Annotated in this window: 64 protein-coding genes, 2 tRNA genes and 1 pseudogene (1 of these 67 running past the window's edge); 23 read left to right on the forward strand and 44 right to left on the reverse strand. The window is 33.6% G+C overall.

Annotation, left to right across the window (positions count from 1 at the left end; genetic code table 11):
- The 10 genes and pseudogenes from VIX88_RS06285 to VIX88_RS06325 form a co-directional block, all read left to right on the forward strand.
- A protein-coding gene (locus VIX88_RS06285) for a radical SAM/SPASM domain-containing protein (RefSeq protein WP_064969528.1) crosses the window boundary here: on the forward strand, positions 1-340 show its 3' portion. 962 nt of this gene lie to the left of the window's left edge; 340 of the gene's 1,302 nt are visible here — the last part of the coding sequence; the start codon falls outside the window, past its left edge; its stop codon occupies positions 338-340.
- A gap of 55 nt (positions 341-395) precedes the next feature.
- Positions 396-518: a cysteine peptidase family C39 domain-containing protein gene (locus VIX88_RS12835; protein WP_410896913.1), complete on the forward strand. Its 123-nt coding sequence runs from the start codon at positions 396-398 to the stop codon at positions 516-518.
- Positions 519-573: 55 nt separating this feature from the next.
- Positions 574-1,257, forward strand: a pseudogene (locus VIX88_RS06290) (TraM recognition domain-containing protein); the annotation flags it as partial.
- A gap of 195 nt (positions 1,258-1,452) precedes the next feature.
- Complete coding sequence (locus VIX88_RS06295) at positions 1,453-3,804, forward strand: outer membrane beta-barrel family protein (protein ID WP_274095730.1); 2,352 nt, start codon at positions 1,453-1,455, stop codon at positions 3,802-3,804.
- Between the two features lie 81 nt (positions 3,805-3,885).
- Positions 3,886-4,077 (forward strand): hypothetical protein, encoded by a 192-nt coding sequence (locus VIX88_RS06300; protein WP_064969532.1) that lies wholly within the window; start codon positions 3,886-3,888, stop codon positions 4,075-4,077.
- A 46-nt stretch (positions 4,078-4,123) separates the two neighbouring features.
- Entirely contained in the window at positions 4,124-5,491 is a 1,368-nt protein-coding gene (locus VIX88_RS06305; protein WP_064969533.1) for a radical SAM/SPASM domain-containing protein, read from the forward strand.
- The gene (locus VIX88_RS06310) at positions 5,466-6,443 is read left to right on the forward strand and encodes a hypothetical protein (protein ID WP_064969534.1); all 978 of its coding nucleotides are present in this window, start codon (positions 5,466-5,468) and stop codon (positions 6,441-6,443) included. Before VIX88_RS06305 ends, VIX88_RS06310 begins: the two co-directional genes overlap by 26 nt.
- 26 nt (positions 6,444-6,469) lie before the next feature.
- Positions 6,470-8,650 carry a peptidase domain-containing ABC transporter gene (locus VIX88_RS06315; protein ID WP_081276898.1) on the forward strand — a complete coding sequence of 727 codons (2,181 nt, stop codon included), beginning with the start codon at positions 6,470-6,472 and terminating at the stop codon, positions 8,648-8,650.
- Between the two features lie 53 nt (positions 8,651-8,703).
- Complete coding sequence (locus tag VIX88_RS06320) at positions 8,704-9,960, forward strand: aminotransferase class I/II-fold pyridoxal phosphate-dependent enzyme (RefSeq protein ID WP_064969536.1); 1,257 nt, start codon at positions 8,704-8,706, stop codon at positions 9,958-9,960.
- 13 nt (positions 9,961-9,973) lie between these two features.
- A complete protein-coding gene (locus VIX88_RS06325; protein ID WP_064969537.1) occupies positions 9,974-10,636 on the forward strand; it encodes a TetR/AcrR family transcriptional regulator in 663 nt (220 codons plus the stop codon).
- A gap of 208 nt (positions 10,637-10,844) precedes the next feature.
- Here VIX88_RS06325 and VIX88_RS06330 read toward each other — a convergent pair whose 3' ends face one another.
- From VIX88_RS06330 to VIX88_RS06375, 10 genes are all read right to left on the reverse strand, one after another.
- On the reverse strand, positions 10,845-16,196 hold the full coding sequence (locus VIX88_RS06330; protein ID WP_310503695.1) for an N-6 DNA methylase: 5,352 nt from the start codon (positions 16,194-16,196) through the stop codon (positions 10,845-10,847).
- Complete coding sequence (locus tag VIX88_RS06335) at positions 16,183-16,620, reverse strand: DUF1896 domain-containing protein (RefSeq protein WP_064969538.1); 438 nt, start codon at positions 16,618-16,620, stop codon at positions 16,183-16,185. The genes VIX88_RS06330 and VIX88_RS06335 overlap by 14 nt, the downstream gene beginning before the upstream one ends.
- 12 nt (positions 16,621-16,632) lie before the next feature.
- Positions 16,633-17,559 (reverse strand): nucleotidyl transferase AbiEii/AbiGii toxin family protein, encoded by a 927-nt coding sequence (locus VIX88_RS06340; RefSeq protein ID WP_064969539.1) that lies wholly within the window; start codon positions 17,557-17,559, stop codon positions 16,633-16,635.
- The gene (locus VIX88_RS06345) at positions 17,556-18,335 is read right to left on the reverse strand and encodes a type IV toxin-antitoxin system AbiEi family antitoxin domain-containing protein (RefSeq protein ID WP_064969540.1); all 780 of its coding nucleotides are present in this window, start codon (positions 18,333-18,335) and stop codon (positions 17,556-17,558) included. Before VIX88_RS06345 ends, VIX88_RS06340 begins: the two co-directional genes overlap by 4 nt.
- A 231-nt stretch (positions 18,336-18,566) precedes the next feature.
- Entirely contained in the window at positions 18,567-20,669 is a 2,103-nt protein-coding gene (locus VIX88_RS06350; protein ID WP_214193689.1) for a type IA DNA topoisomerase, read from the reverse strand.
- Between the two features lie 47 nt (positions 20,670-20,716).
- Positions 20,717-22,234: a DUF3945 domain-containing protein gene (locus VIX88_RS06355; RefSeq protein WP_208809425.1), complete on the reverse strand. Its 1,518-nt coding sequence runs from the start codon at positions 22,232-22,234 to the stop codon at positions 20,717-20,719.
- 104 nt (positions 22,235-22,338) lie between these two features.
- Entirely contained in the window at positions 22,339-22,656 is a 318-nt protein-coding gene (locus VIX88_RS06360) for a helix-turn-helix domain-containing protein (RefSeq protein ID WP_064970382.1), read from the reverse strand.
- A 20-nt stretch (positions 22,657-22,676) separates the two neighbouring features.
- On the reverse strand, positions 22,677-24,740 hold the full coding sequence (locus tag VIX88_RS06365) for a toprim domain-containing protein (protein WP_064970383.1): 2,064 nt from the start codon (positions 24,738-24,740) through the stop codon (positions 22,677-22,679).
- The gene (locus tag VIX88_RS06370; protein ID WP_064970384.1) at positions 24,712-25,059 is read right to left on the reverse strand and encodes a helix-turn-helix domain-containing protein; all 348 of its coding nucleotides are present in this window, start codon (positions 25,057-25,059) and stop codon (positions 24,712-24,714) included. The genes VIX88_RS06365 and VIX88_RS06370 overlap by 29 nt, the downstream gene beginning before the upstream one ends.
- A gap of 269 nt (positions 25,060-25,328) precedes the next feature.
- Positions 25,329-26,162: an RteC domain-containing protein gene (locus VIX88_RS06375; protein WP_064970385.1), complete on the reverse strand. Its 834-nt coding sequence runs from the start codon at positions 26,160-26,162 to the stop codon at positions 25,329-25,331.
- A 442-nt stretch (positions 26,163-26,604) separates the two neighbouring features.
- Between VIX88_RS06375 and VIX88_RS06380 the strand changes: the two genes are divergently transcribed.
- From VIX88_RS06380 to VIX88_RS06390, 3 genes are all read left to right on the forward strand, one after another.
- Entirely contained in the window at positions 26,605-27,825 is a 1,221-nt protein-coding gene (locus tag VIX88_RS06380) for an aminotransferase class V-fold PLP-dependent enzyme (protein WP_214193690.1), read from the forward strand.
- 41 nt (positions 27,826-27,866) lie between these two features.
- A complete protein-coding gene (locus VIX88_RS06385; RefSeq protein WP_064970582.1) occupies positions 27,867-28,244 on the forward strand; it encodes a hypothetical protein in 378 nt (125 codons plus the stop codon).
- A gap of 586 nt (positions 28,245-28,830) precedes the next feature.
- Positions 28,831-29,022, forward strand: coding sequence for a hypothetical protein (locus VIX88_RS06390; protein WP_127919888.1), 192 nt, complete (start codon positions 28,831-28,833; stop codon positions 29,020-29,022).
- Between the two features lie 85 nt (positions 29,023-29,107).
- Here VIX88_RS06390 and VIX88_RS06395 read toward each other — a convergent pair whose 3' ends face one another.
- A complete protein-coding gene (locus VIX88_RS06395; protein WP_064970408.1) occupies positions 29,108-29,593 on the reverse strand; it encodes a YkgJ family cysteine cluster protein in 486 nt (161 codons plus the stop codon).
- A gap of 52 nt (positions 29,594-29,645) precedes the next feature.
- On the opposite strand from VIX88_RS06395, the gene VIX88_RS06400 reads away from it, so the two are divergent.
- Positions 29,646-30,095 carry a GNAT family N-acetyltransferase gene (locus VIX88_RS06400; RefSeq protein ID WP_081276916.1) on the forward strand — a complete coding sequence of 150 codons (450 nt, stop codon included), beginning with the start codon at positions 29,646-29,648 and terminating at the stop codon, positions 30,093-30,095.
- A gap of 69 nt (positions 30,096-30,164) precedes the next feature.
- On the opposite strand, the gene VIX88_RS06405 is transcribed toward VIX88_RS06400, so the two are convergent.
- The 4 genes from VIX88_RS06405 to VIX88_RS06420 form a co-directional block, all read right to left on the reverse strand.
- Positions 30,165-30,236: transfer RNA gene (locus tag VIX88_RS06405), tRNA-Glu, on the reverse strand.
- A 12-nt stretch (positions 30,237-30,248) separates the two neighbouring features.
- A complete protein-coding gene (gene rpsT, locus VIX88_RS06410) occupies positions 30,249-30,503 on the reverse strand; it encodes a 30S ribosomal protein S20 (protein ID WP_038693773.1) in 255 nt (84 codons plus the stop codon).
- Between the two features lie 78 nt (positions 30,504-30,581).
- Positions 30,582-30,653 (reverse strand) — tRNA-Glu (locus tag VIX88_RS06415).
- Between the two features lie 58 nt (positions 30,654-30,711).
- Positions 30,712-32,004, reverse strand: a complete 1,293-nt coding sequence (locus tag VIX88_RS06420; RefSeq protein WP_064970409.1) for an N-acetylmuramoyl-L-alanine amidase — start codon at positions 32,002-32,004, stop codon at positions 30,712-30,714.
- A gap of 21 nt (positions 32,005-32,025) precedes the next feature.
- On the opposite strand from VIX88_RS06420, the gene VIX88_RS06425 reads away from it, so the two are divergent.
- The 7 genes from VIX88_RS06425 (at position 32,026) to VIX88_RS06455 (ending at position 40,640) form a co-directional block, all read left to right on the forward strand.
- Positions 32,026-34,635 carry a putative LPS assembly protein LptD gene (locus tag VIX88_RS06425; protein WP_064970410.1) on the forward strand — a complete coding sequence of 870 codons (2,610 nt, stop codon included), beginning with the start codon at positions 32,026-32,028 and terminating at the stop codon, positions 34,633-34,635.
- Positions 34,636-34,723: 88 nt separating this feature from the next.
- Positions 34,724-35,104 (forward strand): RidA family protein, encoded by a 381-nt coding sequence (locus tag VIX88_RS06430; RefSeq protein WP_064970411.1) that lies wholly within the window; start codon positions 34,724-34,726, stop codon positions 35,102-35,104.
- Positions 35,105-35,548, forward strand: coding sequence for a hypothetical protein (locus VIX88_RS06435; protein WP_064970412.1), 444 nt, complete (start codon positions 35,105-35,107; stop codon positions 35,546-35,548). It begins immediately after the preceding gene.
- A 107-nt stretch (positions 35,549-35,655) separates the two neighbouring features.
- A complete protein-coding gene (eno, locus tag VIX88_RS06440) occupies positions 35,656-36,948 on the forward strand; it encodes a phosphopyruvate hydratase (protein WP_214193691.1) in 1,293 nt (430 codons plus the stop codon).
- Between the two features lie 102 nt (positions 36,949-37,050).
- The gene (locus VIX88_RS06445; RefSeq protein WP_064970413.1) at positions 37,051-38,337 is read left to right on the forward strand and encodes a citrate synthase; all 1,287 of its coding nucleotides are present in this window, start codon (positions 37,051-37,053) and stop codon (positions 38,335-38,337) included.
- 213 nt (positions 38,338-38,550) lie between these two features.
- The gene (locus tag VIX88_RS06450) at positions 38,551-39,465 is read left to right on the forward strand and encodes a dimethylarginine dimethylaminohydrolase family protein (RefSeq protein WP_064970414.1); all 915 of its coding nucleotides are present in this window, start codon (positions 38,551-38,553) and stop codon (positions 39,463-39,465) included.
- A 92-nt stretch (positions 39,466-39,557) separates the two neighbouring features.
- On the forward strand, positions 39,558-40,640 hold the full coding sequence (locus VIX88_RS06455) for a hypothetical protein (RefSeq protein WP_064970415.1): 1,083 nt from the start codon (positions 39,558-39,560) through the stop codon (positions 40,638-40,640).
- A 79-nt stretch (positions 40,641-40,719) separates the two neighbouring features.
- Here the strand turns inward: VIX88_RS06455 and rplQ are convergent, their stop codons facing one another.
- The 28 genes from rplQ to rplC all read right to left on the reverse strand — a co-directional run bounded on the left by rplQ (position 40,720) and on the right by rplC (position 54,463).
- Positions 40,720-41,211, reverse strand: a complete 492-nt coding sequence (gene rplQ, locus VIX88_RS06460; RefSeq protein WP_064970416.1) for a 50S ribosomal protein L17 — start codon at positions 41,209-41,211, stop codon at positions 40,720-40,722.
- A gap of 8 nt (positions 41,212-41,219) precedes the next feature.
- A complete protein-coding gene (locus tag VIX88_RS06465) occupies positions 41,220-42,215 on the reverse strand; it encodes a DNA-directed RNA polymerase subunit alpha (RefSeq protein WP_004917361.1) in 996 nt (331 codons plus the stop codon).
- Between the two features lie 28 nt (positions 42,216-42,243).
- Positions 42,244-42,852: a 30S ribosomal protein S4 gene (rpsD, locus tag VIX88_RS06470; protein WP_004917360.1), complete on the reverse strand. Its 609-nt coding sequence runs from the start codon at positions 42,850-42,852 to the stop codon at positions 42,244-42,246.
- Positions 42,853-42,871: 19 nt separating this feature from the next.
- Entirely contained in the window at positions 42,872-43,261 is a 390-nt protein-coding gene (gene rpsK / locus VIX88_RS06475; RefSeq protein WP_004917358.1) for a 30S ribosomal protein S11, read from the reverse strand.
- An 11-nt stretch (positions 43,262-43,272) separates the two neighbouring features.
- Positions 43,273-43,650 carry a 30S ribosomal protein S13 gene (gene rpsM, locus VIX88_RS06480; RefSeq protein WP_004917355.1) on the reverse strand — a complete coding sequence of 126 codons (378 nt, stop codon included), beginning with the start codon at positions 43,648-43,650 and terminating at the stop codon, positions 43,273-43,275.
- 17 nt (positions 43,651-43,667) lie between these two features.
- Positions 43,668-43,784, reverse strand: a complete 117-nt coding sequence (gene ykgO / locus VIX88_RS06485) for a type B 50S ribosomal protein L36 (protein WP_004917354.1) — start codon at positions 43,782-43,784, stop codon at positions 43,668-43,670.
- A 45-nt stretch (positions 43,785-43,829) separates the two neighbouring features.
- Positions 43,830-44,045, reverse strand: a complete 216-nt coding sequence (infA, locus tag VIX88_RS06490) for a translation initiation factor IF-1 (RefSeq protein WP_004917349.1) — start codon at positions 44,043-44,045, stop codon at positions 43,830-43,832.
- A gap of 11 nt (positions 44,046-44,056) precedes the next feature.
- Positions 44,057-45,436: a preprotein translocase subunit SecY gene (gene secY / locus VIX88_RS06495; RefSeq protein WP_064970417.1), complete on the reverse strand. Its 1,380-nt coding sequence runs from the start codon at positions 45,434-45,436 to the stop codon at positions 44,057-44,059.
- An 8-nt stretch (positions 45,437-45,444) separates the two neighbouring features.
- Positions 45,445-45,894: a 50S ribosomal protein L15 gene (gene rplO / locus VIX88_RS06500; protein ID WP_014937952.1), complete on the reverse strand. Its 450-nt coding sequence runs from the start codon at positions 45,892-45,894 to the stop codon at positions 45,445-45,447.
- An 80-nt stretch (positions 45,895-45,974) separates the two neighbouring features.
- Positions 45,975-46,151 (reverse strand): 50S ribosomal protein L30, encoded by a 177-nt coding sequence (gene rpmD, locus VIX88_RS06505; protein ID WP_004917345.1) that lies wholly within the window; start codon positions 46,149-46,151, stop codon positions 45,975-45,977.
- Between the two features lie 10 nt (positions 46,152-46,161).
- Positions 46,162-46,683 (reverse strand): 30S ribosomal protein S5, encoded by a 522-nt coding sequence (gene rpsE / locus VIX88_RS06510; RefSeq protein ID WP_004917344.1) that lies wholly within the window; start codon positions 46,681-46,683, stop codon positions 46,162-46,164.
- A gap of 13 nt (positions 46,684-46,696) precedes the next feature.
- Complete coding sequence (gene rplR, locus VIX88_RS06515) at positions 46,697-47,050, reverse strand: 50S ribosomal protein L18 (RefSeq protein ID WP_004917342.1); 354 nt, start codon at positions 47,048-47,050, stop codon at positions 46,697-46,699.
- An 11-nt stretch (positions 47,051-47,061) separates the two neighbouring features.
- Positions 47,062-47,607, reverse strand: a complete 546-nt coding sequence (rplF, locus tag VIX88_RS06520; RefSeq protein ID WP_064970418.1) for a 50S ribosomal protein L6 — start codon at positions 47,605-47,607, stop codon at positions 47,062-47,064.
- Positions 47,608-47,624: 17 nt separating this feature from the next.
- The gene (gene rpsH, locus VIX88_RS06525) at positions 47,625-48,023 is read right to left on the reverse strand and encodes a 30S ribosomal protein S8 (RefSeq protein ID WP_004917338.1); all 399 of its coding nucleotides are present in this window, start codon (positions 48,021-48,023) and stop codon (positions 47,625-47,627) included.
- Between the two features lie 120 nt (positions 48,024-48,143).
- Complete coding sequence (gene rpsN / locus VIX88_RS06530) at positions 48,144-48,413, reverse strand: 30S ribosomal protein S14 (protein ID WP_004917337.1); 270 nt, start codon at positions 48,411-48,413, stop codon at positions 48,144-48,146.
- Between the two features lie 5 nt (positions 48,414-48,418).
- On the reverse strand, positions 48,419-48,970 hold the full coding sequence (gene rplE / locus VIX88_RS06535) for a 50S ribosomal protein L5 (RefSeq protein ID WP_004917335.1): 552 nt from the start codon (positions 48,968-48,970) through the stop codon (positions 48,419-48,421).
- 9 nt (positions 48,971-48,979) lie between these two features.
- Entirely contained in the window at positions 48,980-49,300 is a 321-nt protein-coding gene (rplX, locus tag VIX88_RS06540) for a 50S ribosomal protein L24 (RefSeq protein ID WP_013446943.1), read from the reverse strand.
- Positions 49,301-49,319: 19 nt separating this feature from the next.
- The gene (gene rplN, locus VIX88_RS06545) at positions 49,320-49,688 is read right to left on the reverse strand and encodes a 50S ribosomal protein L14 (protein ID WP_004917332.1); all 369 of its coding nucleotides are present in this window, start codon (positions 49,686-49,688) and stop codon (positions 49,320-49,322) included.
- Positions 49,688-49,942 carry a 30S ribosomal protein S17 gene (rpsQ, locus tag VIX88_RS06550; protein WP_004917330.1) on the reverse strand — a complete coding sequence of 85 codons (255 nt, stop codon included), beginning with the start codon at positions 49,940-49,942 and terminating at the stop codon, positions 49,688-49,690. The genes rplN and rpsQ overlap by 1 nt, the downstream gene beginning before the upstream one ends.
- 15 nt (positions 49,943-49,957) lie before the next feature.
- On the reverse strand, positions 49,958-50,143 hold the full coding sequence (rpmC, locus tag VIX88_RS06555; protein ID WP_004917328.1) for a 50S ribosomal protein L29: 186 nt from the start codon (positions 50,141-50,143) through the stop codon (positions 49,958-49,960).
- Positions 50,144-50,154: 11 nt separating this feature from the next.
- Positions 50,155-50,580, reverse strand: a complete 426-nt coding sequence (gene rplP / locus VIX88_RS06560; protein ID WP_004917326.1) for a 50S ribosomal protein L16 — start codon at positions 50,578-50,580, stop codon at positions 50,155-50,157.
- Positions 50,581-50,690: 110 nt separating this feature from the next.
- Positions 50,691-51,386 (reverse strand): 30S ribosomal protein S3, encoded by a 696-nt coding sequence (rpsC, locus tag VIX88_RS06565; RefSeq protein ID WP_004917324.1) that lies wholly within the window; start codon positions 51,384-51,386, stop codon positions 50,691-50,693.
- Positions 51,387-51,393: 7 nt separating this feature from the next.
- Positions 51,394-51,798, reverse strand: coding sequence for a 50S ribosomal protein L22 (gene rplV / locus VIX88_RS06570; RefSeq protein WP_014937948.1), 405 nt, complete (start codon positions 51,796-51,798; stop codon positions 51,394-51,396).
- A gap of 5 nt (positions 51,799-51,803) precedes the next feature.
- Positions 51,804-52,082 (reverse strand): 30S ribosomal protein S19, encoded by a 279-nt coding sequence (gene rpsS / locus VIX88_RS06575; protein ID WP_004917321.1) that lies wholly within the window; start codon positions 52,080-52,082, stop codon positions 51,804-51,806.
- 2 nt (positions 52,083-52,084) lie between these two features.
- Positions 52,085-52,906 (reverse strand): 50S ribosomal protein L2, encoded by an 822-nt coding sequence (rplB, locus tag VIX88_RS06580; RefSeq protein WP_214193692.1) that lies wholly within the window; start codon positions 52,904-52,906, stop codon positions 52,085-52,087.
- A 19-nt stretch (positions 52,907-52,925) separates the two neighbouring features.
- Positions 52,926-53,216 carry a 50S ribosomal protein L23 gene (rplW, locus tag VIX88_RS06585; protein ID WP_064970423.1) on the reverse strand — a complete coding sequence of 97 codons (291 nt, stop codon included), beginning with the start codon at positions 53,214-53,216 and terminating at the stop codon, positions 52,926-52,928.
- Positions 53,217-53,219: 3 nt separating this feature from the next.
- Positions 53,220-53,849, reverse strand: coding sequence for a 50S ribosomal protein L4 (rplD, locus tag VIX88_RS06590; RefSeq protein ID WP_064970424.1), 630 nt, complete (start codon positions 53,847-53,849; stop codon positions 53,220-53,222).
- Positions 53,840-54,463, reverse strand: a complete 624-nt coding sequence (gene rplC / locus VIX88_RS06595; RefSeq protein ID WP_004917312.1) for a 50S ribosomal protein L3 — start codon at positions 54,461-54,463, stop codon at positions 53,840-53,842. Before rplC ends, rplD begins: the two co-directional genes overlap by 10 nt.
- 303 nt (positions 54,464-54,766) lie before the next feature.
- Here rplC and VIX88_RS06600 point away from each other — a divergent pair, with 303 nt between their 5' ends.
- The gene (locus VIX88_RS06600; protein WP_064970425.1) at positions 54,767-55,519 is read left to right on the forward strand and encodes a Rossmann-like and DUF2520 domain-containing protein; all 753 of its coding nucleotides are present in this window, start codon (positions 54,767-54,769) and stop codon (positions 55,517-55,519) included.
- A complete protein-coding gene (locus VIX88_RS06605; RefSeq protein ID WP_064970426.1) occupies positions 55,509-56,027 on the forward strand; it encodes a KdsC family phosphatase in 519 nt (172 codons plus the stop codon). The genes VIX88_RS06600 and VIX88_RS06605 overlap by 11 nt, the downstream gene beginning before the upstream one ends.
- 137 nt (positions 56,028-56,164) lie before the next feature.
- Here the strand turns inward: VIX88_RS06605 and VIX88_RS06610 are convergent, their stop codons facing one another.
- The gene (locus tag VIX88_RS06610; RefSeq protein WP_127919822.1) at positions 56,165-57,043 is read right to left on the reverse strand and encodes an IS982-like element ISRa1 family transposase; all 879 of its coding nucleotides are present in this window, start codon (positions 57,041-57,043) and stop codon (positions 56,165-56,167) included.
- Between the last annotated feature and the right edge of the window lie 25 nt (positions 57,044-57,068).

A 57,068-nucleotide genomic window follows, 5' to 3' on the forward strand; every position in this document is an offset into this window, starting at 1 on the left:
TAGAAATTCATGTTATGCAGATAAAAGTAATCAGGCAACAATTAATTATGACGGAAATGTTTTCAAGTGTACTGCCAGGAATTTTGATAAGCAAAATAGAGAAGGTGTTTTAACTGAAGAAGGACAAATTAGATGGAATGATAAATATTACAATAGATTAAATGCTAAATTTAAAAATCCTCCTTGTTTAACGTGTAGGTTATTACCTATTTGTAATGGAGGGTGTAGTCAGCAAGCATTAGAGCATACTGACGATTATTGTATGTATGATTTTGATGAAAATCGAAAAACCGAAGTTGTAAAAAACAAATTTTTATTACTCCTCAATAATTTTGAATAAAAATTCTTTCCTCCCCCAAAAAGACCAGATGGACTGTGGTCCAGCTTGCCTTGCAATGATAGCAAAATATTACGGCAAGAAATACCCAATAGAATACCTCAGAGAAAATACCTTTATCACCCGTGAAGGTGTTTCGCTTTTGGGTATTAGTGAAGCTGCCAAAAAGATAGGATTTTGAAGCGCAATCTATAAAAATTGATGTACAAGACCTTATAGAACAAAGAGAATAGTTTCTTTACGTATACAATTCCAGAATTGTAAAACTCATCAATAAAAAGGGACAGTTAAAGTCGTCTGTAATCATTGATGAGTTACCTACGATTTATTTTCGTGGACTGGATAACTTGATTGCTACAGCAAGGAGTAACAACAAAGTAGCGGTCTGTTTAGGTTTTCAAGATTTTTCACAACTAACAAGGGATTATGGCGATAAAGAAAGTAAGGTAATTCAAAATACAGTGGGCAATATTTTCAGTGGGCAGGTTGTGGGTGAAACAGCGAAAACCTTGTCCGAGCGTTTCGGTAAAGTCTTACAAAAACGCCAAAGTATGACCATTAACCGAAGTGATAAATCGACTTCGATTAGTACACAAATGGATAGTTTGATACCACCGAGTAAAATATCGAACCTTACACAAGGAATGTTTGTGGGTTCAGTATCGGATAACTTCGACCAGCGTATCGACCAAAAGATATTCCACGCTCAAATTGTGGTAGATAATGAAAAGGTCGCCAAAGAAACTAAAGCCTACAAAAAAATACCTAACATTTTATCCTTTAGTGATGAAGAAATGAAACGACAAGTAGAGGCGAATTACAAGCAAATCAAAGCCGATATTGCAACCCTTGTAGAAAGTGAAATGGAGAGAATTGCTAATGACCCGGATTTACAACATTTGGTTGAGAATGAGCAATAAACAAATGAATTTTTGTATGATTTAATATTATCTTACTACTATTTTTATTTAAACCATTTTTAAATTTATGCCTTACCTAAATTTTCTTTAAAAAAATCATAAAAAATATTTTTTCATTCAAATTTATTTTATTTCCTTTGTTGGAGAATAAATGTGAAAAAGAAGATGTACAAATTGGGTTATTTGTTATTTATTATGATTTTAGGAGGTGTTAATGTTTACGCCCAGCAATATCAAATTAAAGGAAAGGTAATTGGAAACTCATCAAATAAACCGATTGAGTTTGTAAATGCAGTATTGATGAAGAAAGATAGTGTTTATAGTGGCGCTGTAACGGATAGTTTAGGGGTATTTATAATAACAGCTCCAAAAGGAGACTACACGCTAAAACTAGAGTATTTTGGGGAAGCTTTTACAAAAAAAGGAATGAATATTTCAAATGATGTAGATTTAGGGACATTAAAAATGGAAGAGATTACTGAATTACAGGAGATTGTGATTGAGTCTAAGAAACCTTTAATTCAACGAAAAGTTGACAGATTAGTTTTTAATGTGGAAAATACGGTATCTGCACATGGTGGTGATGTTATAGATGTACTTAAAATAACTCCAGGATTGAAAGTTCAAAATGATCAAATTTCAATGATTGGAAAAAATGGAGTTTCTGTAATGATTGATGATAGATTGATACAACTTTCAGGTAATGAATTAATTAACTTTCTTAAAGCTCTGAAGTCGGATGACATCAAAGATATAGAGGTTATTACAACCCCACCTGCTAGGTATGAAGCAGAAGGAAATGGAGGGATTATAAATATAAAGTTAAAAAAAAATAAAGTTGATGGCTGGAGTAATACAGTTAGAACAATATATAAACAAGCAACTTATCCTTCATTCTCCATAGGGAATAATTTAATGTACAAAAAAAATAAACTCAATATACTATTTGATATAGGATATAGAAAGGATCAAGATATATATACAAATAATATTCTGTATAACTTTCCCTTAAATTATTTGCAACAATCAGTGTTTGAAAAATCCAATACTAATGGAGTTGCAGGTACAATAAATATTGGCTATAAAGTAAACGAAAAACTACAATTGGGATTACAATACTCTGGCTTCTCTACGGATGCTAATAAAGAAAATAGCAATATTAATAATATTATTAACTATCAAAACCAAAATGTAAATAACACATTACTATCTGATGGAATTACAAATGAAAAATACAATAGTAATTCCCTAAATTTTAACGCAATAAAAAGTATATCAAATTCCGATAATAAAATAATGTTTGATGTAGATTATTTTAACCTTAATACAAACAGATTTAATAATTTAAATTCTCACGATTTTAAATCTGAATTTACAACCGTAGATAACAACAATTTACGAAAAATAGAAAATGTCTCTTCTAAAATTGACTTTGATATACTTAATAAATGGGCGAATTTATCTTTTGGAGCAAAGATAAGTTTTACAGAGACTAATAATGATATTGATATTTCAAGATACAATATAATAAACAAAAAACCTAAATCTGTCTATAATCAATTAGACTACTTTACTTACAATGAAAATATTCAAGCAATTTATTTTTCAGCTAATAGAAAATTTGGAACAAAGTTAGAAGGAAAAATAGGGTTAAGAACCGAATTTACTCAAAGTAAAGGCTATTCTGAAACTGAAAATAAAACCAACACAAATAAATATGTTGAATACTTTCCGTCTGTATATTTATCATATCTTCACGATGGAGAAAATACTTTTACCTTGAGTTATGGAAGAAGAGTAAATAGACCCTCTTATTCTAACCTAAATCCTGCACGCTGGTATTTAACCCTGACATCTTATGAAGAAGGAAACCCTTTTCTGCAACCATCTTTTACCTCAAATTTTGAGTTATCTCACTCTTATAGGAACTTTTTAACTACTACAGTTTCGTTTTCCAAAACCAAAAATGGTTTTGGACAGTTGACAATTCATGATGCAAAATATAATATGCAAGCTTTTGTTAGAAGAAACTATTATAACTATAATTTATTTTTGCTATCAGAATATATTAATTATAATGTGTTTCCTTGGTGGACCGCTAGTGCTGAAGGCTCTGTATACTATACTGAGACTAATACTTATACAAAATATTTAGAACCTAAATACTCTGGTTGGGGTGGATATTTTTCAACTACAAATAATTTTATTTTCAATGAAAATAAAACTATTCTTGGTCAGCTAACTTATGAGTATAATTTCCCTACTCTTTTTAATGAAAATAAAATAGAAGAGTATTCTAGTTTAGGTATAGGATTGAAACTATTATTAAATCGTAAAAAACTACAGATAGCAATCAATGCTAATAATATTTTAGGAACTGATAGAATAAAAACATCAAATACTACACAAGGGGTATATCAAACCTTTAAACAATATTATGACACACAGTATATAAGACTTTCTTTGTCATATAAATTTGGAAATAAAGATATTTCAGGCGATAAAAGAAGAACAAGTAATGAGGAAGAAAAAAGTAGAACAAAATAAAAATACTTGCAAGTGAGTCCTATGAAGGTTTTATGACTATAAAAGATAACCATTTTATTTAATTTTTAAATTTTAAAGAAGATGAAAAATTCTAAATTAAAATCAGCTTTAAAAAATGTTATTTGTAAGAATAACAAATCTTTTGAGGTTTTGGGGATTGAAGAGATCCAAACTGTAAAAGGAGGGTGTAATGGAGGGCCTAAAAACAACAGTATAGGCTCTGGACAGTGCACAAGTGCAAATTGCCAATCGACAAATTGTGGTTGGAATTAAATTTTTGGGGTGCAAATATTTTTGCACCCTATTTAAAAAAAAAATTATGTATAAGCTAACTGAATACTACGAAGTTGAAGATATTTCTGAAGCAGAAAAACTTTTATTTTCAACAAGAACAGGTATATTGTTACACATTTCAAACGATGTGTATAAACAGATACTAGATAGAAAGTACGAACTAATTAATGAAAAAGTATTATATAAACTACTTTCATCTGAAATTTTGATTCCTGAAGATGAAAATGAATATTCAACAATTATTAATTTTTTTAAGGAAAAAACTTCGCAAAAAGATAAAATATTAAATTATACTATTCAGCCTACAGCAAATTGTCAATTAGGGTGTCATTACTGTGGACAAGTTCATGAAAAAGTTAATATGGAAGAAGATATTGTTGAAAAAACATTTAAATACATAAGTAAAACTTTACTTGACGGAAAATATTCTGGATTGTTTATTACTTGGTATGGTGCAGAACCTTTGTTAGGTATAAAAGGAATTAGAAATTTGAGTGAAAAAATTATTAAATTCTGTGATGAAAATAATATTCTATACACAGCAATGATGATAACTAACGGATTGGCCTTAAAAGAAAGGGTTTTTGAAGAATTGGTTAATTTAAATATTATAAAATATCAAATTACTTTAGACGGTGATAAAAATCATCATGACTCAAGTAGATATACGAAGAAGAAAGAAAAAACATTTGAAATTATATTGAAAAATATCGTTAATGCTGTAAATAACCCTTTGTATGACGAAAAACAATGCCTTATCCTTATAAGATGCAATATCCATAAAGATAACTATACCTCTATTGATTCTTTAATGGAACAATTATATAATTTAGGAATCTCTGAAAAAATAACTTTAGACTTTGCGCCTGTACATGATTGGGGGAAAAATTATGCAAAAGATAATTTAGGTCTTACTCCTTCATTTTTTGGTGAATTGGAAATAGATTGGTTTCTAAAAATGAGAGAGTATAATTTTAAATTTGTTAAAGATATTCTCCCTAAGAAGAAAATGGGAACTTGTATGGTTACAAATAAAGAATCTGAACTTATTGATGCTAAAGGGCGCTTATCATATTGCTGGGAAACTCCATATACCCCTGAATTTGATAATGAAAAAAGTGAATTATTTCATGGAGATATATTTAATTCTGAAAAGAAAGATAGAAGTATCCTACCACTCGGTAATTGGTATGATGATATTGATAATGAAGAATATGGCACCACTTGTAAAAAATGTAAATTTTTGCCTGTTTGTGGTGGTGGTTGTCCAATCCATTGGTATAAAGAAATGGCAATGTGTCCATCATTTAAGTATAACTTCAAAGAAAGAATGGTTTTACAATATATAATGTCTAGAGAATACTTCGATGGAAAGACTAATATACAAACTTAATTTAAATTTAATTAGGGCTTTAAATAGCATAAAAAGAAGAGAGTCTTTTAATAGGGATCATATATTTTATGATATTATTAGTCTGATTAAAAACAAAGTTACCAGCCAAGAAAAATTAAGGATAATTTATGTTTTTAGCGAAATTGAAAAAGTACTTTCTGTTCTTAAAATAGATGCTGAAGTGGATGAAAAACAGATCAATAAGATTGATGAAATTTACTCTAATTTAGATGAAAAGTTAAAGTATTTTCTTAGTTTAAGTTATTATCCTATGAAGGCTCTCTATTATTTTCAAAAAAAAGAGTTCAATTACTCCATAGACGCTATCAATATTTTTTTTGATAATTCTAAATCTATATTAGGTACAAACACTAATTTGTTAAATTTAGCTTGTGGAGAACAATATTTAAATTTGTTTAGGATTTATTTAAAGTCCCAAAAAAAAGAAAAAATTATTACTTGTTCGTCAAATTTAATGTTATTATGTCATTATAAATTATTGATGCCAGACATTGATGAAACCATAGATACTAGTATAAAATTTGATAATTCTTTTACTAACTTTGATAAAAATGAATACTTGTTTTGGAAAGTTTATCATACGGATAATATTTTCAAAAAATTCATAATCGATACCAATAATGATTTATTATATAAGATGGTTAGTAGAATTTTATCAAATATAAACTATATAAAAGATGATTTTTTTTATAATTCCTTGAGATGTTTAGATTGTAATTTTAATAGTGACTATGAGGGTGCAATAATTCAATTTATCAATAGCCTTGAACATCTTAGCGAACGATCAGATGTACTCTTATATTTAAACATGTTGAATATTAACAAAATATTTTTAAAACTAAAGATTGATAATGAAGAATTTAAAAATTTATGCAACAAATTCATAAATAGCAATATTAATAAAAATTTGAAAATTGAGATGTTGGAATAATGATTTTCTGCCCTCAAAAAGATCAGATGGACTGTGGTCCAGCTTGCCTTGTTATGATAGCAAGACATTACGGCAAGAGATACCCAATAGAATACCTTAGAGAAAAAGCATTTATAACTCGTGAGGGTGTGTCTCTTTTGGGGATTAGTGAAGCTGCTCATAAAATAGGTCTTGAAACACAATCAGTAAAACTTACAGAAGAACAATTAGAGAAAAATAACGAAATTTTTCCCTGTATATTGCATTGGAATCAAAATCATTTTGTAGTACTTTTTAAAATCACAACCTCATATTTTTCAAATAAAAAATACTTCTATATTGCAGACCCTGCCCATGGAATTATTAAGTTATCCAAAGAAAAATTCAAACAATCATGGCTGTCAGAAGAGAATACAGGTGTAGCTATGTTTCTAAATCCTACGGAAGAGTTTGAAAAGAGAATTCCACCAAAACAAGAAAAGGTATCTATAAAATATCTACTAAGCTACCTAGCACCGTATCGAAAACAATTGAGTCTTATGTTCTTGCTTTTGTTGTTCGGGAGTGGTCTTACTCTTATTTTTCCATTTCTAACAGAAGCTCTTATTGACAAAGGAGTTAATGCCAAAGACTTAAATTTTATTTTTATAATTTTATTAACTCAATTAGGCATTTTCTTAGGTTCCATTACTATTGAAATTATTAGAAACTGGTTAATGCTTTATGTGGGTACGCATCTAAGTATAAAAATTATTTCAGATTTTCTCAAAAAGATGCTTCAGCTTCCTGTCAAATTTTTTGATACCAAAACGATGGGGGATTTTAATCAACGGATTCAAGATAATGAAAGAATAGAAAGTTTTTTAACCTCACAAAGCCTAACAACTTTTTTTTCTATAATTACTTTTTCAGTTTTTTTTGGGGTGTTATGGTATTACGATATTAAAATACTTTTGGTTTATTTAGCACTAACAATATTGTCTGTGGGGTGGTCTTTCTTTTGGCTAAAAAAGAGAAAGATTTTAGATTATTATAGTTTTCAACAGCGTTCAGAAAATCAAGAGTCTATTTATGAAATGCTCAATGGAGTAACCGAAATGAAACTTAACCAATTTGAGGATTTTAAGAGAAAGGAATGGGAAAATATTCAAAAGAAATTATTTAAACTAAATATAAGAATACTTAAATTAAATCAAGTTCAACTATCTGGTTTTGAGTTTCTTAATCAACTGAAGAATATCCTAGTAACCTTTTTAGCAGCTAATTATGTAGTAAAAGGAGATATGACTTTAGGGATGTTACTTTCTATATCCTATATCATAGGTCAAATGAATTCTCCAGTTAATCAATTAGTTAGTTTCTTCCGTTCTTTACAAGATGCAAAGTTAAGTTTGGAAAGACTTAATGAGGTTCAGAATAAGCCAAATGAAGAGCAAATAATTCCAAAAGGTCTAAGCAGGCTAAAGAATATTGATTTTGAAACCTCAAAAAAGTGTATTCAGCTCAAAAAAGTAAGCTTTCAGTATGAAGGACCTAGATCACCATTTGTATTGAGAGATATAAACTTAGTTATCCCTGAAGGAAAAATTACAGCAATTGTTGGGGCAAGTGGAAGCGGTAAAACATCACTCATAAAATTATTGCTCCGATTTTATGAATCTGTATCGGGCAGTATAGAATATAACGGAACAAATATCTTAGAAATTTCTCCTCAAAATATCCGAGAAAATTGTGGTATCGTAATGCAAGACGGATATATTTTTTCTGACACTATAGAGCGAAATATAGCCACGGGAGATGAGAATATTGATTATGATAAGTTACAAAAAGCCATTAAAATAGCTAATATAGGAGATTTCATTGATTCGCTACCTCTAGGTTTAAAAACAAAAATAGGTGCTGCTGGAAATGGTATTTCAGGCGGGCAAAGACAGCGTATTCTAATTGCAAGAGCAGTGTATAAAAATCCACATTATATATTCTTTGATGAAGCAACTTCTGCTCTGGATGCTGAAAATGAGAAAATAATTCATGATAATTTACAATCTTTCTTCAGAGGAAAAACAGTGATTATTATCGCTCATAGATTATCAACAGTAAAAAATGCTGATCAAATTGTAGTATTAGATAAAGGGGAGATTTCGGAACTAGGAACTCATCAAGAGCTTGTAGAAAAAAGAGGAAGTTATTACAATTTGGTTAGAAATCAATTAGAATTAGGAAATTAATATTAATATTATTTCCTTTTGCGAGGATTTTTTTATTACCTTTGTAATAAAAAATGAATTTAAACAAGGTTAGTTTTAAAGATTTTGAGGATATTCCAAACTTTGATGTTTTTGATAGAGCTAGTGCTCATATGGAATATTTAGATTTTTTAGAGAATAATGGATTTAAAAATTATCTCTTAGAAACTGATAGTGGATGCGGTCCAACTGTTAAGTTAGCCGGAAATGATAGAATAAAGAAAGGAGAATATATAAGTCTTGTTTCTAATGATTATTTAGGATTTACTCAACATCCCAAAGTGAAGCAATCGGTTATTGAGGCGATTGAGAAATATGGAACAGGAGCAGGTTCCTCTCCCTTGATAGGAGGGTATTATGATTATCACAAAATAGTGGAGGATAAAATATCCACCTTTTTTAATCGTCCACTAGGCTCAACTGTAATATATACTACAGGATACACCGCTAATAGTGCTTCTCTATTGTGCTTATTAAAGAGTCAAGATATTGCCATTGTAGATATGGCAGTTCACTCTAGCGTTTATGAAGGAATATCAGGTACTACAACAAAAAGATTTCTCCACAATGATACAAAATCATTAGAGCATATTTTATCAAAATCAAAAGATAAGTATAGAACCAAAATGGTGGTTATTGACGGTGTTTATTCACAAGATGGAGATATTGCAAAACTAAAAGAAATTTTAGAAATTACCCATCATTATGGTGGAGTTCTTTTAGTAGATGATGCACACGGAATAGGGGTTGTGGGTAATAATGGTAGGGGTGCTATGGAGCTTTATGATGTTTTATCTCAAGTTGACTTTATTACGGGAACATTTAGTAAAACATTGGCTAATATAGGTGGTTTTTTTGTTTCAAATAATCCTGATATAGTATCTTATTTACGGTATCAATCCAGACAATACGCTTTTTCTGCTTCTGCCCCAGCAAGTGTTATTGGTGTAAAAAAAGCACTTGATTTAATTGATGAGGAACCTCATTGGAGAAATAAAATATGGGAAAATATAAACTATCTAAAAAAAGGGTTTGAAACTTTAGGATTAAACATAGGTACAACAGAGTCTGCGATTATACCTGTTAAAATTGGAAATGTTGAGAAAAACAGTTTGGTAGGTAAAATGCTGTTAGAAAATGGAATTTATACTAATCCAATTATGTATCCTGCTGTTTCCTTAAAGGATTCTAGGATAAGAATGAGTGTACTAGCTACGCATACTTTTGAACACCTAGATAAAGTTTTGAACACATTTGAACATATTGATAAAAAAATTAAAATATCTAAGTGATTTTTAAAAAAAGATGGAGAAAAAAAATCAAGAAAAAAGAAAAAGATATTCTGGATCTATTAGAGATAAAGCAAGAACTCAAAAAAACCTTATTGAAGCCGTTGGTAAAGTATTAGAAAGTCAGGGTTATACAGGTTTAAAGAGTGCTAAGAATATTGCAGATGTTGCTGGAGTTGATAAAAGACTTATATGGACTTATTTTAATGGAGTCGAAAACTTAGTAGAAGAATATATAAAAAAGAATGAATTTTGGAAAGAAGGACTTTCAAATGAATTGCTTAATAGACTTTTGACTAAGGCAGAAGATTTAGATAATGAAAAAATGATTTTTCTTTTGAAAAGCCACTTTGAGAAATTCAGAGATGATACGGCTCTACAAAAAATAATCACTTGGGAAATTAGTGAAGAAAATGAGATGTTAAGAAAGGTAGCCGACCGTAGAGAGCAGCTTGGTGAACAGCTATTTTCTTTAATAGACGAAAAATTTGCTAAATCTAATGTAGATATTAGAGGTGTTGTTGCTTTATTATTAGGAGGAACATATTATCTTAATCTACACGCTAAAGCTAATGGTAGTTTATTTTGTGGTGTTGATTTGAATACAGAGGAAGGAAAAAATTCAATCTTAAATGCTATTGAATTCATTGTAAATTCTTCTTTTGATAAATTAAAATAACATAATGGCGGAGTTTTGTAAAGAATGTGCTAAAAAGGTAGGTATGCCTTTTGATGGTTATCCTGTGTTTTGTGAAGGGTGTGCATTTATATTGAACACTCGCTACTTAAACAATACATTATGAATCAAATAGATATGTTTATAAAACTCATCAAAAAAAAATAATCAATAAACTTTAAAATCCACTTTGAAAATACAAAGTGGATTTTTACATTTTAAACTTTCTACTCGATGGAGTTACTTCATTTTTTAAAGACTGAGTGTTTTCTCCTTCAGTTTCTGATACCTCTTGAGATTTTTCATTCATAGTATTTTCATTTATCGACAAATGAATTCTCCTTTCAATGGAAGCCAGCTCATTTTTAAGCTCCGAGAGTTCCTTTTCTTTACTCCATTTACTATTTACGACTTGTTGGAGTATAGGTAAATCTTTATCTATTTTATCGAGTTCTTCTTCTCTTTTTTGAATGAGGTTGGGGATTTTTTCCAATGCCTTGATAAAGCTCATAGAGGCTAATATAGAATCCTGTGCCAGTTTTCCGTTGTTATGCGTATAACGAATGCCACCTTCTCCTTTCACAAAGAAACGATTTTGACGAATGTCCACTCCTTCTTTTATCGTGAGCTCTGTTTTAACCAAAACTTGAAAACCATATATATTCCCAATCTCTTCATAATCGCCTTTTGTTCGTGCTTTTTTAGCATAGGCAGTTAGTTTTTCGCCTAATTGCTCCAAACTTGCACCTTGTGACACTTCGTTCAAATGCAAAGCATTAACAAAATCGCCATTGGGTAGTTTCTTGGCTCTTGCATTGAAGTTATCCCAATCGGTTTTTAAACGCTTCAATTGGTTTTCGACAGCAGCTTTGTCTTCTGTTAGCATTTCCAACTTAAATCGTGAGGAAGATTTATTTCGTAAAAAGGCTTGGCGTTCACTCTCCAAAGCGGTTATTTTCTTTTCTATTTTTGCTTTTTCTAAGAGGTCTGTATTTCCTGAAAGGATAGCCACATATTCTGAAAAATTCATTCCTGATTGTTCGTCCATACTGCCCTCATCAATGGTTCGCTTACCGAGTTTATTGGATTTTAGCTGGTCTATAAATAATTGTTTGTTAAACAATAAATTAAATTTATAAGAATCCAATGTTCTTTCTACGGCATAGATGAGAACATCTACTTTATTGCCCGCAAAATATTTAGCCACTTCATTCCCTTTTCGGATAGCCCGACCATCTCTTTGTTGTAAGTCGCTCGGTCGCCAAGGCGTATCAAGATGATGAACGGCAACTGCTCTTTTTTGAGCATTGACACCTGTTCCCAGCATATCGGTAGAACCAAATAGCACTCGGATTTTCCCCTCATTGGTATCTGCAATGAGCTTTTTTCGTAATTTATCGTTTTTGGCTTCTTGAATAAAACGAATTTCTTCTGGTGGAACGCCATAATCTTCTACCAATTTTCGCTTGATTTCAGAATAAGGATTCCACTCATTAAGCTTATAAGTCCCTAAATCTGAAAACACAAACTGTGTTCCCTTTTGAGCCTTGTATTTTTCGTAATACTCATAGATTTTCTTGGCACAATGGGAGGTTTTATTATCAGGGTGGTCATCATATTTACTATCTACCAATCGCATATCTAATGACATCTTTCGAGCATAGTCGGTAGCAATCAACATTTTTGCTTTTTCTTCTCTACTGGAAAGTTTTGGTCTTCCAAGTAAAGTAGCATCTCCGTTTTGAGCAAATTTCATCAGTTTCTCGATAAAAACTTCTTGCTCGGGGGTAGGTGGAATATGGTATAAAATCTCATTCTTTTCTGGGCGGTCAATACCAATATCTTTTGCCGTTCGATAGTCTGTGATTTCCGAATAAAATTGTGCTAATTCTGGAACTTTGATAAAATAGCGGAAGCGTTCTTTTTGTACAATATTATTCGCCACTGAAAATTCGTAATCGATGGTTTTACGGGCATAAATAGCCGCCCAGGCATCAAAACAGGTAATTCCTTGCTTTTCCAAAGCCTGTGGACGCAAATATTTAAAAAGTAAATAGAGTTCCGTTAATGAGTTAGAAATGGTTGTACCTGAGAGAAAAGTAGCCCCTAAATCCTTACCAGACCTTTTTTGAATGGTGCGAATGGCAAATAATAAATTCATCGCCTTTTGACTTCCTTGCATATTGCCCAATCCAGCCACTCGGTCGTGCCGTGTGTTAAATATTAGGTTTTTGAACTTATGGCTCTCATCAACTAACAAATGATCAATCCCCATCATTTGAAAATCAACAATAGCATCGGTTCGTTGATTGATAGAAAATTCCAAATCTTTTAACTTTACTTCTAAATTTTCTTTCCGCTTAATCATACCTTTTAGCATTCTATTTGAAACTTCTTTGCCTTGTTGTTCCAATGCCCATAAATTTTCTTCCACATCGTCTAATTCTTGCTGAAGAATTTCTTTTTGTATTTCGTAAGATTGAGGTATCATTTTAAATTGGTCATGCGTTAAAATCACACAATCCCAATCATTATTTTTAATATCCCCAAAAATACGTAGTCGCTTATCTGGTTTAAAATCTTCTTTGCCCGGATATAATATTTTTGCAAAGGGATAGGCTTTTCGGTAAGTTTCAGCAATTTCGTGAACATTGGCTTTAAGTCCGATAATCATTGGTTTATGAGCCAATCCCAAGCGTTTCATTTCTTGGGCAGCACAACACATAATTAAGGTTTTCCCTGCACCAACCTCGTGATCACAAATAGCACCTCCATTGAGCTTTATCATCCAAATAGCATCTTTTTGACTCCTATATAAATCCTCAATGCCTAAACCTTTACGGTCTAAACCAGGGAAATCTTGATGCGAACCATCATAATTCGGACGAACAAAACAGTTAAATATTCGATTGTATTCATTTGCTAAGCGTTCTTTAAAAGCTGGACTTTGTTCTAATAACCAAAGGGAAAAGTTTGTACGAATTTCATCAATTTTGCTATTTGCCATTTGTATAGCTTCCATATCCGGTACCGTAACTTCTTTATCATCAACTTTTATCTTCTTAGTAATATTTGGAGTGGTGTTGATAAGGGCATATTTGAGTAATGCAATTCCATCATAAGTTCTACTTTCCGATTTTACGGCATATTGGTCATAGATACGGGTGTTTTTTCTAAAACATTGAACATCGAAATCATCCATTGTCTTGGAATAAGATACTTGCACCTCTGTATCAAATAAATGAGAGGCAAAATGACTATATACCTCTATAGGAATCCACCGCTCTCCCAGATTAAAATCCAGCTCTTCAAATGCAATAGGCTCTGGAATCACTTTTTTAAGTGCTTCTAAAGCATCTAATACCTCTCGATGTTCTGGAAATCCTTCTAAATATTTTTCAACAGCTTCTTTCTTTTCTATTACATTCCCTGCCAACCAAGTTTCTCCTGTTTCGTACTGCATTTCTATGGGATTGTAGTATAGATATTCCTTTAATTCATTTTTCATACTATCTATACTCTCTCCAGAAAGTCTACTCATATAGGGCAAATTTACCTTACCATATACATTCAACGAGTGTATTAGGGCTTCTTTTGGTGTAACATTTTCTACTGAGGTTACAGAAAAGCTCACTGGTTTTTCAAAAATATCGGCTTTGCGGTAAACTCCATTGACTTTCCGCTCTAAGTAGGGAATTTCATTGCCAGCTCCATCTGTTTGGATAAATCCTATATTATTTTTACTATTCAAAGCCCCATAATTTCCTATAAATTCATTGTATAAGGTATTGAGCTTTGTTCTTTCGTCTGGATAGAGCTTTCTATTTTTGGCTTCTTTGTTGTATAAATCGAAATAACTATCTCGAAGTTCAATATAAGCCATTGCTTTTTTACGCTGAATATGCCCAACTTCAAGCGGAACAAAAGTAGCGGTTCCCTCGTCTTTACTTACATTTCTTAAATACCCTGGTTGTTCATTTTGAATTACTAAAGCATCTTCTCTATAATGACTTAAAATATCCCCTTCAAATGGTGTAGGCTCAAAACTAATAGGAGTTATAGATACACTTTCTGTATCCTTGGTTGAGTTGTTATCACTGGGGTATGAAAAAGAAAAAAGGTCTTTGGGAAAACTTTTTTGTATTGCTTTTTTCGTCTGCCTGTTGGTCTTAGAGCTTTTTGTATTGTTTTGAGGTTTTGGAATGCTTGGCGGCTCTTGAAAAAGTGTATCAAATAAACTTAATTGTACCCCACCATCATTTGTGATTTTAGAAGTTGCTTCTTTATTTTCAGAAATAGGTTCTTTTGATATTGATGTTGGTGGCTCAGGTGTTATAGGAGTTGAATTTGTATTGATTGGAGCTTTCTCATTTTTTTCTGATATTGTAGTTGGTTGGTTTGAAAAAGAATCCGCAAGATATAAGGGCATTCGTTGTTTATAATTACCAAAATCAAGGTTTAATTTTTCTTCGAGGTCACGGGCTATTCCAGATACGCCATTTTCGTGTATATAAATCCTTGATGGTTTTCCGTATAAGTCAGTATCTAATTGTGATGTTGTATGAATAATCTGTTGTGGATTGTTTTCAAATAAAGCGTTGATTGTATAACCTTCAATGTGCTCTATCGTATCACAAAAAAGTAAATCCTCGGTAAAAAGTGCTTGTTTCTGTGAGTCTTTTTGTAGGATAATCAAATCACTTCCTACTTCCGTCCCTGCGTAATCCGTAAACAGATTATTGGGTAATCGAATAGCTGATACCAAATGAGCTTGTTTTATCATAGCTTCTCTAATAGGGCGGTTTTGGGGGCTATTCAGTACCCCCTGAGAGGTGATATAGGCTAATAAGCCACCTTCTTTTAAAACGTCCAAACCTTTTAAAAAAAAGTAATTATGGATATTTTTTACAGCTTGTTGCTTTGCCAAATCCTTACTCCTTGAAAAAGACAAATCAAATACAGATATATCTCCAAACGGTATATTACTGCTTATTACATCAAAGGAATTATTTTGTCGTTCTTCTATATTTTCAAATCCCTTAATTTTTATTTGGGTGGAAGGATGTAAATGTTTTAATATTTTCCCCGTTAGTAAATCTTTTTCAAAAGCGGTTATAGACACATCATTTTGTTGTAACTGTTCAATAAAATTCCCTGTTCCTGCAGAAGGGTCTAATGCTTGTTGGTATTGAAAGTTGTGTTTATTAAGTACCGCTGATAGAGCTTGGATAACTTCTGGCGGGGTATAAAATGAAGTGAGTACCGAACTTTTAAGACTATTGGTCATACTTTTGTAATCTGAAAAATCAGAAGCATTGACACGAATAAGTTCATACAACTTTTGAGTGGCTTCAAAGTAAGGTTCGTCGGACTTTGTCCAAAAACGACGGTCTTCTTCCTCATTGGCAGGATTTAGGATAAATTTTAACCCTCCAAAACCTGAGTATTGTTTTAGGATTTCTTTTTCGGCATCCGTAGCCAGTCGCTTTTCTTTTTCTAACTGAAAAGCGACTTGTAAGGCTTGGATATTTTGTTCTAAGTGTAGCTTCTTATTGAACGCCATTTTCCTCAATCCATATTTGAATTTGTCCTGTTAGCTCTGTATAAAGCTCGTTATACTCCTTCGTTCCTTCAAAATCTTGATGTAAATCGTAATTCTCAAATACTTCTACACAATAGGGAAACACTTTAAGTGCAAAGGCACGGGCTTCATCGGCAGGAATTTCTCGGTCAAACTCATTACAAACCACTTGATATACTGTATCAAATGGGGAATAATACAATCCTTCAAAAAGGGCTTCATTAGCAATAGCACGACATTCTAATATTGTATGCCCTGCATCAAAGGCTTTTTCATAGGCTTCTGCTGCTAAATTGCTTCGTTCTTTGATAAACGATTCATTAGTTGCCAGATTAGGAAAGCTGGTGTTTAATAATTCTCTTAGTCGTAAATCGTAATACGAAATTTCTTTTTCTTGTGTTGCCATAATTATAATTTTTTAAAAATTAATATTTAAGATTTGTTCTAATTTCTGATAAGCTATTTGATGTTTGTCTTTTTTCATTTTTGACAAATTAAAAAGTTTCCATTTTACAGAAGGCAGATTAGAAACTACTTGGCTGTCCAACCCCAATAAATCCCACTGTGGCGTTTTATTTTTAAAACTCAACAAGAACTTTTTTTCTTCTAAAGTTATATTCTTTTGTATCAATTGAACTAGCTGAACACGAGTGTCTTCCAACTCTTGTAAAGTGATAGGACTATCCGTCATACGCTCAAACTCCATAGCATATACTTTTGAAATATCTTTAAAATGAGGCTGTAACAGTTCTGACATAGGACGCTGATGACTGATAAGAAAAACCAAAAATGTTTTTCTTAGGTTGGTTGTAAGTCCTTCATTTTCCAAAAGTAATTTAACATCAAATAAATCTCTTGGGTGCTGTCGGTCTAATGCAGCACATAATTTACCTGCATATAAATCGGGCAAAGAAGCTACTTGCATTTCTACATATCCAAATTCATTTTCTGCTCGCTCGCAAATCTCTTTTTGTTCCACAGGGAAAACAGTTTCTCTTATAACAGGAGATAATTCCACTTTGATTCGGATTTCATTGAGTTGTAAAATCAATCGCAAAGAATTATCCTGCTGTTTCTGCGTTTCCTGAACACGAATCCCTGCAATATTTTGTTTAATCTGTTCGCTCAATCGAGATAAGGCTTGACGAATATTTTTCAAAGCCTCCTCTCGGCTTTCAGAAGGTAGGTATAACAAATCAATATCTACTGACAGACGAGGAAGATTTCGATAAAACAAATTGATGGCTGTACCTCCTTTTAAGGCAAAACATTTTTCCGTATGGAGCAAAGGTAATACTCTTACCAATAATTGTACTTGTTTATAATAGAGCGTGTTTTTAATCATTTTATAAAATTTTTGGGTACAGTGATTAGATAGTTTTTGTCTAATTCGCCACCTTCTACCAGCATTCGTTTTCCCGAACCTAAATAGACATTTTCAGTTTTTAACCTTGTAAACCATACATATTTATAGTGATTTGCTAAAAACAAAAACAATCGCTTAACGCCAATATGTGTACAGGCTTCTAATAAAACTTGTAGCTTTCTTGGTGAAAGTGAAGTCATACCTTGCATTAGTTCTGCGGCGTGTTCAAAAGAAACTTCGTTAGGCACTTTCCGTAAAACTTGTAATATCGCCATTTCTGGACATACTGCTTTTATTTGTGTATCTTCCCAAGGAATTGAAACCGTATATTTTGCCATTTCTTCTTTGTCCATATTAGCAAAAATTTCTCTTTGAGAATTTTTACAAAATTTAGCTTTAAGAACATACTCATTGCACCATTGAGGTACATTATCATCACCATATAACATAATTCGTTCTGTTCCTGACACAGGAATATAATGCGTATATCCCTTTAGTTCCAAGGCGGTTAGCCCACCTACAAGTAAGTCGCTTTTCATTATATTTTGCAAGGTAAAAACGATACTTTGCCAAGAGGTGCTTTTTTTGGCTCCTCGTATGTAGATTCCTCTCTGTATAGATTTTAAATAGTCAGATTTGACTAAGTTATCTAAAGTATGTTTTCCTAAATCCATTGTATCTCGTAGCCAATCTCGTGTTACTATAAGTCCCTCTGGTATGATTTTTTCTATCTGATTTCGTATTTCTAAGCCCATTTTTAATTAGTTTACATTTTGTATTAGATAGCGGCGTTTTTCGCCGTTAATACAAAGATATGTAAACTAAATAAGAAAAATGACCATTTTATCAAATTTTTTATTTATTTGCATTACTACTCATTTTTTGAGTATTAACGCAAACATTTCAAAAAAGTAAGTTTAGATGTTTATCCATTAACGGCATTTTTCGCCGTCAAATACTTATTGTTTAAACCTGTTATGCTTTGATTATTTTCCTTTTCCTTTTTTATTTTTAGAGCGAGGCGGAAACTCAAATGAGGTAGAACTGTCTTCTTGAAGAACCAAATAAGCATCAAAACTTTTTCCCGCCTTACTTTTTAATCCTTTTAAAAGCGTTGTTTTTCCATTTTCCAGCAAAGCCATTATCGCTTCATCATTTACCTGTTTTCCGCAAACATTTCTGAAAAATAACCACTGACAATCTTCTTCCATACATTTAGCAACTTTCTTGTATAAACGAACACTTTGTTTTTTACAAACAGGACAAACCAATGCGGGTGAAGCAATTCCTTCGATTTCCGTCGTTAAAAAATCTTCTGTGATTTTTTGGGTATAGTCTTTCATCGCTTGTAGGAAATTTTCTGGAGGGAGTTGCCCTTCCTCAATTTCATTGAGAGAGGCTTCCCATTCACCCGTTAATGCCACATCAGCGATTTTTCGGTCTTTGACCCATTCATAGACTTTCAACCCTTTTTCGGTAGGAATTATGCTTTTCTTTTGGCGTTTGATATAGTTTCGTTTAAGCAAAGTTTCTATTATTGTCGCTCGGGTAGCAGGAGTTCCAATACCTGTGCCTTTGAGTAGTTGCCGTTGATTTTCGTCTTCCAAATCCTTTCCTGCCGATTCCATAGCCGACAATAAAGTCGCTTCTGTATATAATGCTGGAGGGCGGGTGGTTTTGGATAGAATTTGACTGTCCATTACTTTTAAAGTATCTCCTTTTTGTAGTTCGGGAAGCTCTTGCGGAATTTCCTCTTCTTTTTCTATTTCTGAAAAAGAGCCATTGACTGCCCTCCAACCTGCAGATTGTATCGTACAACCTTTGATTTCGTAGTTTTTATAACCTGCTTCCACAGTTATTATCTGCGTTTCCTTGATACAAATTTCCGATACCGCTTCTAATAAACGCCCGGCAATCATTTTGTAAATGAGGGCTTCTTTCTTAGGGAGTTCGGTCGGTATTTTGTCAGTAATGAGCAGTCCGTGATGGTCGGTTACTTTAACATCATTGACGATACGCTTGGTAAGAGAGGAGTGTCTGAGTTGTTGTGCATATTTTGCATAAGTCTCATAATGCTCTAATTGCTGAATCAATAAAGGAATTTCTGCCCATACATCTTCCGAAATGTATTTACTTCCTGTCCGAGGATAAGTGATGTATTTCTTTTCATACAAACTTTGAGCGATGTTTAGGGTTTCGTCTGCCGAAAAACTATATTTTTTATTTGCCTCTTTTTGAAGTGCAGTTAAATCATAGAGTAAAGGCGGTTGCTCTTTTACCGTTTTCTTTTCTACGGAAAGCACTTCAGCATTTGGATGGCGTTCTACGGATTTTTTCCATTCTTCTACTTCTTCTTTTTGTTCTGTTTTCAGAGTGGAAAGACTATTAAATTTGAGGTGTCCTTTTTGATGCACTAACTGCAATTGCCAATACGGTTTTTTCTCAAATTGGGTATGCGTGAGGTATCGTTCACAAACCATAGACAAAGTAGGAGTTTGTACCCGCCCGAGGGAGTATACACCGCTTCCAGCGGCGATACTCAGGGCTTGGGTAGCATTGATGCCTACCAGCCAATCGGCTTGGCTACGCATTTGGGCAGCGTGATATAAAGGGTCAAATTGCTTTCCTGGACGGAGTTTTTCAAAGCCTGAAAGAATGGCTTTTTCTGTGAGTGAACTAATCCAAAGTCGCTCAAAAGGTTTTTGACAATTTAAGTAATCATAGATGTATCGGAAAATTAACTCTCCTTCTCTTCCTGCATCGGTAGCTACTACAATTGAATCGCATTGCTCAAATAAAGTTCGTATCACTTTAAGTTGTTTTAATACGCCTGCATCTGCTACATATCCTTTATCTTTTCTCACTTGGCGGGGTTGTAGTTCAAACGGTTCTGGAAGTATGGGAAGATGTTCTTTTTGGAATCCTACACAACCATACGCTTCAGGCATTGCCAATTGTACTAAATGACCAAATGCCCAAGTAACGGCATAACCATTACCTTCTATATAACCGTCTTTTTTATTATTAGCCCCTAATAAATGAGCAATTTCTCTGCCTACACTGGGTTTTTCCGCTAGGATTACTTTCATAGATTTTTGTTTTTAGATAAATGAATTGCATCAATATCGCCATCGCCCTACATTTTGCGTCCACTTGTAGCTTTTTTTGTAGGCGTTTTAGGCTTTGCCGTACGCTTGGTTGTAGTCGTAGTGGTTTTCACTCCTTTGTTTGTCGCTTCTTTTTGGGTTTTTGTTGTAGTTTGAGTGGTAGTTGTCGTCGTTTTATTTTCCTTGGCTTTTTTGTTGATTTCTTTAGCCTGACGTGTTACTTTATCCTCTTTTTGTTGTTTATTAGGATTTTGGAAAGTGAATTTAACTTTCCCTGTATCTTGGTTATATGTAAAGTAACCATTATACACTTTCCCTGTACCCTTACTTTCTAAACCTTCCAAGTACAGCGGTTTGCCTTGCGAAAAAACTTTGTATTGTTCTTCGGTAAGTTTTCTACCTCTTAATTCTTTGGGAGCTTCTTCAAAAGTAGGTTGGGTATTGATTTTCTGTGTAAGATTCTCATCAAACAAAAATGTTACATAACGCTTTTCTGCATTGAATTGTACATTTGCATTAAAGGGTTCGCCCTTGTTTGAGATCATTCCTTCTAAAAACAAGGGTTTACCTTCCATAAGGGTTTGCTTTTGTTCTTCATTAAGTTTGATTCCTTTGATTTCATCAGGTATTTTGATGTATTCTTGACGCAAAGCAACAATTTCATTCGTCAATTCATCAATACTAATAATAGAGGGGATTTTTTCACCCGTTTTTACATTGGTAAGCTCTACCACGCGTCCCATATTTCCTGTCTTCAATAGGTTTTCTTTATCTTCTTGGGTAAACTCATGCCCAAAAAATGGATAATCTAATTGAGGTTCTTTACGAATTCCGTGGATAGCGACACTTACTTTACCTTCGTTATCTTTTCGTAAAGATAAACGAGCATCAAAACGAGTAACAGCACTCCCTAAATTCATACTAATAGGTACCAATCGGTCGGTTTTATAACCTTTTAGTAACGGTTCTAATAAGTTGCGTTTTTCTAAATACTCTTTTGAGAGTCCTAAGCTGTTCATCGTATTCCAATCAATATCGTCTACTTCGTAACGATGTTTTTGTTCTTGGGTAGCCTCATCGGCAGTATTTTGCGATGGGGTTTCATTGACCTCTTGGGTAGTGTTTTTTACTTCCTGAGTATCTTTTACTTCTTGGGGTTCATTGGTTTGTTCCATTGTATTTTGATTTAAAGATTGATATTCTTGTGGTTGGATTTTATAAGGCTGTAAATCCTCTGGCGTGAGCTGAACTTTTAGTAGATTGGGAATGGGAATTTTGAAAAAAGAAAAATGACTTGGATTTTTCACTTGTCTTAGAAAATTACTAAAGAAGTTTGAGAGTATATTTCCGTGAGGATCCACCTTCATAAAATCTTGTTCGTGTGCCGGGACTGGAGGAACGGTTTCTAACTGCCCGTCTTTATCCAATCCTTTTACGGCACGAATCTGTTGTTCCTCTTGGTCATACACAAGCAACAAATCCGTCCATTGCTCTTCTGCAACGGACGTATTCTCTTGTGGATTTGTTTCAGTGGATTCATTAGCCATAGTATATTATTTTTTGATGGTTTAAATTCAATTCATTAAACTTTAAATCTTAAAAATCGCAGAACGAAGATAGAAGCTGTCTATTAGAATTTAATACGGCAGTGTTATTTTGGCTTTGATTGTCCTTTTTTGGCTTTTACGGGGACACTAAAGTGCTCTCTAATGAATTGGTGTACATCTGATAGTTTGTAGTAAATTTTTCCAGAAATTGTGTAATAGGGTAGTTTGCCTTCAGAACGATAACGCTGCAGAGAACGAGCGGATATTTTAAAAGTTATCATTAAATCTTGATTGTCGAGTAATTCTTCTCCTTCGATGGTACTTCGTTTCTTTTCAGCTTTTTCAAAGCGTTCTGCAAGTAGATCGAGGCGGTCCATCAGTCGCTCCATCCACATTACAAATTCCATTCGGTCGATATTCATAACGGGTAAGTTTTAGTGTTTTATTTTTGATTGAGTATTTTTTTCATAAGTTTACCAATGCTTAATTGCTGTGGATTTTGGCTGTCCACAATCAATAATTCTTTGGCTTTGAGTTTTAGGATATAGTTTTTCGCCGTTCGTTCCTGCACCCCCGTTAAGGCTTTAATTTCTTGCACCAATTCACTATATTCCCATACTTCTTTCTTTCTAAATAGAGGAGATACGAGAGTAGCTAATTCTGTGGTCTTGTCTTTCTTTTCAGTTTTCTTTTGAGTACCACAATAACGGTGCATTCCACTCTCTGCCTCCCATCGAAACAATATCTTAGGCAATTGGTTGGGGTCCCCTTTACGAATTTTTTTCGGTAAGACCACAGAGCAAGCACTGGCTCGGTCTTGTTCTACCGAAAGCACCGCAGAGGCTTTTCGTTGTAGCTCCGACCCTAAATGCCCCCGAAGTTTTAATCCTCCTGGCGTTAGGTGTAATACACATACCATACAGGTTTGATAATGCCCTGCCAATGCGTACAATTCCTCTATCATTTCAATACTTTCACTTTCATTATTGGCGGAACTAATTAAATCGGCAATACCGTCAATGACTACCAGATGAATCCCTGAATACTCGTAGTATAAAGTATCCATACATTGTCGAATGATTTTCATACGCTCTTTTCTTGGAATTTGAGTAAGACAATAGGCTTTAAAATTTAAAGGCATCGCATCGAGCTGAGCTCGTTTTAGTAATATGGAAATGTTGTCGTACAATTGATCTGCGGATTGTTCCGTATCGAAAAATAAAACTGCTTGATGCTCACAGTAAATTACGCTAAGCCCAAGTAAGTCTATTGGATTTTTACCTTGATATAAACTCCCTGCAATCATTGCAGCCACATAATGACTTTTTCCCGTTCCTTCACCTCCTGTAACCCCTAAAAGACTACTTTGCAATCCGATAGCTGCTCCTTTTAAGGTGATGATAATCTTTTGCTTGGCGGGTGGTTGATGCCATTGAATTTCACAGGATTGTAATAGTGAAAGCCCTTGCTGATATTTTTTTTGAAGCATTTTCAAAAACAATGTTTTTAAATCCTTAGCGGTATAGCCTTGCTGAAAATAGTTCGATATGTCTTTATCGTCTTTAGTTCCTGATAAAGGAAGTTCTAATACCTCTACCAGATCCTTTAATTTTTCTAAATGACTTTGTACCGCCTTTTTTCCTGCCTGATCCACATCATACAATAATACGATATGACGAAAGCGACCTTTTAAAGATTGAATGAGAGAGATGGGAATATGACTATTTTCACTATTGAAACAAATGGCTGAAAAGCTTTTTGCATACAAACTCATCACATCTTTTTCACCGCCCGTAATAAACAAAATATCATCACCATCTAACGGTAATTGTTCCAATCCAAAACAATAATCCGTAGCGATACCTGCATATAGAAAACGATGTTTGGAAAGGGGACGATAGATTTTTATAAGTTCCGCATTCTGATATGAAAAAATGGGTTCATCATCATTGGATTCTATTCGATAGGGTTGTCCTTTTTTATTGATGCTTTCAAAAGATTGCAAGGATTTTACTCCAAATATATCTAAAACTGTTTTCGTTATTCCAAATGTTTCCCAATAGTCAAGTTCTATTTTACTGAAGTTCTTATCTACTATCATATAGGGACGATAGCTGGGCGATTCGATAGTTGTTGCGGGATTAGCCTCCACTTTGATTTTTCTTTGGGGGCGTTTAAGTTTATTAGAATAAGAAATATCTAATCCTAAACTTAAATCTTGATTGATAATTTTTAGGATTTCTACAAAGTCGTGAGGCTGTGTGCAATCCAAACCATATAAATAGCCAACTAAGGAAAAACAATCGCCATTAAAATGAGGATCCCCAAAATCTTTAATCCGATAGATGCCTGTTTTTTTGTCCTTGTAAATATTACAAGAGGGATTTTTATCATCATAAAAAGGGTTTTTAAAGTTTTGTCCCACTTTCCAATTCCCTGAAACATAATAACGAAATACTTCCAGTCCGTCATTCGTTTTACTTAATAGGTCTTCCTTTTTTAACATACGAATGTGCTTTTTGGGTTAGGTTTTCTAAATAATCCTCTGTACTTTTTACTACATTAAATTCCATAAGTTTTCGGATACTTCCCAGAGTGTAAAAGTATTGTCCGTGAACTTTAGAGTAAGTGATTTCATTGTTCTGTCGCATACGCCAAAGTGTTTTTTCGCTTAAATGGAGGTATTGGCATACTTCGTGGTTATTGAGCCATAATTGGTCAATAATTTCTATGGACTGGGATTGCTTTTGAATATACTCCCGAATAAATTGAATCTCTTGGCGTAATTGCAGCCATTGGTTTTCTTCAATAGTGATTAGTTTCATTTCTTCTGATTTTATCGTTTATCTGGGGACAAAGTTCAGAAGACTCAGGCGATGATAACGCCAAGTTTTACCAATGGGTAGATAGAAATTTAACACATTTTAGCACATTTTGCCTATGCCTTAATAATCATAAATTTAGAGCAAAAAAAAAGACGCTTAAAGCGACTGATAATCATCTTGAAGTTAGTAAAGTAAGTAGTGAGAGTGTGGTTTGCCAATGGGTAGTTATGGGCAAAGGTCATTCAGCCCCTTAGAAGGCTGGTCATTTCTTAAACATTTTTATCCATATAAGTTTCTAAGGAATTGACTAATTGATTTAAAAATAAAGTTCTTGAACCTGAACGACTTTTCATACGATGAAAGGTGTGGTGGACATCTTGTAATTCAACTTTGAATAAGGCTTGAAAAGTTATAGCGATTTTATTTAAACTAATTTGTCCACTTGAGATGGCTTTTGCAGCGTGAAGAGCATAGAGGAGTTCAACTAAAGCGGCTTTACTTTCCGTCCAATGAATCGGACGATGGTTTTCGTTGGCGATTTTATCAAATTGCGTGGTTGTGCGAAAGTGAAGGTATTCGTAAAATAACTCTCTGCCAATAATTCGAGCCGTTAAATAATCATAGTAAGTTGAAAACCGTCGATCTAAATCAAAAGCGTGATTTTCTAACCCTTCTTGAAAAAGAAAAGAAGACCTTAAAAAATATTTGTGGTCTTCATCCGTTCTCCCTGAATAATAATAAGTATAAAACGCATTGGTTTTCAAAAAATGATTGTGCCTACTTTTTAGTCTTTTTTTTTCTTTAGTGAAATAATCTTCATAAATTTTTCCTTTTGTAGTAGGACGAATGATTTCCATTTTGTAAATACGATTGTAGTACATCAACTTTCCATAAATATGAGGTTTGATGTTTCTGAAGAAATGAATTTCCTCCTGTTTGTCATTAAATCCTCTTTCAAGGATATAGTTCCTTGTTTCTTCTAAAACTTTGGATAGATAGCGAATCATTTCTAAGGCTTCGGGGATAATGGTTTCTACATGTAATGTTACCTTTTCCTCTTCTTTGTAAATGTCTTGAAAGACTTTTCTGAAATACTGTTCCATATTGCTTAAATATTTAAATTAGTTGTTACAAAATTACGGAACTATCGCAGAAAATCCTTTGGTAAGGAAAACATATCTATCAACTTACATTGCTTCGCCCTGCACGGTGCAAGTCGGCATCTATAGAGGAGCACGCTTGCACCGTGCAGGGCGAGGCAAAGTTATAAGAATTTTGTGAAAAAGTAAATATATCGTACCTTTGTCGTATTGAGTTCCGATGAAAATCAATGAAATCAAAAGAAGCAAGTTGAGTTACTAATTCGTTACCTGAAATTGAAAAAATGCTTATAATTTTTTATATATCAATAACTTAATAAATTAGTGTGAATTTTAAAATAAATAATTTTTGCAGAGAAGCCTTGCCTAAATAATTTGGCAAGGCTTTTTTGTTATAAACTTAATTCACTACCTTTGAACTTTAATTTAATCTAAATTAGTTAAAATGCTAGACATTAAATATATAAGAAGTCAATTTCCTATTTTATCTCAAAAAGTTAATGGTAAAGATTTAGTTTATTTAGATAACGGAGCGTCTTCGCAAAAGCCTATTTCTGTTCTACAGGCTTGGGAAAATTATTACAAAGAAATCAATGCCAATGTACATAGAGGTATACATACTTTAAGCCAATTGGCAACCGAAGCAATGGAAGACGCTCGTAAAAAAGTTCAAACTTTTATCAATGCGAAGCACGATTATGAGGTGATTTTCACTAGAGGAACTACGGAATCCATCAACTTAGTCGCTTACGCACTTACGCCTAATATCAAGCAAGGTGATGAAATCATTATTTCTTACCTAGAACATCATTCTAACATTGTGCCTTGGCAGATGCTGTGCCAAAGAACAGAGGCAATACTAAAGGTAATTCCTATAGATGAAAATGGCATACTACAAATAGATGTTTTAGACGAATGGCTTTCTGAAAAAACAAAATTAGTATCGGTAAATCAGGTATCCAATGCCTTGGGAATTATCAATCCAATAGAGGAAATTATAGCAAAAACGAGGCGATTATCAGACGCTTTAATATTGATAGACGGAGCACAGTCAGTGCCGCATTTTAAAATAGATGTTCAAAAATTAGACTGTGATTTTTTTGTGTTTTCGGGACACAAAATGTACGCTCCTATGGGGACAGGTATTCTTTATGGCAAGGAGAAATCTCTTAATTTTTTAGCTCCATTTCACGGTGGCGGAGAGATGATAGCCACTTGTTCTTTTGAAGAAACCACCTATGCTGAACTTCCATTTAGATTTGAAGCGGGAACTCCTAATGTGGGAGGTAATATTGCTTTAGGAGCTGCAGTAGATTTTATGACGACAATAGGTCATGACGATATACAAACTCACGAAAATCAACTGATGCAATATGCTCAAAACCAACTAGAACAAATGGAAGGCGTACATATCTATGCAGAAAAAGCGCCTAGAGTTGGTGCTATTTCTTTCAATCTTGATGGCGTGGGCATAGCTTCTGATGTAGGTATGATTTTGGACAAAATGGGGATAGCCGTAAGAACTGGACACCATTGTACACAGCCTATCATGAAGTTTTTTGATATAGCTGGTACAGTAAGAGCTAGTTTTGCGGTTTATAATACCTTAGAAGAAATAGATATTTTTGTAGAAGGATTGAAAAAAGCACAAAAAATGTTGAGGTAATTCAATAGTTATGCGACATCCTATAAAAAATAGATTTTAAAATGATAGATTTTTTAAAAATCGAAAAGACTTTAAAAGAAAAGTGGAAAATTGATATTCCATCATTTTGGATTCCTTTGGATGGCCCAATTGATGTAAATTTAATTGATGAAATATGTTATTTTAACTACACAGAACTAAAGGAAAATTATGATATCAAAGAAATTGAAAATTTTATTCAGTCACAAAACGAAAATATAATTGTGCTAAATGATTATAATGAGAAATTTGTTTTGGACAAAGTTGAATTTGATAATATTTCTGGATCAGATAAATTTATAACAAATGAAGGTGCAGATTGGGTAATTTATATAACTCATGAAAATTCTATTGCTTTTGCTGGAAAGACAATAGTTTCAGAATTAAAAAAAATGGAATAATTTTGAAAAAATGAAAAATCCTTGGGAAAAATAGGACGTCGCATAACAAGGTATTGCCAAAAGCGGGGCTAAAGTGCTAAATTCAAAGTTTGTAATTCTATCATCGCCAAAAACTAATTATATTCGTTTTTTTAGTAAATTTATCTCATATAAATTCGTTTTGGCTAGCCTCAGTGCAAAATCGAAACTTCTCGCTTCGATTTCTCCGCCTTCGGCACCCCAAAACGTTAGCTGTAATGGTATGAGCACAACACTACTAAAGAATATAATTTTTTATTTGTTTATTATTATTTCAGGATTGTTCACATTAATTCCTTATGTGATCTTTAGTGTCTACGAACTAGATTATGCAATGAATATTAGTTTTAATAATAAGTATTTAATTTTAATATTTGCAGTAATTTTTTATTTCTTATTCAGAAATAAATTATTTAACTTTAAATCTGATACTAAATTTTTCAAACCTATACTCCGAGTGTGCTTATTTATTTTTGGAGTATTTATTATATGGATGTTTTCAATTTCAATAATTACGGGCTCAAGTCTTATTTTTAATTCATTATTTGGAAAACAAAAAACAATAAATGTGAAATCAATAGTTTTGGACACAGAAAAAACAAAATCTAAAAATGGAACAATACATAACTATATAACTATAGAAATTCCAGAAATTAAAAGAAAGGTCAAAATAAAAGTTAAAAAAGGGTATCAAATAAATGATATTTATACTGACACTCTAAAACTTGGAAGCCTGAATATGGTTTATAAATACAAATAAAATACTTCTGCTAACATAATATTTGCAAACGGCGGGGTTAAGTGCAGGATTGAAAATCCGCCTCTGCTTTTCCCTGAATAAGAAATCACTCTATTTTTTCTCGCATTTTTTCAACCCATTTAAAGGCTGCGGGGCAGATTTCTATGTTTTTAATTGTAAGATGATTGATTTGGTAAATCTTCTTTCTATCCGTATGTGGAAACTCTCGACAGGCTTTGGGGTGTACTTCATAAATCATACAAGTATTATCAGAGAATAAAAACGGACAAGGCAATTGCTGTAATACCCAATCATTATCTTCGTCTATCCTTAGATATTTTTCTTCAAACTGAGTGGGTTTTAGTTTTAAAAATTTGGAAATTCGCTCTATATCTTGTGTTGTAAAAAGAGGACCTGTGGTTTTACAACAGTTGGCACAAGACAGGCAGTCTATCTCATCAAACACTTCATCGTGAATTTCTTGAGTAAGATAATCTAAATTTTTAGGTGGTTTTTTCTTGAGTTTATCTAAGAATTTTTTATGTTCTTTATGCTTCTGTTGAGCATTTTGTCTATTAAGTTCCAAATCCATAGTGCAAATTTACTAAATTTGAACATCACAATTCATAGCATTGATATCAATAATGGAAAGCTTAATCATCAGAGAATATCAAGAAGAAGACAAAGATAATCTTCTCAGTATTTTAAAATTAAATATTCCTCATTTCTTTGCAGAAGAAGAACTAAATGATTTCAAAATATATCTCGAACAAAAAATTGAATACTACTTTGTGGTAGAATACAAGGGCAAAATAGTTGGTTCAGGAGGTATTAACTTAGAACATGATTCTAAAATTGCAAAAATAAGTTGGGATTTTATAAACCCTCAATACCACGGTTTAGGTATAGGAAGAAAACTTTTAGAATACAGAATTGATATAATAAGAGTAATGCATAAAGATTATAAAATTATAGTGAAAACCTCACAATATGTTTATCAGTTTTATGAGAAGAATAGTTTTGTATTGGAAAGCATTATAAAAGATTACTGGTCACAAGGATTTGATTTGTACTTAATGGAATATAAATTCTAATTATCTCAATTTAAAAACTTATATAAAAACAAATAACCTGCAAATCAATTTGATTTACAGGTTATTTAGTAGCCCGTAGGGGAATCGAACCCCTCTTGCAAGAATGAAAATCTTGAGTCCTAACCGATAGACGAACGGGCCGCTATAATTTTATTAAGCTAGCTTATTAACATGCTTAGTTAACTTACTCTTTAAATTAGCCGCTTTATTCTTGTGAATAATATTTCTTTTAGCAAGCTTATCTATCAAAGAAATTACCTTAGGTAATTGCTCTGATGCAACTTTTTTATCTTCTTCATTTCTTAATACCTTCACAGCAGTTCTAGTAGTCTTGTGATAGTATCTATTACGAAGTCTTCTAACTTCATTCTGTCTTATTCTCTTAAGTGCTGATTTATGATTTGCCATAACTTTCTAAAAACTTGGTTGCAAAAATATGCTTTTTTTTTAAATTACCAAAATTATTTCAAAAAAAATTAAATTTAGTAGCCTATAGGGGAATCGAACCCCTGTTGCAAGAATGAAAATCTTGAGTCCTAACCACTAGACGAATAGGCCATCTCAGTTTTGGACTGCAAAAATACAGCTTTTTTTGAAATTACAAAATTTTTATCAACTATTTTATAACTTTTTCTACAACAACATTTTTAACACCTTTATTTTCAATAGATTTCATTTCAGAAATAGCTTCCTCCAAAGTAGAGAATTTACCATAGGTATAGTAAAATTTACCGCCATTTCGGTTTCTTTCAACATTATTCAATGTTTTAAGTATATAAGAATCATTCCCTAATTTTTTGTCTGTAACAGCCACTTCTAAAGTATAATATCCCTGTGCTAATTTCTGATTAGGCACAAAACCTATAGCCACAGCATTTCTAAAACCGGCATCTTTTGCTGTTTTCACATTAGCATCTTTTATAGAAGCATAATTTGTAGTCCCATAATAATATTTATAGAAATTACCTTTTTTCATTGTAAAAACATAATTAAGCCCTTTCAAAGCAGGATCTCCCTCATTAAACTTATCAGCAGAACTCATCAGCAGAACTCTAAAATCATTTTTTAGTGGTTGCTCTTTAGGTTTCTCTGGTACATCATTAAAACTAGGTCTTCCACTTGTCTTATCATGAAGCTTTTTATATGCTACTACTGCATTATATATACTTTGAACTATAGCTTTTTGTCCAGAATCTGAAGATAAATAGGCTGCCTCATCATAATTACTAATAAACCCCATCTCTATAAGTACCGAAGGCATAGCATTTAACCTTAATACATGAAGGTTTTTCTGTTTAACTCCTCTAGAAAATCTTTTATCTTTATTCACAAAGTTATCCTCTACAAAACTTCCGAAAATAAGACTTCTTTCCAAATATTTTTGTTGTTGAAGTTTAAGGGCTATCAAAGATTCTGGCGTTTTAGGATCATAAGAAGCGAATGTTTGTTTATCTTCTTCATCTAGAAAAATAACATCATTTTCAGACTTCGCTACCTCTAAATTAGCTGCATTTTGATCTGGCCCTTGCACAAAGGTTTCTGTGCCATAGGCACTACTTTTTGCCGCATTACAATGTATAGAAATAAACAAATCAGCCTTAGAACGGTTAGCTAAATTGGTTCTAGAAGTTAAGTTAGGATATACATCTTCTTTTCTTGTATAAATTATTCTAAGATCTTTGTTTTTTTCTAGCATTTCACCTAACTTCAATACTACTGAAAGAGTAACATCTTTTTCTCTTACTGTCCCCAAATCACTATAACTTCTGTAAGCACCGTGGTCACTCCCACCATGCCCAGCATCAAGAACGATAGTGAATTTTTTCTGAGCCGTTATAGTTACGAATAAAACACTAAAAAAAAGTGCTAAATATTTTTTTATGGGAAATATATATTTAATCGTGTTCATTTTTGATAAATTTTACTAATTTTGAAGCCAAATTTTCAATATAAAGCATTGGCAAAAAACAGCTCCAAAAATACTTTACTTATTTTAATTATCCTAATTTTTAACAATTTTTTAGCACAAAATACCCCTCGTACAAACGCTAAAAATATTGAGGATAAATCTGTAAAAAAGGACAGCCTATCCCCTCGTAAAGAATCCCTCGAGGGTACCGTGAAAATGCAATCCGAAAACCAAAGGAATGATGTTCAAAAGAAAATGACTTACCTTAATAAAAAGGCTAAAGTACAATATTTGGACATGACTATAGAAGCAGATTACATATCCATAAACTGGGAGAACGGAGATATTTTTGCGAGAGGAGAACAAGATGAAAATGGAAAAATCATAACTCCCGCCACCTCTACCCAAGCTGGTAAAAAATACGAATATAACGAGGTTAAATTCAACTTTAAAAACAAGAGAGCTATTGCCTACAATGCTAGAACTGAAGAACAGGAAGGTGTTATTGTGGCTCAAAAAACAAAAAAGGTAAACGACTCCGTTTTCTTTATGCGAAATGGGGTTTACACTACTGATGAGTATTTTTTAAAGAAAAAAGACAGCCTTGCAGACTACCATTTAGCAGCACCTAACATCAAATTGATTAAAGGAAAAAATGCCTCAAGGGTAATTACAGGGCCTATACAAATGTACATAGAGCAAGTACCTACCCCTTTGGTAATGCCATTTGCAATACTCCCCTTTTCTGACAAAAGAACCGCAGGTATCTTAATCCCAAGTTTTGGAGAAAGGCAAGATGTGGGGTTTTTCTTAAACAATTTTGGCTATTACCAGCCCATAGGCGAACATTTTGATTTAAAAGTCTTCTTAGATTTTTACACTAAAGGAAGTTGGAACATACGCCCCGAACTAGGCTATAAGAAAAATTATAAATACAACGGTAGTTTTTTAGCCGATATAGGCACTATTGTTCGTGGAATAAAAGGACTTAGCACCTACTCCAAATCTAATACTTATCGTATTACTTGGAGACATACTCAAGATGCTAAGGCTAATCCATTTTTTAACTTTTCTGCCTCTGTAGATATGGTTAGTAATCGTTTTTACAACAATACAATCAATAATAGTTATATCTTCAATCAAGATGTTCTTAGAACACAACAGAACTCCGCCATTAGCATTACCAAAAGATTTCTCAATCTACCTATAAGCATCACAGGAAGTGCCACTTACTCTCAAAATTTCGCCACAGGAGATGTTAATATCAGACTTCCTCAGCTCAATGTAATGATAAACCAATTCTACCTATTCAAGCCTAAAACAGGCGTAAGAACTGGTCTACTAGAAAACATTTATGTAAACACAGGGCTATCATTGGATAACTATGTAAATACCTCTCAAAAGCAAGCCTTCACAAAAGATATGTGGAGTAATATGCAAACTGGTATAAAAATCCCCGTATCATTAACTACCAATACATCTGTAATGAAGTATTTTACACTCTCTTTGGGAGCAAACTTCAATAATGTATTAACTACAAAAACTCTAAACAAAAGCTACAACCCTATAAGTAACACCACAGTAAATACCTACCAAAATAATATTGCTGGGTACTCTACTTTTTCTACTTCCGCTGGTTTACAGACCGTAATTTATGGGCAAGCTAATTTTAGGAAAGGAGCAAGGATACAAGCCATAAGACATATGGTTTCTCCTAGTGTGAGCTTTTCTTATACACCTGACTTTGGTAAATCTAATTGGGGATATTACCGAAACTTTTACGGTGCAGATGGTTCTATAAATTCTTATTCTATATTTGAAGGAAGTATTTTTGGAACACCCTCCCGTGGGCTATCTCAAACTATCAGCTTTAACATCAATAATAATATTGAAATGAAAGTTCGGTCTAAGACAGACTCTACTGGAGTTAAAAAGATTAAAATATTTGAAAATATCAATATTTCTGGAGGCTATAACTTTGCGGCTGAAAAATTCAAATGGTCAGCTTTCAATATCAGCTCTCAAAACTCACTCTTTAATAATAAGCTGAATATAAACTCTAGCCTTTCATTAGACCCTTATAAAATAGTGTTTAGTTCAGACTCCAACATAGGAGAACGAGTGGATAAGTTTGGATATTTTAACCTTCAAAATTTTAATATTCAACTATCTTATCCTCTAAGTAGTTCTTTATTCGCAAGTAAAGACAAGGACAGCCAAGCAAAGTATAAAACCAAAGGCAGTATAATGCAAGAGAAGTATTCTTTTGATGATGATAACTATGCCCATTTTGAACAGCCTTGGACACTAAACATCAATGCTAATTACAACTACTCAAAGGTTCAAACAAGATTTGGCACTAAAGTAGCTTCCATAGGACTAGATGGTAACATAAAATTAACTCCATTTTGGACTATCAGTGGTAGTACCCATTACGATTTAATTAGCAAAGAGTTAGCTTACGGAAGATTAGGCTTCTCTAGAGACCAAAGGAGTTTTACTATCAACTTTAACTGGGTACCTTTCGGAAGGTTTAAGGTCTATGATTTCTTCATCGGCATCAAAGCCAACATATTAAGAGACGCAGTAAAATACAGAGAACGTAGTTTCCCACAACAAAGCGATTTTTAATTTTTTAAACACTTCTTTTAACACCAAGAAAAAAACTTTTATATTTGCCCTCTCAAAATTTAAACTAATCCCAAACATCATAAATATCATGAAAACAATTATATCAACCAATAACGCTCCTGCTGCCATAGGTCCTTACTCACAGGCTAATATGGTAAATGGTATTTTGTATATTTCAGGGCAAATCCCCATCAATCCCAGTAATGGAGAGTTGGTTACAGGAATAGAGAATGAGGCTCATCAAGTAATGAAAAACTTGGAAGCCATACTAAAAGAGGCAGGAATGTCTTTCTCTAATGTCGTAAAATCTACTATTTTCTTGAAAAATATGGATGATTTTGGCCTCGTTAATGATATTTATGCATCTTATCTAGACAGCACACAACTTCCAGCTAGAGAGACCGTACAGGTAAGCAGATTGCCTAAAGATGTGAATGTAGAAATTTCTATGATAGCACACCAATTTTAAATGGACTTTGTTAGAAATACCATAGGAGTTTTATTAGGTCTAACCGCCGCAGGGCTTATCATCACACTAGGAGTTAGGCTGAATCCTTCGTGGATAAATTATAGCACTTTTTCTCCCTTTGAACAATGGGAAAAGGTACTATATTCTGTAAAAAATGAAAATGGATTTTTTATTGCACTGCTTTTCTCCTCAGGTTTAGCTGCCACCGTAGGTGGTGTAACTACAGCCATTGTTGTAAAATATGCCAAAGTGGCTTACGCCATTCTAATAGGCTTTATTCTTTTATTTCTAGCGATGCTAGACATCATTATTTTTCCATACCACCCTACTTTTTATAAGATAACTATATTTCTAGTATTCTTTCCATTCTCTTGGTTAGGAGGAAAAATAGTAGAAGTAATTTATAACAAAGGCAAAAAGAAGCGTAGAGCTAACACAAACTAAAAACTAGCCTTAACCTCCTCTAAATCCATAAAAATAATCGAATTTATCTTCGCTTTTTTACTTAGAATTAGCTAAATTTGTAGAGTTATTTTTAAAAATATAATACAATGAGTTACATTTCTTACATTGAAGCAAGACAAATTTTAGATTCTCGTGGTAATCCTACTGTAGAGGTAGATGTATTCACGGAAAATGGTGCTATGGGTAGAGCGGCTGTTCCTTCTGGAGCCTCTACAGGAGAGCACGAAGCCGTAGAACTTCGTGATGGTGGTTCAGAATATGTTGGAAAAGGTGTTCTAAAGGCAGTAGAAAATGTAAGGGAAGTTATCGCTCCTGAACTTATAGGTCTTCCTGTTTTTGACCAGAACTTGATAGACCAAGTAATGATAGATTTAGATGGAACTGCTAATAAAGGTAAACTAGGTGCTAATGCTATACTAGGGGTATCTCTTGCTGCTGCAAAAGCTGCTGCTACCGAACTTAGAATGCCTCTTTATAAATACATTGGTGGTGTAAACGCAAACACACTACCTGTTCCTATGATGAATGTTATCAATGGTGGTTCTCACTCTGATGCCCCTATTGCATTCCAAGAGTTTATGATTATGCCTGTAAAAGCAGACTCTTTCTCACACGCTCTAAGAAAAGGAACTGAGATATTCCACAGCTTAAAATCTATCCTTAAAGGAAGAGGGTTATCTACAGCCGTAGGAGACGAAGGTGGTTTTGCACCTACATTCAACGGTACAGAAGATGCCCTTGACACACTTCTACAAGCAATAGAAAAAGCTGGGTACAAACCAGGTGATGATATTATGCTTGCACTAGACTGTGCTTCTTCAGAGTTTTATGTAGATGGAACTTATGATTACAGAAAATTTGAAGGAGACAAAGGGGCTCACAGAAGCAGAGAAGGACAAGTATCTTACCTTGCTGAATTAACTCAAAAATACCCTATCATCTCTATAGAAGACGGTATGCATGAAGACGACTGGCAAGGTTGGAAAATGCTTACAGATAAAATAGGAGATAGAGTACAACTAGTAGGTGATGATTTATTTGTAACCAATGTAGAAAGACTTTCTAGAGGTATTAAAGAAGAGGTAGCTAATTCGATTTTAGTAAAAGTAAACCAAATCGGTTCTTTATCCGAAACTTTAGCAGCGGTACAAATGGCACAGTATAATAAGTATACTTCTGTAATGTCTCACCGCTCTGGAGAAACTGAAGACGCTACTATTGCTGATTTAGCAGTAGCTTGTAACTGCGGACAAATCAAAACAGGTTCAGCTTCTCGTTCTGATAGAATGGCTAAATATAACCAACTTTTAAGAATAGAAGAAGCTCTTGGAGAAACTGCTATTTTCCCAGGTCTTGATGCCTTTAAAGTAAAAAGGTAATACATAAAACAATCATTATTATAGCACTTATCTTTTGTGATAAGTGCTATTTTTTTATATCTTTATCGCAAAATTTAAGAAAAAATATAAAATAATTAGATTATGTCTGACAATAAAGTTTTATTAAAGTACGATGGAAAGGAGTATGAATACCCTATCGTAGATAGTATTTTAGGAGATAGAGGGATTGATATTTCTAAATTAAGAGATGAAACGGGACTTATAACCCTAGATAAAGGCTACAAAAATACAGGTGCTACTATTAGTGAGATTACTTTCCTAGATGGTGACCAAGGGGAGCTATTCTATAGAGGCTATCCTATAGAACAAATCGCAGAGAAGTCTAACTTTACAGAAGTAATGTACCTATTGCTTCACGGAGAACTTCCTCCCGAAAAACAATTCAAAACTTTTGAAGATAGTATCAAAAACTATAACTGGGTAGCAGAAGAAATGAAAAAGTTGATGGATGCATTCCCTCGCTCTGCACACCCTATGGGAGTTTTATCTTCTCTTACTTCCGCTCTTACAGCGTTTAATCCTAGAGCAGTAGATGTTAAATCTAAAGAAGATTTAGACCATGCGGCAGTGATGCTTATCGCTAAGTTTTCTCACCTGGCTGCTTGGACTTACAGAAAAAAACAGGGGTTACCTCTTAATCACGGAGATAATAAATTAAACTATGTAGAAAACTTCTACAAGATGTGTTTCCGTATGCCAAACCAAGAGTTTGAGATAGATCCTGTTATTGTAGATGCACTAGACAAACTTCTTATTCTTCACGCAGACCACGAACAGAATTGTTCTACTTCCACAGTAAGAATGGTGGGGTCTGCACACACAGGTTTATTTGCTTCTATTTCTGCTGGAGTTTCTGCTCTTTGGGGACCACTTCACGGTGGAGCTAACCAAGCCGTGATAGAAATGCTAGAGATGATAGAAAAAGATGGTGGAGATGTAGAAAAATATGTAAAGAAAGCTAAGGATAAAGAAGACAGCTTCCGTCTAATGGGCTTCGGACACAGAGTTTACAAAAACTTCGACCCTAGAGCGAAGATTATCAAGAAAGCTGCTGATGATATTCTTGGTAAGTTAGGTATACATGATAAAGCTCTGGATATCGCAATGCAACTTGAGAAAGTAGCTCTAGAAGACGATTACTTTGTAGAAAGAAAACTTTATCCAAACGTAGACTTCTACTCTGGTATCATATACAGAGCTTTAGGAATCCCTACTGAAATGTTTACAGTAATGTTTGCTTTAGGAAGACTACCAGGATGGATTTCTCAATGGAAAGAAATGAGATTGATGGAAGATCCTATTGGAAGACCTAGACAAGTTTACCAAGGTGCTGGAAAAAGAGATTACACTCCAATGAACCAAAGATAATGTAAAATATCTCTAAAATATTAAATCTTTCCTTTTTTGTAAAAGGAAAGATTTTTTTATAATACCATAATACAAATTCTACTATTAGTTTTACACCAACTTTTTCAATTCAACTTTTTTGTTTAAATTGGTTGCGTTAAAAGAGATTCACTCTCTTTGAAATTCTTTATCTCCTTTGAAATATTGATAAACAAACTTAAAAAATAATTCTATATGAAATTAAATATAAAAAACGAAACAGGTAGATTAAAATCAGTTGTTTTAGGGCAGCCACATTCTAATGGTCCAACTCCTACACTAGAAGAAAGCTATGATGCAAAATCTTATCACTCGATAGAAAATAATATTTATCCTAAAGAGGGTGACATCATTAACGAAATGGACGCTTTTGAAGCTGTTTTAAGAAAGTATGATGTAGAAGTTTTTCGTCCAGAAATTATTCAAGATTATAATCAGGTTTTTGCTAGAGATGTTGCTTTCGTTATAGAAGACAGAATGATTATCTCTAATGTAATTCCTGACAGAGCTGATGAACAAGAAGCTTACCGTAAAATATTTGAAAAGGTAGAGTGGCGTAAAATCATTAACCTTCCAGACACAGCTCATATAGAAGGTGGAGATGTTATTGTATGGAATAACTTTATCTTCATAGGAACTTGTTTCAGTGAAGACTACCGAAATTTTAAAACCGCTAGAACCAACGAATATGCTATAGAAACTCTCAAAGAGTACTTCCCTAAGAAAAGAATTTTAGACTTTGATTTAAAGAAAAATGATAGAGTTCCATATCAAGGCATACTTCATTTGGACTGTACCTTTAATCCTGTAGGAAAAGACAAATGCATCATTTATAAAGATGGCTTTGTAGATGAGAGCGATTATCATTTAATCTTAGATATTTTTGGAAAAGAAAATTGCTTTGAGGTAACTTCTGAAGAAATGTTTGCGATGTTCCCTAATATTTTCTCTATATCACCAGAAGTAGTGGTTTCTGATAAAGCTTTTACTAGAATGAATAACCATCTTCGCGACGAGTGGGGACTTACAGTAGAAGAAATTCCTTACAGAGAGATTTCTAAAATGGGAGGGCTATTAAGATGCTCTACCATGCCTCTAGTAAGAGAGTAATACACTGCAAACAAACACTTTATGTTAAAAATCATATAAAGTCACGGGAGTTTGGCACCAATTATGCATAGAATAACAAAAAAAATAAATCTATGAATTTACAAGTAAAATTGCAAAAATTAGCCAGCGAAGTGTCAAACCCCTGTGTGACTTTATCTCTAAACACACATAGAACTTACCCTGATAACAGGCAAGATGAAATAGTTCTAAAAAACTTAGTAAGAGAAGCCAAAAACAGGTTAGAGGAAAAGTTTAGCAACTCTAGAGAAATCAAAGAAGTTTTAGACAAACTAGAGGCTGTACCTGAAAAGATAAACCATGATTATAATCTAGATGGGCTTCATATTTTTATTTCTAAAGATACAGAAGAAATCATAAAAACAGCCTTCCCTGTAACCAAACACGAGACCTATGTAGACAATACATTCGCGATAAGACCTTTAATACTAGCTGTAAATAGAAGTTTTGAATACCTTATCGTAGTTCTAAAAAAAGATGGAGTACCATTATATAGAGCTACAAATGATGCCGTTTTAGAGGAAATTAAAAATGAGGACTTTCCATTCCATGAAACGCCACTTCATCCTAAAAGTGATAAAAGAAAAAGTGATAGTAGCCATGTAGATGATTTGGATAGAGAGTATTTTAATCATGTAGATAAAGCCATTTTAGAAGTGACAAGAGCTCATTCATTAAAAGTGGTGGTAATCTCTACAGAAGACAATTACAGTAAGTTGCAACAAGTTGCTGATAATAAAGATATTTATTTAGGACATATAGATATAAATTATAATGAGCTAAAAGAACATCAAATAGCAGAAGAAGCTTACAAACTAGTAAGAGAGCATAAAATCCAGCTAAGAAAAAATGCTATTGAAGAGCTAAAAGAAGCCATTTCTCAGTCTCATGTACAAACTGACTTACAAGAGATTTATCGTTCAGCTATAGATGGTAGAGCTGAGCTACTAATTATAAGAAAAGATTATGAACAACCCGTAAGAATGCTTAATGATAGAGAATTTGAATTAGTAGAAGACAGCAAAGAGGTAGGAGTTGAAGACGACATTATATCTAATATTTCTTGGGAAGTTCTAAGTAAAGGAGGACGAGTAATATTTACTTCTGATTCATCTTTTGATGAGTTTGGAAATATAGCTTTAAAAGTAAAATATTAGTATTAATTATAAAAATATAGTAACAAAAAAAACGCTTCCAAAAATTGGAAGCGTTTTTTTATCTTAGATGAATAAATCTTTATTCTTCTACTTTCTCATCATTAGCTGCAGGAGCTTCTTGAGCAACTACCTCTTCTTTTTTAGTAGCAGGAGCAGCCTTTCTACGACTTCTTCTAGTCGTTTTCTTTTCTGCTTCGTTAGGATTGTAAAGCTCATTGAAATCTACAAGCTCTATCATTGCCATATCAGCAGAATCTCCTTGTCTAAATCCAGTTTTAATGATTCTACAATAACCACCGTTTCTCTCTGCAATTTTAGGAGCAATAGTTCTAAAAAGCTCACTAACAGCATATTTATTTTGTAAATAAGAGAAAACTACTCTTCTGTTATGTGTAGTATCTTCTTTAGATTTAGTAAGGATAGGCTCTACATATACTCTCAAAGCCTTAGCTTTAGCTACTGTAGTATTTATTCTTTTATGTTCAATTAGAGAACAAGCCATATTAGAAAGCATAGCTTTTCTATGAGAAGCAGTTCTACCTAAATGATTGAATTTTTTTCCGTGTCTCATTTTAAGGATTATTTATCAGCGTCTAACTTATATTTACTTACATCAAAACCGAAGTTAAGTCCCTTAGAATGAACAAGCTCTTCAAGTTCGGTTAATGATTTCTTTCCGAAGTTTCTAAATTTCATCAAATCAGATTTACTATAAGAAACTAGTTCACCTAGAGTCTCTACTTCAGCTGCTTTCAAGCAGTTAAGAGCTCTAACAGAAAGATCCATCTCTGCTAGTTTAGACTTAAGTAATTGTCTAGTGTGTAATGTTTCTTCATCATACTGAATAGATGCCTTTACCGCTTCCGTTTCCAATGTAATTCTCTCATCAGAGAACAACATGAAGTGGTATATAAGGATTTTAGAAGCTTCTATTAAAGCATTCTGAGGAGAGATAGAACCATCAGTCTCTATATCTAGAATTAATTTTTCATAATCCGTTTTCTGCTCTACACGATAGTTTTCTACGCTGTACTTAACCTTCTTTATTGGAGTATAAATAGAGTCAATAGCAATAGTACCGATAGGAGCATTATTTGATTTATTTTGTTCTGAAGGAACATAACCTCTACCTTTATTGATGCTAAAATTCATTTCTAAATTTACATCTTTTGTAAGATTACAAATCACCAATTCAGGATTTAAAACTTCAAAACCAGAAATAAATTTACCTAAATCTCCTGCTGTAAGCTGCTCTAAGTTAGCTATTTTAGCTGTAACTTGCTCAGACGGAGCATTCTCAGACTTAGCCTTTAAGCGAAGTTGTTTTAAGTTTAAAATAATTTCTGTTACATCTTCTATAACTCCTGGAATGGTGGAAAATTCGTGCTCTACGCCTTCTATTTTGATAGATGTAATAGCATAACCTTCTAAAGAAGAGAGCAATACTCTTCTTAAAGCATGACCGACAGTTAATCCATAACCTGGCTCCAAAGGTCTAAATTCAAACTGACCTTGAAACTCTGTGGAGTTAAGTAGGATTACTTTATCGGGTTTTATAAAATTTAAAATTGCCATAGTTTTGGGTTGAGCAAAAATTTGATGATTATTTAGAGTATAGTTCGACGATTAGCTGTTCCTTGATGTCTTCAGGAATTTGGATTCTCTCAGGTACTCCTACGAAAGTTCCTTCCTTAGTTTCATCATTGAACTGTAACCAGTCATAATTAGCTTTTGCAGAAAGTGCAGTCTCTATTACCTCAAGAGATTTAGACTTTTGTCTTACAGCTACTTTATCACCTGGTTTTAAAGAGTAAGAAGGTATGTTTACTACCTCTCCATTCACAGTGATATGTCTATGAGATACTAACTGTCTTGCAGCAGCTCTAGTTTTCGCAAATCCTAATCTATAAACTACGTTATCTAATCTAGATTCGCAAAGTTGAAGAAGAACTTCACCAGTTACTCCTTTGCTAGCGTGTGCTTTTTTAAACAAGTTAGAGAACTGTCTTTCTAAAATACCATAAGTATATTTAGCTTTTTGTTTTTCAGCTAACTGTACTGCGTATTCAGACTTTTTAGCACCTCTTCTTTTGTTAGGCCCATGCTGTCCTGGCGGCTGGTTTCTTCTCTTCTCGAAGTTTTTATCATCTCCATAGATTGCTGCACCAAACTTTCTAGCAATCTTTGTTTTAGGTCCAATATATCTTGCCATTATTTTTTAAAATTTCGGGTTATACTCTTCTTCTTTTCGGTGGTCTACATCCGTTGTGTGGCATAGGAGTCACATCAACGATTTCACTTACCTCTATTCCAGAGTTGTGAATAGTTCTTATAGCAGACTCTCTACCTGCACCTGGTCCTTTTACAAAAACTTTAACTCTTCTAAGACCAGCTTCGTGAGCTACCTGAGCACAGTTTTCTGCAGCCATTTGTGCAGCGAAAGGAGTATTTTTCTTAGAACCTCTAAAACCCATTTTACCAGCAGAAGACCAAGAGATTACTTCGCCGTTTTTGTTAGTTAAAGAAATAATGATATTATTGAAAGTGGCTTGGATATGAGCCTCGCCAATCGCTTCAACTTTTACTTTTCTCTTTTTAGTTACTTTAGTTTGTTTTGCCATAATTCTAACGATTATTTACTTGCCTTCTTCTTGTTAGCAACAGTTTTTCTTTTTCCTTTACGGGTTCTAGAATTGTTTTTCGTTCTTTGGCCTCTTAAAGGTAATCCCAGTCTGTGACGTATTCCTCGTTGGCATCCTATGTCCATCAATCTCTTGATGTTCAATTGCACTTCAGAACGCAACTCTCCTTCTACTTTAATGTTTTCAGAGATGTAATTTCTGATTGCAGCCAATTCATCGTCATTCCATTCATTGACTTTCTTGTCTTCGCTGATTCCAGCGTTCTTCAAAATTTCTGACGCGGTGCTTTTTCCAATTCCGTAGATATAGGTAAGCCCTATCACGCCTCTTTTGTTTTTTGGTAAATCAATACCTGCAATTCTCGCCATAATTTAATTTTGCTAAATTAGCCTTGTCTTTGTTTAAATTTAGGGTTCTTTTTGTTAATAATGTACAATCTGCCTTTTCTTCTCACGATTTTGCAGTCTGCACTTCTCTTCTTAATTGATGCTCTTACTTTCATAATGTTTTCTTTATGCTATAGCCTCTAGCTATATAAGCTCTTAAATTAATATCTAAATGTAATTCTTCCTTTAGATAAGTCATACGGAGAAAGCTCCAATTTAACTTTATCACCTGGAAGAAGTTTTATATAATGCATCCTCATTTTACCAGAAATATGAGCTATCAAAACATGCCCATTTTCCAGCTCTACTCTAAACATGGCGTTAGATAGTGCTTCCACTATCACGCCATCTTGTTCTATATGTTTCTGTTTAGCCATAATACTTCTTCCTATTGGTTAGACGTTCTAGACAACTTAGACTGCATTAACCCATCATAATGATGATTCAACAAATAGGTATTGATTTGCTGTACTGTATCTAGGATAACTCCCACCATAATAAGTAGTGAGGTGCCACCAAAAAATAGAGCAAATCTATCTGTCTGAACCAAACTTCCATACACTAAAGCTGGAAGAACTGCAAAGATAGCTAAAAAAATTGCACCTGGCAAAGTAATTTTAGATAAAATATCATCTAAGTAGTCTGCAGTCTCTTGTCCAGGTCTTACCTTTGGAATTAAACCTCCATTTCTTTTAAGGTCATCAGCCATCTGATTTACTGGAATTGTAATAGCTGTATAGAAGAATGAGAAGATAATGATAAGTATAGCAAACAATAAGTTATATTGCCAACTAAATACATTTTTAAATCCAGCTAGGAAAGTATTTGTTTCATCTACTTTAGTTAAAAGCCCAGGTACAAACATCAATGCTTGTGCAAAGATAATTGGCATTACCCCAGAAGCATTAACTTTTAATGGAATCCACTGCCTTGCTCCCTGCATAAGGTTTCTTGTATTTCCTCCTCTTGCTTGAGCTCTACTTACATACTGAATAGGTATTTTTCTTACCGCAACAGAAAGTACAATAGCCAATAGAATCACAACTAACCAGAATAAGATTTCTATCAATATCATGATAGTTCCCATACCTCCTTTACCTGTTTGAGCCGTTACCTCTTGTATAAAAGCCATAGGTAAATCGGCTAAAATCCCTACCATAATTAGTATTGATATACCATTACCTATACCTTTATCTGTAATTTTCTCTCCTAACCACATTGCAAATACAGAACCTGCAACTAAAATTACAATACTAGGCAACCAAAACATAATAGAAGAAGGATCTACATAGTACGCTGATGCAAACTGAGAGTAAGGTAAGAATAGCCCCGTGATAGAACCCAAATAAGATGGTGCCTGAACCAAACATACCGCTATTGTTAACCAACGCGTAATTTGGTTAAGAGTATTTCTACCCGACTCACCATCTTTCTGTAATTTCTGTAAATACGGAATAGCCATCCCCATCAGCTGAACAATAATAGAAGCCGAGATATAAGGCATAATACCTAACGCCATAATGGAAGCACGGCTAAACGCACCTCCAGTGAATGACGATAGTAAACCTAATAATCCTGCTCCCTGTTTACTACCACCTTGATTTTGGTATTGCTCTAAAAGAGTTCCTACCTCTGTCATGTTGATAGCTGGTAGAGATATATAGGATGCGAATCTATACACCAATATCATCCCTAAAGTAAAAAGAATTTTATCCTTTAACTCTTTAAGGCTCCAAATGTTTTTAAGTGTTTGTATAAATTCTTTCATTGTAATAATTAAAGGGTAACTACTTTACCTCCTGCTTTATTGATTAGTTCTTCTGCAGATTTAGTAAACTTATTTGCAGAGATAGACACTGCAGATTTAAGCTCTCCTCTTCCCATGATTTTAATTAAATCATTCTTAGAAGCCAAACCATTTTCTACTAAAACCTCTTTAGTGATATCACCTTTGATTCCTTTAGTATCTATAAGAGTTTGGATAGTATCTAAATTGATACCTCTGTAGTCTTTTCTGCTAATGTTGTTAAATCCAAATTTAGGAAGTCTTCTTTGTAAAGGCATTTGTCCTCCTTCAAATCCTATTTTCATAGAGTATCCAGAACGAGACTTTTGTCCTTTATGTCCTTTTGTAGAGGTACCTCCTTTTCCACTTCCTTGTCCTCTACCAATTCTTTTAGAATTATGTGTAGAACCTTTAGCTGGTTTTATGTTATTTAAATTCATTTGTTTTAAATTTAAGATTGAAGATTCAAAACTAGGAGGTCTCATTCAATCACAAAACCTCCTGTTTATTATCTAAATTTCTATTTTTGAACTTCTACTAAGTGCTGTACAGCAGCTACCATACCTAATATAGCAGGTGTAGCCTCGTGCTCTACTACTTGATGTAACTTTCTAAGACCTAAAGCTTCAAGGGTTCTCTTTTGGGTTTTAGTTCTACCAATAGCACTTCTTACTTGTTTTACTTTAATTGTTGCCATTTTTTCAAAATTAACCGTTAAATACTTTACTCAATGTTACACCTCTCATTCTTGCGATTTCTTCTGGTCTTCTGATATCTAACAAAGCTTTGAAAGTTGCTTTTACCACATTGTGTGGGTTAGAAGAACCTTTTGACTTTGAAAGGATGTCATGTACACCAGCTGATTCTAGCACCGCTCTTACCGCACCACCTGCGATAAGCCCTGTACCGTGAGAAGCAGGTCTCAAGAAGATATTAGCTCCACCATATCTAGCTGTAGTTTCGTGTGGAATTGTATGGTTTACAACAGGAACTTTTACTAAGTTTTTCTTAGCATCTTCTACTGCTTTAGAAATTGCAGAAGCTACCTCTTTAGATTTTCCTAATCCGTAACCTATAACACCATCTTCATTTCCTACCACTACGATTGCTGAGAAGCCGAAAGCTCTACCTCCTTTAGTAACCTTAGTAACTCTATTAACAGCCACTAAACGATCTACTAACTCTAAACCTCCAGGTTTTACTCTTTCTATATTATCTAATCCTAACATAATTTTTTAACTTTTAAAATTTCAAACCTCCTTCTCTAGCACCATCAGCAAGAGCTTTTACTCTACCGTGATACACAAAACCATTTCTATCAAATACTACTTTCTCATACCCTGCAGCAATAGCTTTCTGAGCGATAGCTTTACCAACAGCCGTTGAAATTTCTACTTTTGTTCCTTTAGCATCAAAACCTTTCTCTCTTGAAGAAGCTTGTACTAAAGTTTTACCTTCCTTATCATCAATAAGCTGAGCATAGATTTCTTTATTACTTTTGAATACAGATAATCTTGGTGCTGCTTGAGTTCCGGAAACTTTTCCTCTAACTCTTCTCTTTATTCTTAATCTTTTCTGTTCTTTACTTAGTGCCATTTTCTTAAATTTTAAGCAGATTTACCAGCCTTTCTTCTAATTTGTTCTCCTACAAATCTAACCCCTTTACCTTTATATGGCTCAGGTTTTCTGAAAGATCTAATTTTTGCAGCTACCATACCCAATAATTGCTTATCATAAGACGATAAAGTAATGATAGGGTTCTTACCTTTCTCTGTTACAGTTTCTACCTGAACTTCAGAAGGAAGCTCTAGTATAATACCGTGAGAAAAACCAAGAGCTAACTCTAATCTTTGTCCTTGATTAGAAGCTCTATAACCAACTCCCACAAGCTCTAACTTCTTAGTAAAACCTTCAGAAGTTCCAACTACCATGTTATTGATTAGTGCTCTATAAAGTCCGTGAAGAGCTTTATGCTGTTTAGACTCAGACGGTCTGTTAACTGTAAGTACACCGTCATTTTGTTCTATAGTAATACCTCCTGTAAGTTCCTGAGATAGTTCTCCCTTAGGTCCTTTTACTGTTACCACACCATCTTTCTCAGTGATAGTAACTCCAGAAGGAATTGTTATAATTGCTTTACCAATTCTTGACATTTTCCTTTTATTAAAAATTAATATACATAGCAGATTACCTCTCCACCTACTTTCTCTAATCTCGCTTTTTTGTCAGTCATCACTCCTTTAGAAGTAGATATAATAGCTACACCTAAGCCATTAAGTACTCTTGGAAGTTCTGCAGAACCTTTGTACTGTCTTAAACCAGGTCTAGAAGCTCTTTGGATAGACTTAATTGCTGGTTTACCAGTTTGTTTGTCGTACTTTAAAGCGATTTTAATAGTTCCTTGAACTGCATTGTCCTCAAACTTGTAGTTCAAGATATAACCTTGATCAAATAAGATTTTAGTAATCTCCTTTTTGATTTTCGATGCAGGAATTTCCACCACTTTGTGGCCTGCGCTTTGTGCGTTCCTTACTCTAGTTAGGAAATCTGAAATTGGATCTGTTACCATTTTTCGTTTTTTAAAATTATTGGTTTATGATAATCAGTATTTGAAGGCTTTAAAATTAAAGGCAAAAGCTAAATATCTTCAAAGCCCTCAAACTTAATTATCTTGATTTGTTAAAAATTATTACCAACTTGCTTTTTTAACTCCAGGTATTAAACCTTGGTTAGCCATTTCTCTAAAAGTTACTCTAGAGATACCGAAAGTTCTCATGTATCCTCTGGGTCTTCCTGTAAGCTTGCAACGGTTATGCAACCTTACTGGCGAAGCATTTTTAGGTAATTTTTGTAATGCTTCATAATCTCCAGCTTCTTTTAGAGCTTTTCTTTTAGCAGCATATTTAGCAACTAGTGCTTCTCTTTTGCGCTCACGCGCTTTCATTGATTCTTTAGCCATTCTTCTTAGTTCTTTTTAAATGGTAAACCGAAATGAGTTAATAAGGCTTTAGCCTCTTTATCTGTTCTAGCACTTGTTACGAAAGTGATATCCATACCTTGTATTTTTTTCACTTTATCAATAACAATCTCAGGGAAGATAATTTGCTCAGTAATACCTAAGTTATAGTTCCCTCTACCGTCAAAACCATCAGCTTTGATTCCGTTAAAATCTCTAATTCTAGGTAGAGCAGAAGATGTAAGTCTATCTAAAAACTCGTACATTTTATCTGCTCTTAGCGTTACCTTTGCACCAATAGGCATACCTTTTCTTAGTTTGAAAGAAGCTTCATCTTTCTTAGAAAGAGTACCTACAGCTTTTTGTCCGGTAATTGCCGTTAATTCTTCCACTGCATAATCTACGATTTTTTTATCCGCAGTAGCAGCTCCTAAACCTTGGGATACAACGATTTTCTCTAATTTAGGTACTTGCATTACAGACTTATACCCAAACTCTTCCATCATTGCAGGAACAATTTTCTCTTTATATAATTTTTTAGGTCTTGCTATATATTCCATCGTTCTTTATTATAAAGTTTTACCAGTAGTTTTAGCTACTCTTACTTTCTTATCTCCTTCCATTTTATATCCCACTCTAGTAGCTTTTCCGTTTTCATCCATCAAAGCTACATTAGATATATGGAGAGAAGCTTCTTTCTCTACGATACCACCTTGAGGGTTTGCAGCTGAAGGCTTAGTATGTTTTTTAACAATATTTACACCTGCTACTATCACTCTAGGATCTTTACCTTCTTTTCTGATTACCTCAAGAACTTCTCCTTTGCTTCCTTTATTTTTTCCAGTGGTAACGATAACATTATCACCTCTTTTAATTTTAACTTTTGTCATTGTTTTAAAATTTTTAAAATTAAAGTACTTCAGGAGCTAATGAAATAATCTTCATATATTCCTTATCTCTTAATTCACGAGCAACTGGTCCGAAAACACGAGTTCCTCTCATCTCTCCAGCAGCATTTAAAAGAACACAAGCATTGTCATCAAAAGAGATGTAAGATCCATCTTTTCTTCTAACTGCTTTTTTAGTTCTCACTACTACTGCTTTAGATACTTGCCCTTTCTTAGCATTTCCTGTAGGAGTAGAATCTTTGATAGTCACTACGATTTTATCACCCACAGATGCATATCTTCTTTTGGTACCTCCCAAAACTCTGATTACTAATACTTCTTTAGCACCAGTATTATCAGCTACTTTTAATCTTGATTCTGTTTGTAACATTACTTAGCTCTTTCTATGATTCTTACTAATCTCCATCTTTTATTTTTGCTCAAAGGTCTTGTTTCTTGGATAAGAACAGTATCGCCTTCGTTACACTCGTTGTTTTCATCGTGTGCGGTATATTTTTTCGTTTTCAAAACGAACTTACCGTACATTGGGTGCTTCATTTTCATAGTCTCACTAACAACAATGGTCTTTTCCATTTTATTGCTCGAAACTACTCCGATTCTTTCTTTTCTTAAATTTCTTTCCATAATAAAATGAAATTCTTATTGTTTGTTAGTTAGTTCAGTTTCAAGTCTTGCGATAGTCTTCCTCAAATCTCTGATTTGGATAGGATTTTCAATTGGGCTAATTCTGTGAGCTAATTTAAGTTTCCCATAAGTAGCTTTCACTTCTACCAATTTACTTTTTAAATCCTCTACGCTTAGATTTTTAATTTCAGCTTTTTTCATTTCTAAAAGATTTATTGAGGTTTAACAAAATCGTTTGCTACTACAAACTTAGTAACTACAGGAAGTTTCTGAGCTGCAAGTCTTAAAGCTTCTTTAGCTACTTCGTAAGGAACACCTCCTACTTCAAACATGATTTTACCCGGCTTCACTACAGCTACCCAATATTCTACAGCACCTTTACCTTTACCCATACGCACTTCTGCAGGCTTTTTAGTAACTGGCTTATCTGGGAATATTTTAATCCACAACTGTCCTTCTCTCTTCATATATCTAGTTGCAGCGATACGAGCTGCCTCTATTTGTCTTGCAGTAATCCAAGCACCTTCTGTAGCTTTAATACCGAATGTTCCGTAAGCAAGCCTATGTCCTCTGTTGGCATTGCCTTTCATTTTCATTTTATGAACCTTACGGAATTTGGTTCTTCTTGGTTGTAACATAATTTTATATATTAGATGTTAGATGTTAGATGTTAGATTGAAAAAAATTAAATTCAGCTCTTGTAACGGAAGATCTAATTTCTAATTTCTATCTTCTAACTCTAATTAAATTATTTTCTTTCTCTTCTTTTATTACCAGAAGATTTTTTCTGAGTACCTACTAATGGAGAAAGCTCTCTCTTACCATATACTTCTCCTTTCATTATCCATACCTTAACACCTAATCTACCATAAGTAGTGTGTGCTTCTGCGATATGGTAATCTATATCAGCTCTGAAAGTAGATAATGGAATTCTTCCTTCTTTGAAAGACTCACTTCTTGCCATTTCAGCACCGTTCAATCTTCCTGAAATTTGGATTTTAATTCCCTCTGCTCCCATTCTCATAGCTCCCGCGATAGCCATTTTAACAGCTCTTCTGTAAGAAATCCTGTTTTCAATTTGCTTAGCTACGCTATCTGCTACTAATACAGCATCTAACTCAGGTCTTTTAATTTCAAAGATATTGATTTGAACATCTTTACCAGTAAGTTTCTTTAACTCTTCTTTTAGTTTATCTACTTCCTGACCACCTTTACCGATGATAAGTCCTGGTCTAGCAGTAGTGATAGTTACAGTAACTAACTTAAGGGTTCTATCAATATAAATTCTTGAAATACCACCTTTAGATAATCTTGCCTCAAGATATCTTCTGATTTTGTAGTCTTCTGCGATTCTGTCTCCATAATCGTTTCCTCCAAACCAGTTAGAATCCCATCCTCTGATGATACCTAGTCTATTACCAATTGGATTTGTTTTCTGTCCCATATCTTGATTATTGATTATCTGTTTTTGAACCTAATACTAATGTTACATGGTTAGATCTTTTTCTAATTCTGTAACCTCTACCTTGTGGTGCAGGACGCAATCTTTTCAATTGTCTTGCACTATCTACATATATTTCCTTAATGAAAAGGTTAGCCTCTTCTATATCAGCTCCTTCGTTTTTGTTTTGCCAGTTAGCAATTGCAGAAAGAAGAAGTTTTTCTAATTTATTAGAAGCCTCTTTTTTAGAATATCTAAGGATATATAGAGCTTTATCTACATTTTCTCCTCTAATGATATCAGCAACGAGTCTCATTTTTCTTGGAGAAGAAGGGCAATCATTAAGACGTGCCTTTACCACATCTTGATTTGCTGCTTTACGTGCTATTGCACTATCTTGTTTTCTTTTTCCCATAATGATTATCTGCTACCTTTATTTTTGTTACCTGAGTGACCTCTAAAAGATCTTGTTGGAGAAAATTCACCTAACTTATGTCCTACCATATTTTCAGTTACATAAACAGGTATGAAAGACTTACCATTATGTACTGCTATAGTTTGACCTACCATGTCTGGAGAAATCATAGATGCTCTAGACCATGTTTTAATTACCGTTTTCTTTCCTGATTCTATATTCGCTTGAACCTTCTTCTCTAATGAATGGTGAATGAAAGGTCCTTTTTTAAGTGATCTTGCCATAATTATTTTCTTTTGGATACGATGTAACGGTTAGACACTTTATTTTTCTTTCTAGTCTTGTAACCTTTAGCTGGTTTACCGTTTCTAGATCTAGGGTGACCTCCTGAAGATCTACCTTCACCACCACCCATTGGGTGGTCTACTGGGTTCATTGCTACAGCTCTAGTTCTTGGTCTTCTACCTAACCATCTGCTTCTACCTGCTTTACCAGATACAGTAAGCTGATAGTCTGAGTTAGACACAGAACCAATCATAGCCATACACTCTACTAGAATCATTCTAGATTCTCCTGAAGGCAATTTAACGATAGCAAACTTACCATCTCTAGAAGTAAGTTGCGCAGAAGAACCTGCACTTCTTGCTAAGATAGCTCCTTGTCCAGGTCTAAGCTCTATACAAGAGATAACAGTACCTAGAGGAATATCTTTTAATTTCATTGCATTACCTACATCAGGTGTAGCTGTTTGTCCAGAAACTACAGTTTGTCCTACTTTGATACCGTTAGGAGCAATCATGTATCTCTTTTCTCCATCAGCATACTCTAACAAAGCGATGAACGCAGTTCTGTTTGGATCGTATTCCACAGTTTTTACAGTTGCCTTAACATCAAATTTGTTTCTTTTGAAGTCAATAATTCTGTACTTTCTTTTGTGTCCACCTCCAGTGTAACGCATGGTCATCTTACCAGTATTGTTACGACCGCCTTTCTTTGAAATACCTACAGTAAGGCTTTTCTCAGGTTTGTTGGTAGTAATCTCTTCAAAATTGTTTACAATTCTGAATCTCTGTCCTGGGGTGATAGGTTTTAATTTTCTAACAGACATTACTATTATTTATAAATTATTAATTAGTTGCAAATACATCAATAAATTCACCTTCTAAAAGCTGAACCATTGCTTTTTTCAATTTGTTGGTTTTTCCAACTTGAAGTCCTTTTTTAGTGTACTTAGCAGAAACTTTAGGAGCATAAATCATTGTTCTTACATCTGCTACCTTTACACCATAAGCTTCTTCTACCGCTTGTTTGATTTGGATTTTATTCGCTTTAGTATCTACTAAGAAACTGTAAACGCCTCTCAAATCAGACAAATTAGAAGCCTTTTCTGAAATAATTGGTTTTATGATTACTGACATGATTTATTTTCTTAAATTTTCTTGAAACTTTTCTACTGCACCTTCTAAGAATACAACCTCTCCAGCATTTACTAAGTCATAAGAAGAAATTTCATTAAAATTCATTACTTTAGCCTTAGGTAAATTTCTTGAAGACAAGTACACATTCTTGTTAGCTTCTCCTAGTACAAATAAAGACTTCTTACCTTCTAATCCTAATGCATTTACCACATTGATAAACTCTTTAGTTTTAGGAGTTTCAAAAGAAAAATCTTCTAATACTTTAACACTGTTATCTCTCATTTTTTGAGAAAGAACAGATTTTTTAGCTAATCTTTTAAGTGCTTTATTTAACTTAAATCTATAATCTCTCGGCTTAGGACCAAAAACTCTACCCCCACCTTTGAATACAGGAGACTTGATATCCCCGTATCTAGCAGAACCAGAACCTTTTTGCTTCTTAAGCTTTTTAGTAGAAGCTGTAATTTCGCTTCTTTCCTTAGCCTTATGAGTTCCTTGACGCTGTGCAGCAAGATACTGCTTTATCTCTAAGTAAACCGCGTGCTGATTTGGCTCTATTCCGAAGATAGCCTCATCTAAAGACACCTTTCTTCCGGTTTCTTTCCCTTGAATATTTAATACTACTAGTTCCATCTTCTGATAATTACATAAGAATTTTTAGCTCCCGGAACAGCACCTTTTACCACTAAAAGATTTTGTTCTTCATCTACTTTTAACACCTGAAGGTTCTGAACAGTTACCTGCTTACCTCCCATTCTACCAGCCATTCTTAAGCCCTTAAATACTCTTGATGGGTCTGAACCCGCACCAATAGAACCTGGAGCTCTCAATCTGTTGTGCTGCCCGTGAGTAGCCTGCATTACACCGCCGAAACCATGTCTTTTAACTACCCCTTGAAATCCTTTACCTTTAGAAGTACCTGTAACATCTACATACTCTCCTTCTGAGAATAATTTAACAGTTACTTCATCTCCTACTTGCAAATTATCGAACCCATGGTGGAATTCGTGTAATTTAGCTTTAGGAGTTGAACCAGCCTTTTTAAAATGACCAGCCAATGCCTTACCGACATTCTTCTCACTCTTGTCATCGAAACCTAACTGATAGCCTACATAGCCATCTTTTTCTACGGTTCTGACCTGTAAAACCGAACATGGACCTGCTTGAATAACAGTACAAGGAATATTTTTCCCAGACTCGTCAAACAATGAAGTCATTCCGATTTTTTTTCCAATAATACCTGACATTATTAAAAATTAAAATTATTATTATTTAATTAAATTTCAATTACTTAAATCAAAAACTCAATATTTACCAATGAGAAAAAGACATACTTTTCCCAAAAATTGAGTGTGCAAATATACAAAGATTTTTTTTACTGACAAACAATAAGTTAAATTTTTATCCCATCCTTAATTTATTTATTATAAAAGATTTACCTCATCGCAAAAACTCCGCTTAAAGTTCAAAAAAATCATTTATTCTGACGTGTAATTTAATTACCAAATCTCACCTTTTATAATGTTTTTAGAAATCCTTATATTTGTTGAATGGAAATAGTAATTATAGGTTCTGGCAATGTGGCGTTCCACCTCAACAATGCTTTTTATGAAGCTAACATAAAGGTTTCTCAACTATTTGGACGAAACGAGGAAGCCTTAAAACTCATGTCTGAAACCACAAAAACTCCCTATTCCATCAATGCTCTACGAAATGCCGACCTATACATCATATGTGTAAAAGATGATGTTATAGCAAAAGTTTCACAAATTATTAAAAATGAAAACGCATTGGTAGTACACACTTCAGGCTCTATGCCTAAAGATGTTTTAGAAGGAAATTACAGAAAGGGAGGCTTTTATCCATTGCAAACTTTTTCTAAAAGTAAAGTCCTAGATTACACAGAAATTCCGTTTTTTATCGAGGCTGAAAATATTCAAGATTTAGATATTCTGAAAAATTTAGCCCTCAGAATTTCCCCAAGAGTGCAAGAAGCAGATTATGAGAAAAGAAAATACATACACCTCACCGCCGTATTTGCGTGCAACTTCGTTAACCACCTCTATGCTAGAGCAAAAGAGATAGCCGACAGCCAAAATATTCCGTTCAATTACTTCATTCCTCTTATAGAGGAGACTATGGACAAAATCTATTACCTAGACCCAAAGAAAGCCCAAACAGGTCCTGCGGTAAGAAATGATACTAGAGTTTTAGAGCTTCACAAGCAATTGATAACAGATGAAACTCAATTAGAAATCTACAATTTAATGAACCAATCTATAAAAAAAATGTATGAGTTATAAACAGAATTTAAGTAAAATAAAGGCCTTCGTATTTGATGTAGATGGTGTATTTACAGACGGTAGTATTTATCTAATGCCCGACGGCAGCATGTGCCGTACAATGAATGTTCTTGATGGCTATGCGGTAGTAAAAGCTGTAAAAAAAGGATACAAAATAGGCATCATTACAGGCGGAGACGACCCTATGGTAAAACATCGCTTGCATTATCTAGGCATCGTAGATTATTACCCTAAATCCTCAAAAAAAATAATAGATTATGAAGATTTCAAAAGCAAACATAATTTAAAAGACGAGGAAATTTTAACCATGGGGGACGATTTACCTGATATAGAAATGATGAAGGCTTCTGCTATAAGCACTTGCCCACCGAATGCGGTTCCAGAAGTAAAAGCTATTACAGATTATATTTCTCCTGTTTATGGCGGTAAAGGTGCGGTAAGAGACGTTATAGAGCAAGTATTAAAAACTCAAGGAGATTGGCAAGAAGACGATACTCGTTCAATATAGAAATCACCTTTTGAAACATGAATTTATAAAAAACTTTAAAGTTATCAGCTAAAATATATTTAATTTTAGACGAGACCTAAAAGAGTTACATTAAAGACATATAACTATAATTTATTAATCATAACTCGTTGTGCATTTTAAATAATACTGATTTTTAGATGATTTAATTTTCTTTGGAAGATAAATTTATTGATATATTGAATAACCGTTGCGGCGGTTATTTTACTGATTATCCTTGTTTTAAAGCCTTCAAAAGTTTTAGCATAGTTTCTTTTAATCATAAATTGGTCGCAAAGTTGAGAGAAAAATGTCTCAATTCGTTTTCGCTTTTTCTTGTACAATGAAAATTGAGGAATATAATCTTTCTGATTACTTCTCATTGGTGTATCTAATTTAATATTAGCATAGTTAAATAAATCTATTTGAACTTTTGCTGATAAATAGCCTCTATCTCCAATTAAAGTACAGTTTCGCATTTGCTCACCAATATCTTTTAAATAGTGGATGTCGTGAACGGATGCAGGGCTTATATCAAAATTCTTAATCACACCATTTAAAGAACATACTGCGTGTAGTTTATAGCCATAGAAATATAATTTCTGTGAAGCACAATAACCATATGTTGGTGAAGAATAGGATTGCTCTTTACAAATTTTTGAACGAGTAGAACGAGCGTTTTCACAAACTTTCATTGGCATGCTATCAACGATAAAAATATCTTCAAACTCATTGAACTCCATCGAAATACGCTGTCTAATTTGCTCTGTTTGTAGGGATAGTCTTCGTTTTCGCTTATTGTAAACACTTCTTTCAATTTTGTTTATCAGAGAGTTTGGCAATTTTCTAAATAACTGTAATTCGCTATCAATACTCAAGTATTCAGCAGTAATATTAAGACTTATGACTTCTAAATCGCTCATTTTAGGTGTTCTTCTCTGATAACTAATCAGTTGATTTTCTGAAAAAAGTCCTAAAACTTCCAAAATTCTTTCATATATTTGCTCTATGTTGTTCATTTATATCGTTTTATAGCAAAAACAA

This window comes from Riemerella anatipestifer (assembly GCF_035666175.1).
In the GTDB taxonomy this organism is placed as follows: domain Bacteria; phylum Bacteroidota; class Bacteroidia; order Flavobacteriales; family Weeksellaceae; genus Riemerella; species Riemerella anatipestifer_D.

Bases quoted from the DNA above. Each gene is read 5' to 3' on its own strand.
- rplX (WP_013446943.1), bottom strand. From the start codon at position 49,300: ATGACAAAAGTTAAAATTAAAAGAGGTGATAATGTTATCGTTACCACT.
- rpsS (WP_004917321.1), bottom strand. From the start codon at position 52,082: ATGGCAAGATCACTTAAAAAAGGACCTTTCATTCACCATTCATTAGAG.
- eno (WP_214193691.1), top strand. From the start codon at position 35,656: ATGAGTTACATTTCTTACATTGAAGCAAGACAAATTTTAGATTCTCGT.
- rplF (WP_064970418.1), bottom strand. From the start codon at position 47,607: ATGTCAAGAATTGGTAAAGCAATTATAACAATTCCTTCTGGAGTTACT.
- VIX88_RS06600 (WP_064970425.1), top strand. From the start codon at position 54,767: ATGGAAATAGTAATTATAGGTTCTGGCAATGTGGCGTTCCACCTCAAC.
- rplW (WP_064970423.1), bottom strand. From the start codon at position 53,216: ATGTCAGTAATCATAAAACCAATTATTTCAGAAAAGGCTTCTAATTTG.
- rplP (WP_004917326.1), bottom strand. From the start codon at position 50,580: ATGTTACAACCAAGAAGAACCAAATTCCGTAAGGTTCATAAAATGAAA.
- rplB (WP_214193692.1), bottom strand. From the start codon at position 52,906: ATGTCTGTTAGAAAATTAAAACCTATCACCCCAGGACAGAGATTCAGA.
- VIX88_RS06610 (WP_127919822.1), bottom strand. From the start codon at position 57,043: ATGAACAACATAGAGCAAATATATGAAAGAATTTTGGAAGTTTTAGGA.
- VIX88_RS06360 (WP_064970382.1), bottom strand. From the start codon at position 22,656: ATGAATATCGACCGAATGGAATTTGTAATGTGGATGGAGCGACTGATG.
- VIX88_RS06345 (WP_064969540.1), bottom strand. From the start codon at position 18,335: ATGGGCTTAGAAATACGAAATCAGATAGAAAAAATCATACCAGAGGGA.
- VIX88_RS06300 (WP_064969532.1), top strand. From the start codon at position 3,886: ATGAAAAATTCTAAATTAAAATCAGCTTTAAAAAATGTTATTTGTAAG.
- VIX88_RS06310 (WP_064969534.1), top strand. From the start codon at position 5,466: ATGGAAAGACTAATATACAAACTTAATTTAAATTTAATTAGGGCTTTA.
- rpmD (WP_004917345.1), bottom strand. From the start codon at position 46,151: ATGGCAACAATTAAAGTAAAACAAGTAAGAAGTGCTATTGGTAGAACT.
- VIX88_RS06315 (WP_081276898.1), top strand. From the start codon at position 6,470: ATGGACTGTGGTCCAGCTTGCCTTGTTATGATAGCAAGACATTACGGC.
- VIX88_RS06320 (WP_064969536.1), top strand. From the start codon at position 8,704: ATGAATTTAAACAAGGTTAGTTTTAAAGATTTTGAGGATATTCCAAAC.
- VIX88_RS06305 (WP_064969533.1), top strand. From the start codon at position 4,124: ATGTATAAGCTAACTGAATACTACGAAGTTGAAGATATTTCTGAAGCA.
- VIX88_RS06355 (WP_208809425.1), bottom strand. From the start codon at position 22,234: ATGGCTAATGAATCCACTGAAACAAATCCACAAGAGAATACGTCCGTT.
- VIX88_RS06335 (WP_064969538.1), bottom strand. From the start codon at position 16,620: ATGGCAACACAAGAAAAAGAAATTTCGTATTACGATTTACGACTAAGA.
- VIX88_RS06400 (WP_081276916.1), top strand. From the start codon at position 29,646: ATGGAAAGCTTAATCATCAGAGAATATCAAGAAGAAGACAAAGATAAT.
- VIX88_RS06370 (WP_064970384.1), bottom strand. From the start codon at position 25,059: ATGAAACTAATCACTATTGAAGAAAACCAATGGCTGCAATTACGCCAA.
- rplE (WP_004917335.1), bottom strand. From the start codon at position 48,970: ATGGAATATATAGCAAGACCTAAAAAATTATATAAAGAGAAAATTGTT.
- rplV (WP_014937948.1), bottom strand. From the start codon at position 51,798: ATGGGAAAAAGAAAACAAGATAGTGCAATAGCACGTAAAGCAGCAAAT.
- VIX88_RS12835 (WP_410896913.1), top strand. From the start codon at position 396: ATGATAGCAAAATATTACGGCAAGAAATACCCAATAGAATACCTCAGA.
- rplQ (WP_064970416.1), bottom strand. From the start codon at position 41,211: ATGAGACACGGAAAAAAATTCAATCATTTAGGTAGAACTGCTTCTCAT.
- rpsH (WP_004917338.1), bottom strand. From the start codon at position 48,023: ATGGTAACAGATCCAATTTCAGATTTCCTAACTAGAGTAAGGAACGCA.
- rpsM (WP_004917355.1), bottom strand. From the start codon at position 43,650: ATGGCGAGAATTGCAGGTATTGATTTACCAAAAAACAAAAGAGGCGTG.
- rplR (WP_004917342.1), bottom strand. From the start codon at position 47,050: ATGGCACTAAGTAAAGAACAGAAAAGATTAAGAATAAAGAGAAGAGTT.
- VIX88_RS06350 (WP_214193689.1), bottom strand. From the start codon at position 20,669: ATGAAAGTAATCCTAGCGGAAAAACCCAGTGTAGGCAGAGAAATTGCT.
- rplN (WP_004917332.1), bottom strand. From the start codon at position 49,688: ATGTTACAAACAGAATCAAGATTAAAAGTAGCTGATAATACTGGTGCT.
- infA (WP_004917349.1), bottom strand. From the start codon at position 44,045: ATGGCTAAACAGAAACATATAGAACAAGATGGCGTGATAGTGGAAGCA.
- VIX88_RS06330 (WP_310503695.1), bottom strand. From the start codon at position 16,196: ATGGCGTTCAATAAGAAGCTACACTTAGAACAAAATATCCAAGCCTTA.
- VIX88_RS06455 (WP_064970415.1), top strand. From the start codon at position 39,558: ATGAATTTACAAGTAAAATTGCAAAAATTAGCCAGCGAAGTGTCAAAC.
- secY (WP_064970417.1), bottom strand. From the start codon at position 45,436: ATGAAAGAATTTATACAAACACTTAAAAACATTTGGAGCCTTAAAGAG.
- VIX88_RS06380 (WP_214193690.1), top strand. From the start codon at position 26,605: ATGCTAGACATTAAATATATAAGAAGTCAATTTCCTATTTTATCTCAA.
- rpsK (WP_004917358.1), bottom strand. From the start codon at position 43,261: ATGGCAAAACAAACTAAAGTAACTAAAAAGAGAAAAGTAAAAGTTGAA.
- VIX88_RS06295 (WP_274095730.1), top strand. From the start codon at position 1,453: ATGATTTTAGGAGGTGTTAATGTTTACGCCCAGCAATATCAAATTAAA.
- VIX88_RS06435 (WP_064970412.1), top strand. From the start codon at position 35,105: ATGGACTTTGTTAGAAATACCATAGGAGTTTTATTAGGTCTAACCGCC.
- VIX88_RS06340 (WP_064969539.1), bottom strand. From the start codon at position 17,559: ATGATTAAAAACACGCTCTATTATAAACAAGTACAATTATTGGTAAGA.
- rpsD (WP_004917360.1), bottom strand. From the start codon at position 42,852: ATGGCAAGATATATTGGACCTAAAACAAAGATTGCTAGAAAGTTTGGT.
- VIX88_RS06445 (WP_064970413.1), top strand. From the start codon at position 37,051: ATGTCTGACAATAAAGTTTTATTAAAGTACGATGGAAAGGAGTATGAA.
- VIX88_RS06465 (WP_004917361.1), bottom strand. From the start codon at position 42,215: ATGGCAATTTTAAATTTTATAAAACCCGATAAAGTAATCCTACTTAAC.
- VIX88_RS06375 (WP_064970385.1), bottom strand. From the start codon at position 26,162: ATGGAACAGTATTTCAGAAAAGTCTTTCAAGACATTTACAAAGAAGAG.
- rplD (WP_064970424.1), bottom strand. From the start codon at position 53,849: ATGGAACTAGTAGTATTAAATATTCAAGGGAAAGAAACCGGAAGAAAG.
- rpmC (WP_004917328.1), bottom strand. From the start codon at position 50,143: ATGAAAAAAGCTGAAATTAAAAATCTAAGCGTAGAGGATTTAAAAAGT.
- VIX88_RS06325 (WP_064969537.1), top strand. From the start codon at position 9,974: ATGGAGAAAAAAAATCAAGAAAAAAGAAAAAGATATTCTGGATCTATT.
- VIX88_RS06450 (WP_064970414.1), top strand. From the start codon at position 38,551: ATGAAATTAAATATAAAAAACGAAACAGGTAGATTAAAATCAGTTGTT.
- rpsC (WP_004917324.1), bottom strand. From the start codon at position 51,386: ATGGGACAGAAAACAAATCCAATTGGTAATAGACTAGGTATCATCAGA.
- VIX88_RS06430 (WP_064970411.1), top strand. From the start codon at position 34,724: ATGAAAACAATTATATCAACCAATAACGCTCCTGCTGCCATAGGTCCT.
- rpsT (WP_038693773.1), bottom strand. From the start codon at position 30,503: ATGGCAAATCATAAATCAGCACTTAAGAGAATAAGACAGAATGAAGTT.
- VIX88_RS06385 (WP_064970582.1), top strand. From the start codon at position 27,867: ATGATAGATTTTTTAAAAATCGAAAAGACTTTAAAAGAAAAGTGGAAA.
- rpsE (WP_004917344.1), bottom strand. From the start codon at position 46,683: ATGTTAGGATTAGATAATATAGAAAGAGTAAAACCTGGAGGTTTAGAG.
- VIX88_RS06365 (WP_064970383.1), bottom strand. From the start codon at position 24,740: ATGTTAAAAAAGGAAGACCTATTAAGTAAAACGAATGACGGACTGGAA.
- VIX88_RS06420 (WP_064970409.1), bottom strand. From the start codon at position 32,004: ATGAACACGATTAAATATATATTTCCCATAAAAAAATATTTAGCACTT.
- rpsN (WP_004917337.1), bottom strand. From the start codon at position 48,413: ATGGCTAAAGAATCAATGAAAGCGCGTGAGCGCAAAAGAGAAGCACTA.
- VIX88_RS06395 (WP_064970408.1), bottom strand. From the start codon at position 29,593: ATGGATTTGGAACTTAATAGACAAAATGCTCAACAGAAGCATAAAGAA.
- rpsQ (WP_004917330.1), bottom strand. From the start codon at position 49,942: ATGGAAAGAAATTTAAGAAAAGAAAGAATCGGAGTAGTTTCGAGCAAT.
- rplO (WP_014937952.1), bottom strand. From the start codon at position 45,894: ATGAATTTAAATAACATAAAACCAGCTAAAGGTTCTACACATAATTCT.
- rplC (WP_004917312.1), bottom strand. From the start codon at position 54,463: ATGTCAGGTATTATTGGAAAAAAAATCGGAATGACTTCATTGTTTGAC.
- ykgO (WP_004917354.1), bottom strand. From the start codon at position 43,784: ATGAAAGTAAGAGCATCAATTAAGAAGAGAAGTGCAGACTGCAAAATC.
- VIX88_RS06605 (WP_064970426.1), top strand. From the start codon at position 55,509: ATGAGTTATAAACAGAATTTAAGTAAAATAAAGGCCTTCGTATTTGAT.